The 42,484-nt window shown below is 67.1% G+C and carries 31 protein-coding genes (1 of these 31 running past the window's edge); 17 read left to right on the top strand and 14 right to left on the bottom strand.

Translation table 11 applies throughout. The features are described 5' to 3' along the window. The first annotated feature begins 103 nt into the window (after positions 1-103). On the top strand, positions 104-1,057 hold the full coding sequence (gene ku, locus H9654_RS03910) for a non-homologous end joining protein Ku (RefSeq protein ID WP_191769184.1): 954 nt from the start codon (positions 104-106) through the stop codon (positions 1,055-1,057). 3 nt (positions 1,058-1,060) lie between these two features. After that, complete coding sequence (gene ligD / locus H9654_RS03905) at positions 1,061-3,610, top strand: DNA ligase D (protein WP_191769182.1); 2,550 nt, start codon at positions 1,061-1,063, stop codon at positions 3,608-3,610. Between the two features lie 39 nt (positions 3,611-3,649). Here ligD and H9654_RS03900 read toward each other — a convergent pair whose 3' ends face one another. From H9654_RS03900 to H9654_RS03885, 4 genes are all read right to left on the bottom strand, one after another. Then, complete coding sequence (locus H9654_RS03900; RefSeq protein ID WP_225211855.1) at positions 3,650-6,406, bottom strand: TonB-dependent receptor; 2,757 nt, start codon at positions 6,404-6,406, stop codon at positions 3,650-3,652. A 164-nt stretch (positions 6,407-6,570) separates the two neighbouring features. After that, positions 6,571-6,963 (bottom strand): hypothetical protein, encoded by a 393-nt coding sequence (locus tag H9654_RS03895; protein ID WP_191769179.1) that lies wholly within the window; start codon positions 6,961-6,963, stop codon positions 6,571-6,573. A 172-nt stretch (positions 6,964-7,135) separates the two neighbouring features. Beyond that, the gene (gene eda / locus H9654_RS03890; RefSeq protein WP_042612121.1) at positions 7,136-7,774 is read right to left on the bottom strand and encodes a bifunctional 4-hydroxy-2-oxoglutarate aldolase/2-dehydro-3-deoxy-phosphogluconate aldolase; all 639 of its coding nucleotides are present in this window, start codon (positions 7,772-7,774) and stop codon (positions 7,136-7,138) included. Next, complete coding sequence (locus tag H9654_RS03885) at positions 7,761-8,780, bottom strand: sugar kinase (protein ID WP_191769177.1); 1,020 nt, start codon at positions 8,778-8,780, stop codon at positions 7,761-7,763. Before H9654_RS03885 ends, eda begins: the two co-directional genes overlap by 14 nt. A gap of 286 nt (positions 8,781-9,066) precedes the next feature. Here H9654_RS03885 and H9654_RS03880 point away from each other — a divergent pair, with 286 nt between their 5' ends. Next, positions 9,067-11,808, top strand: a complete 2,742-nt coding sequence (locus tag H9654_RS03880; RefSeq protein ID WP_191769175.1) for a TonB-dependent receptor — start codon at positions 9,067-9,069, stop codon at positions 11,806-11,808. Between the two features lie 391 nt (positions 11,809-12,199). Continuing rightward, a complete protein-coding gene (locus H9654_RS03875) occupies positions 12,200-16,015 on the top strand; it encodes a LamG-like jellyroll fold domain-containing protein (protein ID WP_191769173.1) in 3,816 nt (1,271 codons plus the stop codon). Between the two features lie 34 nt (positions 16,016-16,049). Here H9654_RS03875 and H9654_RS03870 read toward each other — a convergent pair whose 3' ends face one another. From H9654_RS03870 to H9654_RS03850, 5 genes are all read right to left on the bottom strand, one after another. Continuing rightward, entirely contained in the window at positions 16,050-16,862 is an 813-nt protein-coding gene (locus tag H9654_RS03870) for a hypothetical protein (protein WP_191769171.1), read from the bottom strand. Positions 16,863-16,952: 90 nt separating this feature from the next. Then, positions 16,953-17,537 (bottom strand): cysteine dioxygenase family protein, encoded by a 585-nt coding sequence (locus tag H9654_RS03865; protein WP_191769169.1) that lies wholly within the window; start codon positions 17,535-17,537, stop codon positions 16,953-16,955. A gap of 130 nt (positions 17,538-17,667) precedes the next feature. Further along, positions 17,668-18,510, bottom strand: a complete 843-nt coding sequence (locus H9654_RS03860; RefSeq protein ID WP_191769287.1) for a rhamnogalacturonan acetylesterase — start codon at positions 18,508-18,510, stop codon at positions 17,668-17,670. Between the two features lie 82 nt (positions 18,511-18,592). Then, complete coding sequence (locus H9654_RS03855; protein WP_191769167.1) at positions 18,593-20,218, bottom strand: carboxylesterase/lipase family protein; 1,626 nt, start codon at positions 20,216-20,218, stop codon at positions 18,593-18,595. Beyond that, positions 20,215-21,219 carry an alpha/beta hydrolase gene (locus tag H9654_RS03850; protein WP_191769165.1) on the bottom strand — a complete coding sequence of 335 codons (1,005 nt, stop codon included), beginning with the start codon at positions 21,217-21,219 and terminating at the stop codon, positions 20,215-20,217. The genes H9654_RS03855 and H9654_RS03850 overlap by 4 nt, the downstream gene beginning before the upstream one ends. A gap of 178 nt (positions 21,220-21,397) precedes the next feature. On the opposite strand from H9654_RS03850, the gene H9654_RS03845 reads away from it, so the two are divergent. From H9654_RS03845 to H9654_RS03805, 9 genes are all read left to right on the top strand, one after another. Beyond that, on the top strand, positions 21,398-22,216 hold the full coding sequence (locus tag H9654_RS03845; RefSeq protein WP_101101811.1) for a 2-keto-4-pentenoate hydratase: 819 nt from the start codon (positions 21,398-21,400) through the stop codon (positions 22,214-22,216). A 37-nt stretch (positions 22,217-22,253) separates the two neighbouring features. Beyond that, positions 22,254-23,255 (top strand): TRAP transporter substrate-binding protein, encoded by a 1,002-nt coding sequence (locus H9654_RS03840; RefSeq protein WP_191769163.1) that lies wholly within the window; start codon positions 22,254-22,256, stop codon positions 23,253-23,255. A gap of 11 nt (positions 23,256-23,266) precedes the next feature. Then, on the top strand, positions 23,267-23,812 hold the full coding sequence (locus tag H9654_RS03835) for a TRAP transporter small permease (RefSeq protein WP_191769161.1): 546 nt from the start codon (positions 23,267-23,269) through the stop codon (positions 23,810-23,812). A 2-nt stretch (positions 23,813-23,814) separates the two neighbouring features. Further along, on the top strand, positions 23,815-25,098 hold the full coding sequence (locus H9654_RS03830; protein ID WP_191769159.1) for a TRAP transporter large permease: 1,284 nt from the start codon (positions 23,815-23,817) through the stop codon (positions 25,096-25,098). Positions 25,099-25,244: 146 nt separating this feature from the next. Then, positions 25,245-26,834: a family 43 glycosylhydrolase gene (locus H9654_RS03825; protein ID WP_191769157.1), complete on the top strand. Its 1,590-nt coding sequence runs from the start codon at positions 25,245-25,247 to the stop codon at positions 26,832-26,834. A gap of 39 nt (positions 26,835-26,873) precedes the next feature. Continuing rightward, positions 26,874-27,935, top strand: coding sequence for a LacI family DNA-binding transcriptional regulator (locus H9654_RS03820; protein WP_101101729.1), 1,062 nt, complete (start codon positions 26,874-26,876; stop codon positions 27,933-27,935). 135 nt (positions 27,936-28,070) lie between these two features. Beyond that, on the top strand, positions 28,071-28,919 hold the full coding sequence (gene kduI, locus H9654_RS03815) for a 5-dehydro-4-deoxy-D-glucuronate isomerase (protein WP_191769155.1): 849 nt from the start codon (positions 28,071-28,073) through the stop codon (positions 28,917-28,919). An 83-nt stretch (positions 28,920-29,002) separates the two neighbouring features. Beyond that, positions 29,003-29,758 (top strand): 2-dehydro-3-deoxy-D-gluconate 5-dehydrogenase KduD, encoded by a 756-nt coding sequence (gene kduD, locus H9654_RS03810; protein ID WP_042612108.1) that lies wholly within the window; start codon positions 29,003-29,005, stop codon positions 29,756-29,758. A gap of 104 nt (positions 29,759-29,862) precedes the next feature. Further along, a complete protein-coding gene (locus H9654_RS03805) occupies positions 29,863-30,966 on the top strand; it encodes a GDSL-type esterase/lipase family protein (RefSeq protein WP_191769153.1) in 1,104 nt (367 codons plus the stop codon). Between the two features lie 136 nt (positions 30,967-31,102). Here H9654_RS03805 and phhA read toward each other — a convergent pair whose 3' ends face one another. Then, positions 31,103-31,996 carry a phenylalanine 4-monooxygenase gene (phhA, locus tag H9654_RS03800; RefSeq protein WP_191769151.1) on the bottom strand — a complete coding sequence of 298 codons (894 nt, stop codon included), beginning with the start codon at positions 31,994-31,996 and terminating at the stop codon, positions 31,103-31,105. A gap of 124 nt (positions 31,997-32,120) precedes the next feature. On the opposite strand from phhA, the gene H9654_RS03795 reads away from it, so the two are divergent. Next, a complete protein-coding gene (locus tag H9654_RS03795; protein ID WP_042612106.1) occupies positions 32,121-32,606 on the top strand; it encodes an Lrp/AsnC family transcriptional regulator in 486 nt (161 codons plus the stop codon). 95 nt (positions 32,607-32,701) lie between these two features. Further along, entirely contained in the window at positions 32,702-34,723 is a 2,022-nt protein-coding gene (locus H9654_RS03790; RefSeq protein WP_191769149.1) for a hypothetical protein, read from the top strand. Between the two features lie 170 nt (positions 34,724-34,893). On the opposite strand, the gene H9654_RS03785 is transcribed toward H9654_RS03790, so the two are convergent. Both H9654_RS03785 and H9654_RS03780 read right to left on the bottom strand, forming a co-directional pair. After that, positions 34,894-35,880 (bottom strand): patatin-like phospholipase family protein, encoded by a 987-nt coding sequence (locus H9654_RS03785; RefSeq protein WP_191769147.1) that lies wholly within the window; start codon positions 35,878-35,880, stop codon positions 34,894-34,896. 170 nt (positions 35,881-36,050) lie between these two features. Then, a complete protein-coding gene (locus tag H9654_RS03780) occupies positions 36,051-37,076 on the bottom strand; it encodes a TIGR00266 family protein (protein ID WP_191769145.1) in 1,026 nt (341 codons plus the stop codon). Positions 37,077-37,233: 157 nt separating this feature from the next. Between H9654_RS03780 and H9654_RS03775 the strand changes: the two genes are divergently transcribed. Continuing rightward, positions 37,234-39,501 carry a TonB-dependent receptor gene (locus H9654_RS03775; RefSeq protein ID WP_191769143.1) on the top strand — a complete coding sequence of 756 codons (2,268 nt, stop codon included), beginning with the start codon at positions 37,234-37,236 and terminating at the stop codon, positions 39,499-39,501. 85 nt (positions 39,502-39,586) lie between these two features. Here the strand turns inward: H9654_RS03775 and H9654_RS03770 are convergent, their stop codons facing one another. Then, positions 39,587-40,360, bottom strand: a complete 774-nt coding sequence (locus H9654_RS03770; RefSeq protein ID WP_225211854.1) for an acid phosphatase — start codon at positions 40,358-40,360, stop codon at positions 39,587-39,589. A 327-nt stretch (positions 40,361-40,687) separates the two neighbouring features. Next, on the bottom strand, positions 40,688-41,527 hold the full coding sequence (locus H9654_RS03765) for an acid phosphatase (protein WP_191769139.1): 840 nt from the start codon (positions 41,525-41,527) through the stop codon (positions 40,688-40,690). Positions 41,528-41,755: 228 nt separating this feature from the next. Between H9654_RS03765 and H9654_RS03760 the strand changes: the two genes are divergently transcribed. Further along, positions 41,756-42,484: the 5' portion of a lipase family protein gene (locus H9654_RS03760; RefSeq protein ID WP_191769137.1), read on the top strand. 144 nt of this gene lie beyond the right edge of the window; only the first 729 of its 873 coding nucleotides appear in the window; it begins with the start codon at positions 41,756-41,758; its stop codon lies off the right edge, out of view.

Raw genomic sequence — 42,484 nt, 5'->3', positions numbered from 1 at the left:
CCCCCCCCCCCCCCGGACTCTGACCCCTTCTTGAGGTGGAGGACACGGTCGTTTCACGCGCGCGCGCTGAAGCTGGAAGCTCCTTGACCCTACGGTGTGTCCCATGGCCCGCCCGATCTGGACCGGCACTCTTTCCTTCGGCCTGCTCAACGTACCGGTCTCGCTGATGTCCGGCGAGCGCCGGACCGACCTGCAGTTCCGCATGCTCGATTCGCGCGACAAGAAACCGATCCGGTTCGAGCGGGTCAACGCCGATACCGGCGAGGAAGTGCCGTGGAAGGATATCGTCAAGGCCTTCGAGTACGACAAGGGCAGCTACGTCGTGCTGGAAGAGGGCGACATCAAATCAGCCGCGCCGGAAAGCCATGAAACCGTCGAGGTGGAAAGCTTCGTCGACGCCGCGCAGATCGATCCGCGCTATTTCGAGAAACCGTACCTGCTGGTGCCGGGCAAGAAGGCCGAAAAAGGCTACGTGCTGCTGCGCGAGACACTGCGCAGTACAGGCAAGGTCGGCATCGCCAAGGTGGTGGTGCGCACCCGCGAGTACCTGTGCGCGGTGATGCCCAACGATGACGCGCTGGTGCTGATGATCCTGCGTTATCCGCAGGAACTGGTGGACCCGGCCGACTTCAAGCTGCCCGACGGCAAGCTGTCCGATTACCGCATCAGCAGCAAGGAAACGGCGATGGCCGAACAGCTGATCGAGTCGATGGCCGGCGACTGGGACCCGACCCAGTACCACGACGAGTTCCGTGCGCGGTTGCAGGATGTGCTGACCAAGCGCATCAAGCAGGACGGTGGCACCACCACGGTGGAAGACGAGCCGGCCCCGCGCGAGGACGCCAGCACCAACGTGGTGGACTTCATGTCGTTGCTGCAGAAGAGCCTGGAGGCCAACAAGCGCACCCCGGCCAAGAAGACCGCCGGCAAGACGGTGAAGAAGGCCGCGACCAGGAAGGTCAGCAAGACACCGGCCAAGGCAGCGGCGAAGAAGGCACCGGCCAAGGCGACCAAGAAGCCTGCGAAGAAGGCCGCGCCACGCCGCAAGGCGGGCTGAGTCATGTCCCTGGATCAGTACCGCCGCAAACGCAGGCTCGGCGCGGCCAAGGGCAGCACGCCGGAGCCGGATGACCTGCAGGCCGGGCCCGGCAGCCCGGCGGACCGGCCGATCTTCGTGGTGCAACTGCACCATGCCAGCAGCCGGCATTATGACTTCCGCCTGCAGATGGGCGAGGTGCTGAAGAGCTGGGCGGTGCCCAAGGGTCCCTCGTTGCGGGCCGGGGAGAAGCGGCTGGCGGTGGAGGTGGAAGACCATCCGCTGTCCTATGCGGCGTTCGAGGGGGATATTCCGCAAGGCCACTACGGCGCCGGGCGCGTGGACGTCTACGACCACGGCAACTGGGCCATGGACGGTGATCCGCTGGAAGCGCTGGCCGCGGGAAAGCTCGACTTCGAACTGCACGGCGAGCGCCTGCGCGGCGGCTGGAAGCTGGTACGCACCAACCTGAAAGGGCGCCAAGTGCAGTGGCTGCTGATCAAGCGCAACGATGCCCATGCCACCGATGCGGAGGCCGACGATCTGCTGCAGGCCCCGGCTGCGACCTCGATCACCGCCACCGGATCACGCAGGGCCGCAGCGTCGAAGAACACGTTGTCGAAAAGCACGCCGTCGAAAGCAACGCCGTCGAAAAGCACGCCTGCGGCGGCACCGCGGGCACGCAAGGCGGACGCGCGCTGGCACAAGCGCGCGCTGGCGTTGCACGACGCGCGCGACACCCCGTATCCGCGCCAGTACGCGCCGCAGCTTACCGATCATCGCGAGAACGCTCCCGACGGAGAACGCTGGCTGCATGAGATCAAATGGGACGGCTACCGCCTGCTGGCTGATCTGCACGACGGCAAGGTGACGCTGCGTTCGCGCAATCACCTGGACTGGAGCGATGATTTCCCGGAAGTGAGCCAGGCGATCGCCGCGCTGCCGGTCAACGATGCACGGCTGGACGGCGAACTGGTGGTGCTGGATGACCAGGGGCGCAGTGATTTCAGCGCGCTGCAGCGGGTGATCGACGGCACGGCGAAACAGCCCTTGCGCTACATCGTGTTCGATCTGCCGGGCGTGGCCGGGGTCGATATCAGCCGTGCGCCGTTGCTGGAGCGCAAGACGCTGCTGAAGACGCTGATCGGTGATGTACCGGGCACGCTTGCCTACAGCGACCATGTACTCGACCACGGTCCGGCGGTGTTCGCCGCCAGTGGCAAGGCCGGCTTCGAAGGGATCATCAGCAAGCAGGTGGATGCGCCCTATGCCAACGGCCGCGCGCGCAGCTGGGTGAAGATCAAGCACGAACAGACCGATGAGTTCCTGGTGGTTGGCTACACCGCGCCCAAGGGCGCACGGCAAGGCTTTGGTTCGCTGCTGATGGCCACGCCGGACAAGGCCGGGCTGCGTTACGTGGGCCGCGTCGGTACGGGCTTCGATGAGGCGAAGCTGCGCGCGTTGAGCGCCTCGCTGGGCAAGTTGGGGACCTCCAGCGCTGCGGTCCAGCTGCCGGCGCATGTGCCGTTCCGCGCCGCCAGCGTGCACTGGGTGAAGCCCACGCTGGTGGCCGAGGTGGCCTTCCGTGGCTGGGGCAAGGAGGGATTGCTGCGCCAGGCCAGTTTCAAACGGCTGCGCACCGACAAGACCGCGCCCGACCTGCAGTCCGACAGCGCCCAGCCTGCTGCCGCGCGGGCGAAAGGCAAGGCATCGCCCCTGCGCATTACCCACCCCGAGCGCGTGGTCTACCCGAAGAAGAAGATCCGCAAAGGCGAAGTGGCCGACTATTACCGCGCGATGGCGCCGTGGATACTGCCGGAGATCAGCGGTCGGCCGCTATCGCTGCTGCGGTGTCCGCAGGGCGTGGGCAAGGCGTGCTTCTTCCAGAAACACCACGGCCAGGGCCTGGGCGATGCGGTGCGTGCGGTGCCGCTGGAACAGAAAAGCGGTACCGAGGATTACGTCTACATCGATGATGTGGAAGGGCTGCTGCAGCTGGTGCAGATGAACACCCTGGAGTTGCATCCCTGGGGAGCGACAGTGGCCGATCCCGAGCATCCGGACCGGCTGGTGTTCGACCTGGATCCCGGCGACGGCGTGAACTGGACGCAGATCAAGGCGGCGGCCCGGGACATCCGCGCTCGCCTGCAGGAAACCGGGCTGGAAAGCTTCGTGCGGTTGTCCGGCGGCAAGGGCCTGCACGTGGTGGTGCCGTTGCAGCCGCAGGCCGACTGGGAGCAGGCGAAGGCGTTCTGCGAGTCCTTCGCGCAGGCGTTGGCGCAGCACGCGCCGGACCGCTACGTGGCCACCATGAGCAAGGCCAAGCGAAACGGGGTGATCTTCATCGACTGGCTGCGCAATGCACGTGGGGCCACCAGCGTGTGTTCGTGGTCGTTGCGCGCGCGAGAGAGCGCCGGCGTGGCGGTGCCGCTGCGCTGGGAAGAACTCGGCCGCGTCGCGTCGGCCGATGCGTTTCCGCTGGACAAGGCGTTGGCGCGGGCAAAGCGCTTGAAGGGTGACCCCTGGGAAGGGATCACCACGCTTGAGCAGGTGTTGCCGACGCTGGGGCGGTGACGACCAACGGTCGTCAGGCCGTCACCCACCGATGGCCGATCAGAAATCGGCGCGGATGCCGAGGCTGACGCGGCGGCCGGAGAACTCGTACTGGGTCGGGAACGATTTATCGATCGTGTAGCCGGAGGTCTCTTCGTCGAACACGTTGATCGCATCCAGGCTCAGCTTCCAGGTGTCGTTCAGACGGAAGCCGATCGAGGCATCGGTCTGGCCATAGGCATCGCGGTACACCGGGTACATGTTGAGGTGGATGTACTCCACGTACTTGTCCTTGTAGTTGTAGGACACGCGCGCGTCGAAGCGGTCATTCTCGTAGTACAGGGTGAAGTTGTACGCCTTCTCGGCCAGGCCTTCCGGCGGGGTGGGGATATCCAGGTCCGACGCGCCGGTCAGCGTGTTGTCCAGCTGGGTGTAGTTGGCATTGATGCCCCAGCCTTCCAGCGCCGGGTGCAGCATCGACAGCGGCAGCTGCGCGACCAGTTCCACGCCGGTGACCTTGTAGGAGCCATCGGCGTTGACCGGCTGGTAGACCTCGAAGTCGTAGTAGCCATCCAGCGACCCGTTGGCGTTGAGCTTTTCCACGTTCGGCACGATACCGGTCAGTTCCTGGCGGACCACACCGTCGATCTTCTTGGAGAAGTAGGAGGCCGACAGCAGGCCGCCATCCTCCAGGTACTTTTCAAGGCCGATTTCCCACTGCCGGGCGGTGGTCGGCTTCAGCGCCGGGTTGCCGTCCATGAAGCGGAAGCTGGACCAGCTGACGGTGCGGCGGTAGGCGATGTCGGTCAGCGACGGACGCATCAGCGTTTCCGACGCGGCCGCGCGCAGCACCAAGCCATCAGCGATCTCGGCGGTCATGTTGAAGCTGGGCAGCAGGTCGCTGTAGTCACCGCTGCTGGAAATCGGCGTGGGGGTGTAACCGCTGCTGCCATCGGCGTTCTGCACCGGGTGGAAGCCGGCCGAATCGACCTCGGTGTCGATCGAACGCACACCCAGGTTGGCGTATACCGGCACCGTGCCGATATCGAAGTAGAAATCGGTCATGGCATACAGCGCCAGGGTCTTTTCATCGACCTGGTAGAACTGGCCGTTGTCCAGCGGGGTGGTGAAACCGGCATAGCGGAACGTGTTGCGCGCGTAGCTGTTGGACACCTGCTGCCAGTCCAGGTTGCTGGGCTCGTAGCCGCCACCGGGCACGATGTCGCTGATCCAGCCGGGATTGCTGTCGGCCAGCGTGCGGGTGTTCACCCATGCCGCACTGCCGGCGGTGGGGCCCTGGATCTTGGTATTGCCGAACTCGCGGTCCTTGGACTTGTCGGTGTAGCGCGCACCGAACTTGACGCTGGTCAGCGCCGGGAAGAACGCCAGTTCCATCGACCGGCGCAAATCCAGCTGTGCGGCGTACTTGTCGTCCTTCACGTGCTCCACTTCGGTCTCATAGGCTTCGAACAGGTACTTCTCCGGCGAGTTGTACATGTCAAAGCCATTGGACGCCGCACTGGCCAGCGTCTCGCCGCCGTTGGCGGTCCAGCGCGTGCGCGACGGCGCGTAGGCGACGTGCTTGAGGTTGGCGTAGTCCGAATCACGGCGTGCGCCGGAGTAGCCGACCAGCGCATCGATGTCCCAGCCGCCCACGGTCCAGTCCAGCTTGGTGCTGAACTGGCGGTAGTCGGTGTTGGCGAAGCGTTCCTTGCTCAGGATTTCATGCTGGGTGGCGGTGTAGGACACATCGCGCAGGACCACCATGCCGTAGCGCGACAACGTGTCGGCGTCGTAGTCGTGGATGGTGTCCAGGGTGCTGCGGCTGGACGCCGAGTAGGCTGCCGCATCGTATTCGTCTTCGTGGGTGTCGTAGCCACCGAACATCGCATCCAAGCTCAGCGAGAACGCTTCGCTCGGCTTGAACTGCAGCGAGGCGGTCGCGCCCCACTGGTCCTGCTCGTTGAGGTAGATGCGATCGCCGACCTTGTCCTGGAAGATGATCCGGTTGGTCTCGTCCTTGTCCATGCGGTTGCCGACGACGATGCCCGCATCGCGCGCCAGCACCGCGGCCGCCTGCGAACCACGGGTGCCGGACGCTTCCAGGAAGCGGCCCATCGGGCGGAAGTTGATGCCGGAATTGGAATCAGTGCGGTTGGTGCGCTTGGCCTTGGAGAAGGACACCAGGCCGCCCCAGTCGCCCCACGTATCGCTGGCCAGGAAGGAGATCTTCGGATCGTTCTTGCCGTTGATCGAATTGTTGGCCACTTCGGCCGAGGCGCTGAACTTCGGCTCGGCATAGTCGAACGGCTTGGCGGTTTCGATGTAGACCGAACCGGCGATGCCGCCTTCTTCGTCGGCCGCGGTCGGCGACTTCTGCACGGTCACGGTCTGCACCACGTCCGAGGCGAAGATATCGAACTGCACATCGCGTCCGCCGCTGCCCGAGGCGGTGGCGAGGTTGTTGATCGAGACGTGGGTGAACTCGGACGGCAGGCCGCGCACGCTGACCTTGCTGCCCAGCCCCTTGTTGCGTTCGATGGTCACGCCCGGCATGCGCTGCAGCGCTTCGGCCAGGTTCTGCTCCGGGAAGTCGGCCACGTCGGTGGCGACGATGGAATCGGAGAAGCCGATGTTGCTGCGCTTGAGGTCAACCGCGCGCTCCAGGCTCTTTGCGTAGCCGCCGGTCACCACCACCGTGTCCAGCTGCTGCATCGCGGCTGCGCCACCTGCAACGGCCGCTGTTTCATCTGCCAGCGCCTGCAATGGCAGGGTCGCGATGCCACTGACCAGCACGGCGCGCACGGCGCGGGACAAAAGCTTCGCGTGGGGGACGCGCGTCGGCGTCTCCCGGAGGGTATTGCGCATCGGATGGTCCCCATTGCCCTGTGAGTTCGTGCCGCGCGCCCATGCGATGGTTCGCACAAGGCCCTGCGCGGCCGTGCCGGTAACCGGCGGACATAGAGACTAGGGGAGAATTGTTAAGCCTTTGTTGCGGTGCGCAAACGGCGTGCGCCCAGCCACAGGCCAGCGGCGAGCTGCAGCGGCAGAGAGACGACCAGCAGCACCACGAACCAGCGCGGGAATTCGTTGCCCATGTCCCATGCTGCCCACAACGAGGCGACCGCCAGCAGCAACCAGAGGGCCACGCCGTGCGAACGCGGCCAGCACGGCGCGTGGTAGCTGGCGAAGGCCACCGCGGCGATGCCGCCGAGCACGGTGAAGGCCAGGTCCCAGCCCAATTGCACCGCTCCGCCGGGGTGCACACCGATCAACGGCGGCAGCCAGCTGGCCACGGTGGTGACCAGCACCAGCGCAAGCAGCGCACCGCCCAGCGCAAGCAGGGAGAACAGGAAGGTTTTGAACATGGCCATGCGGCCAGTGTAGAGCCGAGCCGGCTCGACCGCCGCTGCGCTCGCAGCCTGGTGGGTGTCGAGCAAGCTCGACACTACACCGTCATGCCATCGCCCTGGTGGGTGACGACCGTTGGCCGTCACGCTGTTCCCGCTGCGCTCGCCGAGCAGGGCTCGGCGCTACCCAGGCAGGTCAGCTCGCCAGCACCGATGCCTGGCGGGCCAGTTCTTCGATCGCCGCCCAGTCGCGGCTCTGCAGCAGCGCGGCGGTGGTCAACCACGAACCGCCCACGCACAGCACGTTGGGCAGGTGCAGGAACTGCGGCGCGGTCTGCACGCTGATGCCGCCGGTGGGGCAGAAGCGCACATCGGCGAACGGACCGGCCCAGGCGGCCAGCAACGGGGCGCCACCGGCCTGCACCGCCGGGAAGAACTTGAACGTATCCAGGCCCTGCTCCAGCCCGTGCATCAGTTCGGACGAAGTCGCCACGCCCGGCAGGAATGGCAGGTCGGTATCGCGCGCGGCCGCGTACAGCCGATCGGTCGCGCCCGGCGACACCGCGAAGCGCCCGCCGGCTTCCTTCACCGCCTGCATCTGCGCGGCGGTCAACACCGTGCCCGCGCCGATCACCGCATCCGGCACGGCTTCGGCCATGGCCTTGATGGCTTCCATCGCGCGCGGCGTGCGCAGGGTGACTTCCACCACCGGCAGGCCACCGCGGAACAGGGCCTGGGCGACCTGCACCGCATCGTCCACGTCATCGGGGGTGAACACCGGGATCACCGGTGCAAGTTTCAGTACCGCGCGAACGCGCGGATCAGCGCCTGACATCAAAACGCTCCTCGCCCACCAGGGCCAGTACATCAGCTTCGCTGACGGGATTGAAATCGCCGGGGATCGAATGCTTCAGGCCACCGGCGGCCAAGCCGAAGCGCACGGTGGCGTCGGCATCGAAGCCGCGCATGATGCCATGCAGGATGCCGGCAGCGAACGCATCACCGCCGCCAATGCGGTCGATGATGCCCTGCAGTTGGCGCACCGGTGCCTGCGCCCGCGTGCCATCGCGGCCGATCAGCAGCGCGCCCAGCGCGTGGTGGTCCACGCTCAGTGCCTGGCGCTGCGTGCAGGCCATCCACTGCAGCTGCGGGAAGGCGGCGAAGGCGGCGGCGGCGGCGGCTTCCACGCGGGCGACCACGTCCTCCTGCGCGAACGGCTGGCCAAGCACCACTTCGATGTCGCGGTAATCGGCGAACACGATGTCGGCCTGGGCGAACAGCTCGCGCAGGATGGCCTTGGCATCGCCGCCCCAGCGCTGCCACAGCTTGGGCCGGAAGTTGCCATCGAAGGACACCTTGACCCCCTGCGCACGGGCCGCGCGTGCGGCCGCCAGGGTGGCCTGGGCCACATCGGCGCCGAGGGCCGGGCTGACCCCGGACAGGTGCAGCCAGTCCGCGCCCTGCAGCAGCGTCGGCCAGTCGTAGTCGGCGGCGGTACTGAGCGCGAAGGCCGAATCGGCACGGTCATAGACCACCTCGCTGGCACGCTGCACCGCGCCGGTGGTCAGGAAATACAGGCCCATGCGGCCATCCGCCTGCAGGCGCACCCCACGGGTATCCACGCCATGCCGGCGCAGTTCGCCCAGCGCATGCGCGCCCAGCGGATTGTCGGCTACCGTGCTGGCCATCGCCACGTCATGGCCGAAGTGCGCCAGCGAGACGCCTACGTTGGCCTCGGCGCCACCTGCGTGTACGTCCAGGCGCGGCGACTGCAGCAGCAGCTCGTTGCCCGGTGCACCCATCCTCAACAACAGTTCCCCGAAACAGACCACTCGACTCATCAGATGTCCTCGTTGCCCGGACTGCAGCATCGCGTTGCTGCCCGCCGGAGGGAACCACGCACCCCGCGTGGCTCTTGGCTATCGGTGTCATTCTAGCCCTCGGGACCGCTGCGTCTACCTGCAGCCATTGTCGAAGTCATTGTCCCGCAAGCCTCTGCGGGACATCTCCAATCTGTTGCGGTGCAAGATGCCCGATCCTGAAGGTGCTGTTAACGTCCGCTCTGACCAGCGGTGTCATCTTGCTGACACCGCGTTGTGCACCAGACCTTTGGGAGAGGGAAAGGCCATGATTTCTCGTAACAACCGCAAAAAGACACCGGTTACCTTGCTGGCCCTGTCAATCGGTCTGGCGCTCACCGCCCCGGCCATCGCCCAGCAGACCAGCTCGGATCCCGCCGTCGACCTGGACACTGTAACCGTCACCGGTTACCGCGCCAGCGTGGAGAAGGCGCTGGACATCAAGCGTGGCGAGGCCGGCGTGGTCGATGCCATCGTCGCCGAGGACATCGGCAAGTTCCCGGACCTCAACCTGGCCGAATCGCTGCAGCGCATCCCCGGCGTAGTGATCACCCGCGATGGCGGTGAAGGTCGCAGCATCTCGGTGCGCGGCCTGGGCCCGGACTTCACCCGCGTGCGCATCAACGGCATGGAAGCACTGGCCACCGTCGGTGCCGGCGACCAGAGCGGCGGCACCAACCGTGGCCGCGGTTTCGATTTCAACGTGTTCGCCTCGGACCTGTTCTCGCAGCTGATCGTGCGCAAGACCGCTTCGGCCGATGTCGAAGAGGGCTCGCTCGGCGCCACCGTGGACCTGCGCACCGCGCGCCCGTTCGACTATGAAGGCTTCACCTTCGCCGCCAGCGGCCAGGCCAGCTACAACGACATGGCGCAGAAGGCCGACCCGCGCATGGCGGCGCTGATCTCCAATACCTTCGCCGATGGCACCTTCGGTGCGTTGCTGTCGGTGGCCTACTCCGAGCGCCAGGCGCTTGAAGAGGGTTCCAACACCGGCCGCTGGGCCAATGGCCCCAGCAATGGTGGCTTCGCCGCCAGCTCGCCGTTCGCTGCTGCGCGGGGTGCCAACGTCTTCCACCCGCGTTTCCCGCGCTACGTGCAGATGGAGCACAAGCAGGAACGCCTGGGCGTCACCGGCTCGCTGCAGTGGAAGCCGACCGATCGCACCGAAGTGTCCCTGGATGCGCTGTACTCCAAGATCGACGCCGACCGCGACGAGCATTACATCGAAGCGATTTCCTTCAGCCGCTCCGGCGCCGGCAAGCCGCAGACCATCGTGCGTGATGGTGAAATCCGCAACAACGCGCTGGTCTATGGCGCGTTCGACAACGTCGACATCCGCAGCGAGAACCGCCACGACGAGTGGAGCACCGACTTCAAGCAGGTCAGCCTGAACCTGGACCATCGCTTCAGTGATGCGTTCTCGGTCACCGGCAAGCTGGGTACCTCGCGCTCGGCGCACGAGAACCCGGTGCAGACCACCATCATCATGGACAAGTTCGATGTCGATGGGTACAGCTACGATTACCGCGGCAACAAGAACCAGCCGATCCTGAACTACGGCGTGGATCCGACCAATCCGAACGGCTGGACCCTTGCGGAAATCCGCCTGCGTCCGCAGTCGGTGGACAACGACTTCGACACCGCGCAGCTGGATTTCAACTGGAACATCAGCCCGGGCTTCCGCCTGAAGGGTGGCGTGCTGGCCAAGGATTACAGCTTCAACACCGTTGAACTGCGCCGCGCCAGCGAACTGGCCGTGCCGACCTTCCCGGGTAGCGGGCTGATCGTGCCGCCGGAATACACCCAGCAGGAAGGCCTGAAGGGCATCTCCGGCAGCCCGTCCAACTGGGTGGTGCCGAACCTGGACGCCGTGGCTGACCTGTTCGACATCTACAGCAACACCGGTACCTTCGCTGTCGCACCGCGCCTGAACAACAGCCGCAGCGTGGAAGAGAAGGACCGCGGCGTGTGGCTGATGGGCGAGTTCTCCACCGACCTGGGTTCGATCCCGCTGTCGGGCAACTTCGGCGTGCGCTACGTGGAAACCAAGCAGGAATCCAACGGCTACGCCACCGTCGGCGGCGTGCCGGTGCTGACCACCAGCAACCGCAAGTACGATGACACCCTGCCCTCGTTCAACCTGGTTGCCGAAGTGGCGCCGGACTTCCTGATCCGCCTCGGCGCGGCCAAGGTGATGACCCGTCCGGGCCTGGGCAACCTGACCCCCGGCGTGACCGTGGCCGTGGCCGGCGGCGCACGCACGGTGGCCGGCGGCAACCCGAACCTGGATCCGATCCGCGCCACCAACGTCGACCTCGGTTTCGAGTGGTACTTCAACGAAGGCGCAATGCTCGGCCTGGGCCTGTTCTACAAGGACATCGAGTCCTTCGTGCAGACCACCCGCGACGTGCGCCCGTATTCCACCAGCGGCCTGCCGGCCAGCCTGCTGGACGGCACCGGTGCCACGGTCAACGACGAGTTCACCTTCAGCATCCCGCTCAACACCCCCGGCGGTGAACTGCACGGCGTGGAGGCGAACTACACCCAGCCGTTCACCTTCCTGCCGGGCAAGTGGTCCAACCTCGGCGTGCAGTTGAACTACACCTGGGTGGAATCGAAAATCCAGTACCTCAACGGTCAGGGCCAGGCGGTGATGAAGAACGACCTGACCGGCCTGTCGCCCACCTCGTGGAATGCCACGCTGTTCTACGAAGGAGAGGTCTGGTCCGGACGCGTCTCGGCGACCAACCGCGACGACTACCTGACCCAGGCACCGGGCCAGGAAACCGGCTTCAACCTGGACGGCGTGCACGGCATGACCGGCACCACGATGATCGACGCCTCGCTGCGCTACAAGGTGAGCGACCAGCTGGAGCTGACCCTGGAAGGCGTCAACCTGACCAACGAAGCGTCCGACGAGTGGGTTCGTTCGCCGCTCACCGGCCAGCTGCCGCTGCAGTACACAGAAACCGGCCGCCAGTTCCTGCTCGGCGTCCGCTACAAGTTCTGATGACCCACCCGGCGGCGTGCCAGCCACGCCGCCGTCCGGTGCAACGCCGAACGTACCCGCCACCGTGGCGCTCCTGCTGCGGCGCAAGATGCTGCGCCGTGGTCGGCTTTGCTACGTTCCGGTGACCTGCGGTGTCAGCAAGACGTCTGCGGTGAGGGCCGCAGCTGCGCGGTCGTCCCTCTCGCCGGCGGCGCTGCGGCGTCCGAGCAGGTCACGATGGAGCCCAGGCCGACCTGCCTCCAAAGCGCGGCAGCAGGTGCAGAATGCGGCGCAGCGCGGGACGGGTCGATGCCCTCCACGCTCTGGCATCGGCATGCTCCGCCACGCCCCCTCTATCGCCGCACCGCCCTCGCATTGCCCTGCCGTTGCCCGCTGTTGAAAGGAAGGTTCCATGCCACACCGCTCCGCCGCCGTCGCCCGCCTGCCCCGTCGCCATCTGCTGGCGCTTGCCACTGCACTGTTCGCTGCGCCGGTGTTCGCTGCCGACCCGCCAACGCTGCTGTTCCATGTCGACGCCAACCACGGCCTGCAGGCGGAAGTGGCGCACGGCGAAGCAATACCGAACTTCCGCGACAAGGTGGCGGTGGTCCAGGACGGTACACGCGGCAAGGCGATCCAATGGCAGGACGACGGCGTGCTGTCCTGGGATGCACCGGGCAACATCCTGGCCCAGCGCGGCACGCTGGCCTTCGACTGGCGGCCGCGCTACGCCGTGGGCGAAGCGCCGTTCGTGATCTTCCGCGTGGGCTATGCCGACCACAGCAGCTGGGACATGGCGTGGCTGCGCATCGACTGGAACGGGAACGGCTTCGATGCGTTCGTCACCGACGCCAACCTGGCGCGCACCCGCGTGTCGTTCAAGATGCCGCAGGCACCGCGTGCCGACCAGTGGCTGCACCTGGCGTTCGGCTGGGACGAAGACCACGGCGTGCGTCTGTTCGTGGACGGCAAGGAGGTCGCGCGGGCCGAGGCCACCGCCGATTACGATGCCGCGCTGGACCAGCTTGGGCTGGCCGGAAGGGTGATGGCGCCCTACCAGGTGCAGAGCCGTTACAACTTCCTGCGGGGCAGCGATTTCCAGCACATCCGCGTCTACGACCAGCTGCTGGACGGTCCTGCCGTGGCCGCGCTGGCACAGGGCAAGGCAGCGGCCAGCGCGGTTGCCGCCACGGCCGATGATCGCGCGTGGCGGCATCGCTTCGGCTGGGAAGGCGCGGCACCCCCGGCGCTGGCCGCCGACGGAACGCGCATCCGCAAGGTGGAGTTCGCCGATACCAAGGACCTCAAGCAGTGGATGTGGAAGGCCACCGACGGCATCGCCGAAACCACCTGGCCGGGGGTCTACAACCGCTCGCGCCTGCCCGGCCGCAACGATTACTTCCAGCTGCCGGACTGGAATACCTACGTGGAGGGCGGCCAGCACCTGGACCTGACCCTGCCGGAGGGTGAAACGGTGAACCGCATCGAAGTGCGCGGCGCGGCGTTCGGTTCGCTCGCCCATGGCAGCGATGCCGCCAATGCCGGCACGGTGCTGATGCAGCGCCCGCGCGGGGTGGTGCGCAGCGTGGATGACATTCCGGCCCAGCAGGGCGGCGTGCTGCGCTTTTCCAACGTGGAACAGGAAACGCCGATCCAGGAGATCTGGGCGTACCACGTGGACGCCGGCGCCGAGCCCGAAGGCAGCGTCAAGCAGACGTATCGGGTGGACAGTCAGGCGCTGCCGGACTACACCAACCTGGACAGCCTTCGCCATTACATCCAGGGGCGCTACCCGGCAGCCGAACGCAGCACGGTGATGGCCCTGCCCAAGGGCGCAGGTTCGCGCCGTCGCGGCGCAGACAGCTTGCCCGCGCAGCCGCGACCGATCGTGCACGTGCTGGTTCCTTCCGGCGTGGGCGATGCACCGGCCAACCAGCCGCTGATCCGCAGCTGGGCGCACAGTTGGGAAAACATGCACGACGGCCTGGACGGCGTGGCCATCGACCTGCCCGCGCTGGACCTGCCGGCCACGCACGTCGGGCTGATTCCGCTCAACATCCGCATCAAGGATCCGATCTGGCCGGCACGCGACATGATCGATGTGTCGGTATCGGTGCAGCCGGGCAAGCAGCGCACGCTGTGGCTGGACCTGCGCGACCGCATCCTCACCGCCGACAGCCTGTGGCTGAGCATCGCTTCGGCCGCGCCGGGCTTCGATGCGGGCGCGCTCGACGGCACCGAAATCCGCATGGTGTTCAAGCCCCGCCAGGAGGCCATCGCCGAACATGTCGCCGACCGCTTCAACCAGGTACGCGACAACTGGGGCTTCCTGGTCGAAGAGCACACCACGTCCAAGCGCCAGCGCCTGTATGCGCGCGTGTACGCCGACCTCAGCGACCTGCTGCGGGTGGACCCGGACCATGAGCTGGGCCGCCTGTACTGGAATTACATCAGTTACAACAGCCAGGGCAAACCGCCATTCACCGCGCCGGCCGTGCCCAAGGGCGTGCCGGCGTGGGCCTTCAACCAGGTGCAGGACCTTGCCCATGTGCGCCGCTTCATCGACTGGTGGATCGACAACCGGCAGGTCGCCTATGGCGATTTCGGCGGCGGCATCTCCGATGATTCCGACCTCACCCAGCAGTGGCCCGGGCTGGCCCTGATGGGCGTGCAGCCGGACCGCCTGAATGCCTCGCTGACCGCGCTGTCCGATGCGGTGTACCGCAATGGCATGTTCAGCAACGGCCTGAGCACGATCGAGACCGATGAACTGCATGCCTACGAAGAAGGCATCAACACCAACAGCGCCATGTTGTACCTCAACTGGGGCGATCCGCTGACCGTGGAGCGCCTGATGGAAACGGTCAAGGCGTTCCAGGAGAAGATCATCCTGCCCAACCCGCAGGGCCACCTGCTGTTCTCCAGCAACTGGTTCGGCGGCAACAAGGTGTACCGCGAACCGAACTGGCAGTGGCAGAAGCCGTATTCGTTCCCGGTGCTGCATCCGGCCTTCCTGCTCGGCCAGTTCAATGCCGATCCGAACAGCCGGCGGCTGGTCACCGGCCTGGCCGATGGCTACCTGGCGCACGCCTACACCGATGACAAGGGCCGCTGGGCACTGCCGAACGAGATCAACTGGGCCACCGGCGAAACCCGCGGCGGCGAGCTCAACAACGGCTCCGGCAGCGGCGACATCATGCATACGTTCTGGGCCGCATGGCGCTGGAGCGGTGACGACAAATACCTGAAGGCGTTGGACTACCGGGTGGAGCGCGGTGGTCCCGGCGCGCTGTCCAACCTGGGCGAGAACTACGTGGAGGTACTCGGGCGGCAGCAGGACTGGTACCCGAAACTGACCGCCGACGCGAAGGACGGCAAGACCGGTTTCGCCAGCCTGATGGCCTGGCAGGCCAGCGGCGATACCGCGTACATCGAGGCCCTGCATGCCGACGGCATCCAGGCCAAGGCGCAACGCGAGTACATGAACACCGAAGGCCACTGGTGGTCGGACCGGGTGGAAGCGCCGAGCGAATTCCTGCAACGCGCGCGGTTGGGCGGCATCGCGCTGAAGCGCAACCAGAGCTGGCCGGGGCATACGGTGAGTTGGCGCTTCGACCGCGATGAAGCGGCCGAACAGGTGGCACTGCTGGTGCATGCACCCTCGCGCGAGCGCTTCACCGTGACCAGCCATAACCTGGGCAAGCGGGTGATCCGCGCCGACATGACCGGCTGGAACGTGGCCAGCGGCACCTGGCGGGTGCGCAGTGGCGTGGACGCCGATGGTGACGGGCGCATCGATGGCACGCCGCGCGAGCACGAGTTCGTGCTTGAAAGCAGCGCAAGCACGGCGCTGCAGTTCCAGCCGGGCCGCACCGAAGTGTTCGAGTTCGAGCGGGTGCGCGCCGGTACCCCGGTGGAGCAGCGTGCCGACCTGGGCGTAGGCCGCGGCGACGTGCGGGTGGATGGCCGCCAGGTGCACGTCACCGTGCACAGCCTGGGCCATGTGGCCACGGGCGTGGGCGTGGCGGTGCTGGAAGATGCACGCGGCCGCGAAATCGCCCGTATCGAGGTCCCGGCCATGGGCGCGCCGCTGGACCTGCAGCCGAAGACCACCACGGTCAGCCTGCCGCTGCCGGCCGGTGAGCGCAGCGGACTACGCGTGCGGGTAGGCCTTGCAGACGATGGCGAAGAGGTCACCCGCCTGAACAACACCGTCGCCCTGCCGTGAGGGGAGCGACGGCCGCTGGCCGTCCCTGCACCGCTCAGGCAAGGCTTGCGGTGATGAACTCGATGTCATCGACGATCAGGTACCGCTTCCCGTACTGCGAGCGCGACGGCGTGCCCACAGCGAGGACATAAGCCCCTGCGAGGTCTTCGAGATCGTCAACGCCGAAGCGATGCTTGAACCCGGGCCAGATCGCTTCGGGGATTCCAATGCTGATGTCGCCGCGCCCGCCGGAGTTCAGCCAGACGGTGCCATCGCGTTCCCCTGCGTCTGATACCAGGCCCCAGCAGCCTGCCAGCCGATCGAAATGGTGGGGCTGCAGGGCAGGAAATTCGACGAAGAAATCGCGCAGGGTACGGCCGTCGATCCCGCCGATCTCGATGGCCTGGTCAGAGGCGCCGAACGCTGCCGAGCTGCGCAGGTACTTGAGCAGCGTGCTCAGTCGGCGGTGGGTACGCGCCGTGCGTTGACCGTCAGCGTGCAGGTGACGGCCACCGCGCCGGCCCGGGTCCGCCTGACCGTCGTCCTGCAGGTGCGGCGCGCCTTGCACGGCACCGAAGTTGAGATCCACCACCAGCACGTCGGTGTTGTTGGTGATCGCCTCGTCCGGCCCGATGCCACTCTCGACGCGCAGATGATCCTCGGCGGCCATGCCGCAGCCGGGGGCGTGGGGGCGCGCACCGAAACAGGCAGCACGACCACTGGCGGCCTTCTTGCGGAAGAACGCCTGCTGCCCGCACCTCACGCAGATCAGGTTGCGTCGCTTCGCTTCCAGGTCGGCGGGCGATAGCTGCTGGAACCGGACAGCGGTGTGATCGTGCCCGTCCAGTGTGCAATGCGCGATATCCATGACGCTCTCACTCCCTTCGTGTGTCTGTAAAAAATCCTACAGACCGCAACGAGGTGGGAGGTTGCAGAAATCGATCAACGGGTGGGCGCCTCAGCCGTCGCTGTCCAATTCCTGCACGCGCGGCCGGTACCAGCCATCGCCGAGCGGATCGAACACGGTGCTGCGCTCCATCGGACCCTGGTAGACGTGCAGCGATACCGCGATGTCCTCGCTGCTGGCGTTTCGCAGGGTGTGGTATTCGTGCGGCGGAATCAGGCTGCCGGCACTGCCTGTTTCACCGTACAGCACCGGCTGCGCGGCAAACCGCCAGCGCGGGCCACGCTGTTCCAGCAGCGCATAGGGGGTAACCCGCAGGTCGCCACGCCAGACCCCTTCCACGCACCACATCGCATCGTGGTCATGCAGCGGTGTGCCCTGTCCCGGACCCCAGCACATCGCGATCACGCTGTAGCCCAGCGTCGTGCTGCGGTGCAGTTCCCGACGTGCGTAGCGGCCCTGCAGCGGCTGCTGGACGCAGGAAGGCAGTTCGATCTCCGGATCATGGATCGCCTGCCGCAGCGTGTGCTGCAGCGCGCGGGTGATCACTTCGGCATCGCCCTGCCCGACCGCCGCATCCAGCGCCGTGATCAGACGGTCTTTCCCGCGGAAGGCCGGTGAGGTGAAGTGCAGATCCATGCCTGCAGTCTAGGCGAGTGACGTCTGCGGAACGTTTGCACGGTGTCAACAGCAGACGAGAGTGCCTGTTTCCGTGCGTATCCGGTGCAGCAGAGAGGTGAGCAACCCCGAGAGCAGGGAGCTGAATACGTCAAGGCAGCAGGAGGGGGCGCATCGCGGGAACGGCGCGTGCAAGCTCTTCGGCCATGATCGTGGCGAACACATCCGCGCCCTTGTCGCCCAGGTGGGTGTAGTCGAAGGCCCGCTTGGCCTGCCCCATCGGTTCCAGCAGCGCGTGCTGCGCCGCGCGGCCGGCCGCGCTGGATGGGGCCGCATCGACGGTGGTGCCGGTCAGCGCGGCGGCGACCTGCTCCTGCGACGCGGGCGCCTGTGCCAGCTGCATCGCCAGCACCGGGCCCATCGCCTGCACCAGCTGCCGGCTGCGGGCGTGCAGGTCGACCAGCGGTACGTCCAGTTCGGCGGCCACCGTGCGCACGGCGCCCGCCCAAGGGCCCAGGTCGTCGATCAGCGTGCCATCGGCGAACTGGCGCCGGGTCAACGGCGTGACCAGCACCGGCACCGCGCCGGCCGCGCGTACCTCAGCGACGTACCGGCGCAGGTTGTCGGGGAACTCATGCCGCAGGTCGGTGGAACGCCCCGGCTTGCCGGGCTGGTCGTTGTGGCCGAACTGGATCAGCACCCAGGTAGTGGCATAGCCGGCGGTGTGCATCTCCGCTTCCACCAGTGCCCACGAACCTTCGGCGCGGTAGTTGTAGGTGCTGCGTCCGCCGCGCGCCAGATTGATGCACGCCGCCGGCGACGCCAGGTGGTCGGCACAGAACCGGGGGCCCCAGCCCCCCTGCACGGCCGTGGTGGAGTCACCGACCAGGATGACCTTGCTGGCGCGGATCGGCGTTGGCGTCGGCCGTTCGGCAGGCACGTCGGCCAGGGCCGGCAGCGCGATGCAGCAGAAGAGAAGCAGCAAGCGCTGCATGATGGGCAGAGGTAGCGCCGAACCATGTCCGGCGGGATCCCTGGAGGGACTACGGATCATCAACAGCTCCTTTGAACAGGACTCAGAACGTGCCGCGCTGCAGGAACGGTGCCTGCCGATACAGCTCACGCTCACCGCCACGCGGGTCGTCAGCCAGCGTGCTGCGCACATCGAACAGCAGCGTCTGCCGGCGTGGCAGGCCGTACGGTTCCCAGTGCGCCAGGCCGGCGTGGTTGGGGTCGCCCTGGCGGGCGAACTGCAGCAGTGCGCTGCTCATGGTGGCCGCCAGTGCGCGCGCCTGCGCACCATCGCCACTGCGTGCACCGGGCTGGGCGGTGTTGTCGAACACCAGCGGGATATCCAGCGTGTGGAAAGCGCCGAGCCTGCCACCGTCCAGCGGCGAACCCCAGTCCAGCTGGTAGGCCCAGGTGGGCGCCGCACCGGCGCGCTGGCGCGCGCGCGCTTCCAGTTCTTCCACCGCCCCGCGCCATGAGCGTCCGGCGGTGGTGGCGGCGAAGAACACCTGCGACGGCGTGTAATCCGGATACATCCGGCGGTACGCGTCGATCACCCGCTGTGGGCGCAGGTCGACGTACTGCTCGCGTTCCAGCTTCGCCGGAAGGGTGTCCCAGGTGAGTTCGTGGTTGGCCGGATCGTTGCCGAGGAACGCACGGGTTTCATCGCGCGTGTTGCCGATCACCATCGGGATGTGCGCGGACTGCGCCGGCGCTTCGGGGAAGAACGGATGCACCGGTAGCACCACATCATCCAGCACCGGCCCCACGTACAGCCCGCTGGTCTCGATCCGCGACGGATCGCGCGCCTTGCCGGCGGCCAGCAGCGCGGCCGGGGACAGACGCAGCAGCGCCTGGACGTCCTTCGCGCCGGCTGCTTCCATGGCGATGGCGGTACGCTGCGCGGCCGCGCGCGGGCCGGCGGCGGTGACCTGCTGGCCGCTCATCGTCCAAGCCCGCTGGAACAATCCCTTCGCCGCGGGCATCGCCATCAGCGTGGCGATCTTCGCCCCGCCCCCGGACTGGCCGAACACGGTGATGTTGCCCGCATCGCCGCCGAAGACCGCAGCATGCTCGCGCACCCATTGCAGGGCCTGCACCAGGTCGAGCTGGCCGACGTTGCCGGACGCGGCCATGCGCGGGTCACCGAGCGCGCCCAGATACAGATAGCCGAACAGATTGAGGCGATGGTTGACTGTCACCACCACCACGTCGCCGCGCCGGCACAGCGCGCCGCCGTCGTACAGCGGGTCACTGCCGGAACCGTTGTTGAAGCCGCCGCCGTGGATGTAGAACAGGATCGGCCGCTTGCCGCCGTCGCCGAGCGCCGGCGTCCAGACATTGAGGAACAGGCAGTCTTCGCTGCCCGGGCCTTCGCTGCCGCCCTGTGGCGCGGCGGCTCCGTAGTCCAGTGCATCGGCGACACCACGCCACGGCGTTTCCCGGCGCGGTGGCTGGAAGCGGTAGGCGGCGGTGTCGGCGCCGTAGCGAAGCCCGCGGAACACACACGTGCCGTGTTCGCGCTGGCCGCGCACGCGTCCCCCGCGTACCCGCGCCAGTACCTGCTGGTCGGCGTGCAGGCCAGGTTGGGCCAGTGCGGTCGGCAGCAGGGAGGCGGTGGCGGCAGCGAATGTCCAGCGTGCACTGTCGCGGAGGAAGCGGCGGCGTTGCAGGTCGGCGTGATCGTCGTTCATGGGCGACCCTCCGGGGTCTGGGTCTGGGCGCGCAGCCAGCGCTGCGCGATGTCCGGCCACAGGGCCGTGGTCGAATCCGCGGCGGCGCGCATACCGAAGCCGTGGCCACCGTGGGCGAACACATGGAGTTCATGCTCCACGCCCGCCGCTGCCAGCGCACGCGCCATCAGCAGGCTGTTGTCGACGCTGACGACGCGGTCATCGGCCGCGTGCAGCAGCAGGGTGGGGGGCATGTCCGCGCGCACCTGGTCCTGCATCGAGTAGCGGCTTACCAGGGCCGCGTCCGCCGGTTCGCCGATCAGGCGCAGGCGTGAGCCGCCGTGGGCCTGCGGTCCCATATCGATCACCGGGTACACCAGCACGGCGCGGGAAGGCCGCGCGCTGAGCCGGTCGGCTGCATCGGCTGGCGGGTAAGCGGGGGTGTCGAAGCCGGTGGCCAGGCGCGCGGCGACATGGCCACCGGCCGAAAAGCCCATCACCGCGATGTCTTCCACGTCCAGCCCGCGGCGTGCTGCGGCGGCGCGAACCACGCGCATCGCGCGCTGCGCATCGGCAAGCGCCGCCTGGCGGTCGCGGCCGGTCTCGGGCAACCGGTAACGCAGCACGAACAGGGTATAGCCGGCGCGGTCGACCCACTGCGGGACCAGCCCGGTGCCTTCCTTGTCGATCACCACGCGCTGGTAGCCGCCGCCTGGAATCACCAGCAGCGCCTTGCCATTGGGCTGCGCCGGGGCATGAACCACCAACCACGGCGCATCGATCTGGTCGACATAACGATCGGGCCGGGCCGGGTCCGCGCTGCGCTCCACCACGTGAAGTCCGCGCGCGGGGCCGCTTTCGCCGGGCACCTCTCCCGCTGGCCACAATGCGATGTGCTCGCCGGCGGCCTCTTCGGCCCCTGCAACGGGCGGCGGCGGTGCGCGCTGCGCCGCAGCGGCAGCAAGCGCCGGTGAGGTGGCCAGGGACAACGAACAGAGCAGCGAAAAAAGCGTCGATCTCATGCGGCACAAGGCTCCTGGGACGATGACAGGTGACAGTTGGCCACCCCCGTCGTGCCTTCTGACGCACTGCACATTGCCAGATGACACCGGTTTACCATATACACGTCATCCGAACGCTGTCGATGCGCAGCGCAACAACGCCAAAGGGAGAGCCTCCTTGAGCAACGAACCCGGCAACATGGACCTGCCAACCGCACCGGCGGCCTCCGCCGACCCTGCCGCCATCGCCAGCGCCTTCACCGGTGCGCGCCGCGCGGGCGCATCGCTGGCCGATTTCCCCGGCCAGATCCCCGCCGACCTGGTCAGCGCCTATCACGTGCAGGACCTGGCAATCGGCCAGTGGGAGCATGAGGTGGTCGGTTGGAAAGTCGGCTACATCGCCGAAGAACGCCGCGACAGCTCCGGCGACGATCGTCTGCTGGGCCCGATCTTCAATAATCGGCTGCAGAATGCTACCGGTGGAACAACGCTCGATATCGCGGTCTTCGAGGGCGGCTTCGCAGCGGTCGAAGCCGAGTATGTGATCGAACTGCTGGAAGATGCCCCGGCCGACCAGCTGGAGTGGACGCCCGAGCAGGCCGAAGCACTGCCGGCCCGCCTGTACATCGGCGTGGAGGTTGCCAGCAGCCCGCTGGCCACGATCAACATCCTGGGGCCGTTGGTGGTGGTGTCCGATTTCGGCAACAACAACGGCCTGCTGCTGGGACCGGAGATCACCGACTGGACCCGGCGCGACGACAGCGAACTGCGCGCGGAAACGCTGATCGAAGGCGAGGTGGTCGGCACCGGCGGTGCAACCCGCCTGCCCGGCGGCCTGCGCACTGCGATCGCCTTCGCACTGTCCCGCTCGGCCAAACGCGGCCGTCCGCTCAAGCGCGGCGAACTGATCGCCACCGGCAATGCGACCGGTATCCACGACATCCGCGTAGGCCAGACGGCAGTGGTGCGGTTTGCCGGTTTCGGAGACATTGCCTGCCGGGCCGTCGCTGCGGGATGACCGCAGCGGCCCGGTGAACACGCGCGGGAGGGCGCAGATGATCACACGTAGAAATTTCCTCGCCACCAGCCTCGGCGCGCTTGCCGCGCCGGCACTGGTCGGCTGCAGCAAGGCGGGCGGCAGCGCAGCTGGCGGCCACCTGCTGACCGCCACCGATGTGCATGTGGCGGACTATCCCACCGTGACCGCGGTCAAGTGGATCGGCGATACGTTGCAACGTGAGACCGGTGGGCGCCTGCGCCTGCGCCAGTACCACTCCGGGCAGCTGGGCCGCGAATCGGAAGCGATCGACATGGCCCGCTTCGGCGCCATCGACATCACCCGGGTGTACTCCGGCGCGCTCAACAACGCCTTTCCGCTGACCCAGGCCCTGTGCCTGCCCTACGTGTTCGACTCGGTGGCGCACATGCGCGCCGCGCTGGACAGCGGCGTTGCCGAGGCGGTGCTGCGCGGGTTCGAAAGCCGCGACCTGGTCGGCCTGGCGATCTACGATTCCGGTGCGCGCTGCTTCTACAACACCAAGCATCCGATCGTGTCCCCGCAGGACCTGCGCGGCCTGAAGCTGCGCGTCGCATCGTCGGACATCTTCATCCAGCTGATGCGCCTGTTCGGTGCCAACCCGACCCCGATGTCGTTGGGTGACACGTTCTCCGGGATGGAAACGCACATGATCGACGGTGCGGAAAACAACATGCGCAGCTTCCATTCCAGCCGTCATTTCGAGGCTGCGCGCTACTGGTCGCAGAGCGATCATTCGTATGCGCCGGACGTGTTGTTGATGTCGCGTGCCAGCTTCGACCAGCTGCAGCCGGCCGATCGCCAGCTGCTGCTGGAAACCGCGCGTGCCTCGGTGAAGGTCATGCGCGAACAGTGGGATGCTTCCGAAGATGCCGCGCGCAAGGCGGTGCTCGACTTCGGCATCAAGGCCAACGAAGTGGACATGCCGGCCTTCCGCAAGGCCGCTGATCCGCTGCTGCAGGAGTACCTGAAGCAGCCCGAGCTGGCCGCCATGGTCAGCCGCATCCGCGATCTCGCCTGAGGAACTCTGCCATGACCGACATGACGACGGGCACCGCCCCGATCGCCCCCGGCGCAGGACAGCGCCTGCTGGACCGCATCGCCGATTTCGCCATCTACATCGCCGTGGCCGCCCTGCTGGGGCTGGTGGTGGTGCAGGGTTGGCAGGTATTCGCCCGCTACGTGCTCAACGATTCGCCCAGCTGGACCGAGCCGGTGACGCTGCTGCTGCTGAGCACGGCGATGAGCCTGGGCGCGGCCTGCGGCGTCTACACCAACCGCCACTTCGGTTTCTTCCTGCTGGCCGGTTACATGGGCCCGCGATTGCGCCGTGCGGTGGATACCTTCGTGCAGCTGGTGATCGGCGTGCTGGGTGGCTACCTGGCGGTGTTCGCGATGGTGCTGCTGCGCGACGGCCTGGACATCAAGGCCGCCGGTGCCAACCTGCCGCAGAGCATCAATTACCTGCCGCTGTCGGTGGGCGGTGCGCTGATGGTGCTGTTCGCGCTCAACCGTGCATGGCGGGTCCATTTCCCGCTCGCGGTGGTGGCCGACGAAGACGCTGAAGGAGATCGTTGAACATGGGCATTACCCTGCTTTTCCTGGTGTTCGCCGGCCTGCTGGTGATCGGTGTGCCGGTCGCCTACGCGCTGGCGGCCGCCGCGCTTGCCACCCTGCTCTACCTGGACATCCCCAGCATCGTACTGGTGCAGCAGATCTCCGCCGGTACCGGCTCGGCATCGCTGATCGCGATTCCGCTGTTCATCTTCGCCGGTGAGATCATGATGCGTGGCGGCATCTCCGAACGCCTGATCGCGTTGGCGTCCTCGCTGGTCGGGCGCATGCGCGGCGGCCTGGGACAGGTGTCGATCCTGTCCTCGCTGTTCTTCGGCGGGGTGTCTGGTTCGGCCATCGCCGATGTGTCGGCGGTCGGCGGCACGATGATCCCGCAGATGGTCAAGCGCGGTTATGACCGTGATTTCGCGGTCAACGTCAGCATCACCGCCGCGCTGGTCGCGCTGCTGGTGCCGCCCTCGCACAACCTGATCCTGTTCTCGGCCGCTGCCGGCGGTGGATTGTCCATCGCCGACCTGTTCGCGGCGGGCATCGTCCCGGCGCTGATGATGACGCTGGCCTTGATGGTCACCGGCTATGTGGTGGCACGTCGCCGGGGTTATGGCGTGGAAGTGTTCCCGGGCTGGCGCGCGGTGGCCTTGCGCATCTTCTCCGCCCTGCCCGGCCTGGGCCTGGTGGCGCTGATCTTCGTGGGTATCCGCGCGGGCATCTTCACTGCCGTGGAAAGTGCGGCCATCGCCGTGGTGTATGCGCTGCTGGTCACTACCCTGCTGTACCGCCAGCTGCCGTGGCGTGAGTTCTTCGGCACGGTCATCCATGCCGCGCGCAGCACCGGGGTGATCCTGTTCGTGATCGCCACCGCCGCCGTGTTCGGCTGGCTGCTGGCCTTCCTGCAGGTGCCGGTCGCGGCGGTGGACTTCCTGCAGTCCTTCGCGCACAGCCAGTTCATGGTGCTGCTGATGATCGTGATCATGCTGCTGCTGCTGGGTACCTTCATGGACCTGGCGCCGATGATCCTGATCTGCACGCCGATCTTCCTGCCGGTGGCCAAGGCCTACGGCATCGATCCGATCCACTTCGGGCTGGTGCTGGTGCTGGCCGGCGGCCTCGGGCTGGTGACCCCGCCGGTGGGCTCGGTGCTGTTCATCGGCACCGCCATCGGCAAGATCAGCGTGGGCGAAAGCATGCGCAGCATCTGGCCGTTCTGGTTCGTGGCGCTGGGCGTGCTGCTGGTGGTGGCGTTCTTCCCCGGCCTGTCGCTGTGGCTGCCGCATCTGCTGCGGGCCTGATGGGGGCGGGCGGCGTGGCGACGACCTGCGTCGCCATCCATCGAAGAAAGCGTGACGACCAACGGTCGTCACCCACCGTAGTCGCCGGTCGTCACCCACCGCGGCCGCGGGTCGCCACCTACCTATCTTTCCTGGGAGGGAAAACGATGCAGTTGAAGCACACCCTGAAGATCCTGCTGGCCGGTGGCCTGCTGCTGGCCAGCGCGGCCGTGGCCGCCGCCGGACCGGTAGCCGCCACGAACTGGAAACGTGGCATCGAGAACCAGCGCCAGGCCGATCTCGGCAACGGCACCTTCCTCAATCCGGTGTTCGCCGGTGACCGCCCGGATCCGTCGGTGCTGAAGGATGGCGAGGATTACTACCTTACCCTGTCCTCCTTCGATGCGTATCCGGGCCTGCCGCTGTGGCACTCGCGCGACCTGGTCAACTGGCAGCCGCTGGGCCATGCGATCACCAAGAATGTCGGAGCGATCTGGGCACCGGACATCATCAAGCACGAAGGCCGCTACTACATCTATTTCCCCGCGCGCACCGGTGAAACACGCAGCAATTTCGTGGTCTGGGCCGATGACATCAAGGGCCCCTGGAGCGAACCGATCGACATCGGCCTGGAGAAGTACATCGATCCGGGCCACGCCGTCGGTGAGGACGGCAAGCGTTACCTGTTCCTGAGTGGCGGTGATTACGTGCAGCTGGCCGACGACGGCCTGAGCGTGGTCGGTACCCCCAAGCACGTCTACGACGGCTGGAAGTACCCGGAAAGCTGGGACGTGGAGGCATACGCGCAGGAAGGCCCGAAGATCAACTTCCGCGACGGCTGGTATTACATGACCACCGCGGTGGGCGGTACCGCCGGCCCGCCGACCGGGCACATGGTCATTGTTGCCCGTTCGCGTTCCATCCACGGTCCGTGGGTGAACGACCCGAACAATCCGATCATGCGCACGCAGTCCGCCGCCGAGCCGTGGTGGTCGCGCGGCCACGCCACCGTGGTGGAAGGCACCGACGACCGCTGGTGGATGATCTACCACGGCTATGAGAACGGCTATTGGACGCTGGGTCGGCAGGCGTTGCTGGAGCCGATCGAGTGGACCGCCGACGGCTGGTATGTCGCCAAGGGCGGCGACCTCGGCCAGCCGCTGCGCAAGCCGGCGGGCGAGTCGGTCGGGCAGCACGGCATGGCCCTGTCCGACCCCTTCACCGGCAGCAAGCTCGGACCGCAATGGTCGTTCTTCAACCCCGCGCAGGATGAATACAAGCGGCTGGGCTTCAGCGGCAACGGCCTGGTGCTGCAGGGCAAGGGTGAAACCCCGCGTGACAGCTCGCCGCTCACCGCCATCGCCGGCGACAAGGCCTACCAGTTCGAGGTCGAGATGGATGTCGCCCCCGGCGCGGTCGGCGGCGCCCTGCTGTACTACAGTGACCGCCTGTACGTAGGTGTCGGCAGCAACGGCGAGAAGTTCATCATGCACCGCTATGGTGAAGAGCGCCCTACCCGCCTGGCGCCCAGCAGCACCGGCGGCAAGCTCTGGCTGCGGGTCACCAACAACCGCCATATCGTCACCATCCACTCCAGCACCGACGGCCGCACCTGGGAGAAGTACCCGGTTCAGATGGAAGTGTCCGGTTACCATCACAATGTGGCGGGCAAGTTCCTGGCCCTGAAGCCGGCGCTGTACGCGGCCGGCGACGGCGCGGTCACCTTCCGCAACTTCCGCTACCGCGCGCTCGACTGAGCGCGCGGCTAGAATCCCCCGACCCCTCGAGTCGAAGACATGTCAGTGCGCAACAGCAACGATGCCGCCAAGCCGGCAGTGATGAAAGGCAAGGCGGCAACGATCAACGACATCGCGCGGCTGTCGGGGGTCTCGAAGAAAACGGTTTCAAGGATCATCAACAACTCCCCGCTGGTGCGCAAGGACACGCGCGAGAAGGTGGAAACGCTGATGCGCGAGGTCGGCTACACGCCCGATCCGTTGGCGCGTGGGCTGGCCTTCCGGCGCTCGTTCCTGATCGGGATGGTGTACGACAACCCGACCGCGCAGTACATCGTGGACATGCAGTACGGCGCACTGGATGCGCTGCGCGGTTCCAGCTTCGAACTGGTGGTGCATCCCTGCGACAGCCGCAGCCCCGGCTATATCGAGGGCGTCTGCCGCTTCGTGCAGCAGCAGAAGCTGCACGGGGTGATCCTGGTGCCGCGTGCATCCGAAGACCAGGCGCTGGCCGATGCCCTGGAAGAGATCGGCTGCCGTTTCACCCGCATCGCCTCGCTGCCGCTGGATGAAACCTCGCAGATGGTGGTCACCCATGATCGCGATGGCGCCGCAGAGGCGGCCGATTACCTGCTGTCGCTCGGCCACCGCGATATCGCGCTGGTGACCGGCCCGAGTGCCTATCGCTCGGCCCACGAACGCACCTCCGGCTTCATCGAGGCGCTGGCCAAGCGCGGCATCGAGCTGCCCAAGGACCGCATCGTCGAAGCCGGTTACACCTTTGAATCCGGCGTGGCCGCAGCGGAAAAGCTGCTGCTGGGCAAGAAGCGCCCGACCGCCATCTTCACCGGCAACGACGAAATGGCCGCCGGCATCTACAAGGTCGCGCTGCGCGCCGGCATCAACATCCCGCGCGAACTGTCGATCATCGGCTACGACGACAGCCCGCTGGCCTCGCGCCTGTGGCCGTCGCTGACCTCGGTGCGGCGGCACACGCGCGATACCGGACGCACCGCTGCGGCGATGCTGATCCAGCCCGATGGCCAGCCGGCGATGCAGATCGCCAGCGTGCGCCCGCACCTGATCGTGCGCGATTCCTGCCAGCCGCCGCAGGACGAATAAACCGTAAACCCCCGCCCCGCAAGGAAGAAAAGGCACCTTGCGCTGCAAAATGACACCGGTGTCCAAGGCCGTTAGAATGGCCGCCACACCGCGCCGGCGCCGAGTCATCGGCCCGTCCCCTGCTCTGGAGAAGCCATGTACTGCAAGACCCATTACGCCACCCATCCCGATGCCATCAAGGGCGCCAGCAATGACGACCTGCGCGACCTGTACCTGCTCGATGGCCTGTTCAACGCCGATGCGGTGACCCTGAAGTACACCCACTACGAGCGCTTCGTGCTCGGCGGTGCAGCGCCGGTCAACGGCCCGGTTTCGCTGCCCAAGCAGACCGAACCGGCTTCGGCCGCCGGCCATGCGTTCCTGGAGCGTCGCGAGCTGGGCGTGATCAACGTCGGCAGCGGCAGCGGCACCATCACCGTCGATGGCACCCCCTTCAAGCTGGGCCCGAAGGACGGTCTGTACGTGGCCATGGGCAGCGAAGACGTAGTGTTCGCCTCCGACGATGCCGCCAACCCGGCGCAGTTCTACCTGGCCTCGACCCCGGCGCACGCGCGCTTCCAGACCAAGGCGCTGTCGATCAAGGACGCGGTGGCACTGGACCGTGGCGCGCTGGAAACCAGCAACGAGCGCACCATCTACCAGTACATCGTGCCGGCCACCTGCCAGTCCTCGCAGCTGCTGCTGGGCCTGACCGTGCTGAAGCCGGGCAGTGTCTGGAACACCATGCCGCCGCACCTGCACGACCGCCGCAGCGAAGTGTATTTCTACTTCGACCTGGGCCAGAACGATCGCGTGTACCACTTCATGGGCGAGCCGGAAGCGCAGCGCCACATCGTCATCCAGAACAACGAAGCGGTGGTGTCGCCGCCGTGGTCGATCCACATGGGCGCCGGCACCAGCAACTACGCTTTCATCTGGGCGATGGGTGGCGAGAACCTGGATTACACCGACATGCACGTGCTGGACATCTGCCAGCTCAAGTAAGCCTCAGTTCCGCCGCCGGCATCCGCGCCGGCGGCGGTCCGTCCATCGTGCGGCGAGCGCACGTATCCACAAGGAATGCATCAATGGCTAATCCGTTCAGTCTGGAAGGCAAGGTCGCGCTGGTCACCGGTGGCAACACCGGCCTGGGGCAGGGTATCGCCGTGGCATTGGCTGCTGCAGGCGCCGACGTAGCCGTGGCCGGCATCGCCCCGCCGACCGATACCGTGGCGAAGATCACCGCGCTGGGCCGCCGCTGCCTGGCCATCGAAGCGAACCTGATCAGCATCGAGCCGGTCGAGCGCGTGGTGCGCGAAACCATCGAGGGCCTGGGTGGCCTGGATATCCTGGTCAACAACGCCGGGCTGATCCGTCGCGCCGACGCGGTCGACTTCACCGAGCAGGACTGGGACGACGTGATGAACGTCAACATCAAGTCCGCGTTCTTCATCTCGCAGGCGGCCGGCCGGCATTTCATCGCCCAGGGCCACGGCAAGATCATCAACATCGCCTCGATGCTGTCCTTCCAGGGCGGCGTGCGCGTGCCGTCCTATACGGCCAGCAAGAGCGGCATCGCCGGCATCACCCGCCTGCTGGCCAACGAATGGGCCGGCAAGGGCATCAACGTCAATGCGATCGCACCGGGCTACATGGCGACCGACAACACCGCGGCCCTGCGCGCCGATGCAGACCGCAACAAGTCGATCCTGGAACGCATCCCCGCTGCACGCTGGGGCAACCCGGAAGACCTGGCCGGTGCTGCCGTGTTCCTGGCCTCGTCGGCCTCGGACTACGTCAACGGCGCGGTGCTGCCGGTCGACGGTGGCTGGCTGGCGCGGTAACCGGGTAACACGGTGGGTGACGGCCAGCCACGGTGGGTGACGACCGTTGGTCGTCACTCCGGCAATCCGCCGAGCATGGCTCGGCGCTACCAGAGGCCCTGCCGATGCTGCGCCTGACGCTGTTGTTGTTGCTGTCCTTCGCTGCCACCGCACACGCTGCACCGCAGCGGGTGTTCATTGCCGGGGATTCGACTGCGGCCGAGTATGGGCCGGAGCGGGCGCCGCAGGCGGGCTGGGGGCAGATGCTGCAGAGCTATCTGGATCCGGCGCGCATCGAGGTGCGCAACCATGCAAAGGGCGGGCGCAGCACCCGCAGTTTCATCGCCGAAGGGCGGCTGGATGCCATCGCCGGTGAACTCCGCAAAGACGATGTGCTGCTGATCCAGTTCGGCCACAACGATGCGAAGTTCGAAGACCCCTCGCGCTATACCGATCCGGCCGGCGACTATGCCGCGTTCCTGATGCGCTACGTGCAGCTGGCACGCGACAACGGTGCCACGCCGGTGCTGATCACCCCGGTGGCACGCCTGCTGTACGACTTCGGTTCGCTGCTGGACACGCATGGGGTATACACCGCGGCGATGAAGCAGTTGGCCGCGCGCGAGGACATCGCGCTGATCGACCTCAACGACCGTTCCACGCGCTGGATCCGCGCGCTGGGCGAGCAGGGCGCCAAGCCGTATTTCCTGTTCGTGCCGGAACAGCAGAAGGCTGATGGCACCCATTTCAGCACTGCAGGTGCGAACGCGGTGGCCTGCCTGGTGCTGCGTGACTGGGTGGAACTGCAGCCGGCAGTGAAGCCTGCGCTGGTGCGTGACATCGACTGTGACGTGAGCGGCGGCGCGGGGCAGGGCAGCGACCCGCAGCGCCCGTCGCAGGTCGTGCACGAAGACGACCTGGCGCGGCCCCAGGCCGGCCCGCATGGCGGCGCGGGTCCGACCACGGCGTATCCGTTCTTCGCCGACGCCGAGGGGCTGCCGTTCGTGCTGCGCAAGCGCGTGCTGCACAAAGGCGCCGGCATCGGCCTGCATCCGCAGCACAAGGACGAGATCTATTACATCGTCAGCGGCGAAGGCTCGTACGTTCTGGATGGAAAGCAGTTTGATGTGCGCCCCGGGCATGCGCTGCTGACCCGCACCGGCAGTCGCCACGCCCTGCAGCAGCGTGGCGAAGAAGACCTGGTGGTGCTGCTGGCCTACCCGCGCTGACACCACCGACCGATGACCGGTAGCGCCGACCCATGGTCGGCGAGCGCAGCGGAGGCGCTTGGCTTTCAAGAACCGCGCATGATCGGAGAATGTGGCGACCAACGGTCGCCACCCACCAAGCCACTCACGCCACGCCTCAGACGTCGCCGCCGCTCGCCCAGCCCTCCCCGGTGCCGCGCTGGAACACGCGGTCGTCCGCCTGCACCTGGCCGGCCGGCAACTGCGGCTGGTCCGCCAGGCTGGCGTAGATCGGAGTGAAGTCCGGTGCGGTGGCCTGCATCAGCTGCTCGAAACTGTCGATGACGAAGTAGGTCTTCTGGAAGGTATCAATGCGGTAACGCGTGCGCATGATGCGTTCCAGGTCGAAGCCGATCCGGTTGGGTGCAGGCGACTCCAGCGAGTACAGCGACTCGCCCTTGGACGACACGATGCCGGCGCCGTAGATGCGCAGCCCGTCGGCGGTGTTGATCAGGCCGAACTCAACCGTGTACCAGTACAGCCGGGTCAGGTTCTGCAATGCGTCCGGGCCCAGCGCATGGGCCTTCACCCCGCCGCGCCCGTAGGCTTCCATGTAGTCGGCGAACACCGGGTTCATCAGCAGCGGTACGTGCCCGAACAGGTCATGGAACATGTCCGGTTCGGCGATGTAGTCGATCTGGTCGGGCCGCCGGATCCACCACGTCACCGGGAAACGCCGGTTGGCCAGGTGGTCGAAGAAATCCAGCTCCGGCAGCAGCCCTTCCACGCCGACCAGGGTCCAGCCGGTGGCCGCCGCCAGGGCCTCGTTGAGCTGGTCGAAGCGCGGGATCATGTCCGCGCTCATGCCCATGGCGTCCTGCGCATCCAGGAACTCCTGGCAGGCGCGACCGTTGAGCAGGTCGCGCTGGCGCTTGAACAGCGTGCTCCAGGTTGCGTGGTCGTCGGCACTGTAGCTGTCCCACGGCTGTTCCACCACGGCGGTGGTATAGACCGGCACATAGCCCTTGTCGGTCTGCTGGTGCTCGACGCGGCGGGGAGTGGTCTGGTCCATGGGATGGCTCCTTGCGGGTGTCTGTCGATGCTAGGGCAGGGATCGCGCAACAGGGTTGCAAAGTTGCGCGTTGATCGTGTCCTGGCGCAATATCGTTGCGTCCATCCCGTGTTGCGAGGCAGCAATGGCAGGTGAAGTCCAGTTCGACCGCACGGATCTACGCCTTCTGGCCGAGATCCAGCGTGATGGCCGCGCCACCAACGCCGAACTGGCGACGCGGGTCAACCTGTCTCCCTCGGCCTGCCTGCGCCGCCTGCAGCGGCTGGAAGGCGAGGGCGTCATCGCCGGTTATGGTGCACGGCTGGAGCCCAAGCACATTGGCCTGGGGCTGCAGGCCTTCGTGCGCGTGCAGCTGGAAAAGCATGACCAGGCCGCCATCGCACGTTTCGCCGACAGCGTGGTGGAATGGGATGAAGTGGTGGCCTGCCATGCGCTCACCGGCGACATGGACTACCTGCTGCAGATCTACGTGCGCGACCTGGAGCATTTCTCCAGCTTCCTGCTGGACAAGCTGCTCAATGCGTCCGGGGTGGCTGACGTCAATTCCAGCTTCGTGTTGCGCACGGTGAAACCCTTCCGCGCACTGCCCTTGTCGCAGCTGGGTGGGTGAACCGGTTTGACGGCAGCCATGCGGTAGCCGAGCATCGTCGCCAGCGGTAGCGTCGAACAGGGGCGTTGGCTGCAGCACCTTTTTCGATCATCGACATGCCCGACACCGCGCCCTTCACCGAAACCACCCACTTCCTGCCATTGCGGCGACGGACGCTGGCGCAGCACCTGGGCCGCGGCACGCCGCCGGCGACGCCGCTGGAACAGGCCGGCCTGCTCGCAGCGCAGTTGTGCCGCCTGCACGCCCATCCAGGGGCGCAGCTGGAACGCCTGCTGCACGATGCCTGCGCGCTGTTCGCCGCTGACGACGGCAGCGCGGTGGCCGCCCAGCTGTCCGGGAAGGGCGGTGAAGGGCAGCCGGCGCTGGATGCGTGGCTGGCCGAGCTGGCCATGCACGGCGTGCTGCTGGCACCGGACGAAGCCGTGGAGCGCTTTGTCGCCGCCTCGCCCGACGCCTATCCCGGCGCGGACTTCCAGGCCGCCTGCCAGGTCACCCTGGCCGAGCACACGATCCGCTACCCGGCCACCGCCGCGCCCGACGACGAGGGCGAAGCGGTCGATCCCGAATCGGATCCGGAAGAGGAGGCGCCGCGTGCCAGCGGGGCCATCGAGCGCAACGGGCTGTTCACCAGCGAACAGGCGCGTGTGCTGCGCGCCATCGCCGCCAACCCGGATGAACTGATCGACCTGGACGCCTACGCCGGTACCGGGAAAAGCCATCTGGTGCTGGCGTTGATGGATGCCCGGCCGGGCCGCTATACCTACATCGCGCCCTCACGCGGCCAGGTCGAAGCCTTCCGCCCGCGCCTGCCGGCCGATTCCGGCACGCGGCTGCTGACCCAGATCGAACTGGCCAACCTGATGGTGCAGCAGGCCGCACGCAGTGGCCGCGGCAACGGCTTCGTGCCGACCTACCGGCTGAGCACGATCCCGGCGTGGGAGATCACCCGCCGGATCGGCCTGCAGGGCATCGGCCAGCGCGTACCCGAGCAGGTGCTGATGACGGCCCTGGAAGGCATCAACCGCTGGTGCGCATCGGCATCGCCGACGCTGCAGGCCGCGCATTTCGACCGTTCGCTGCCATGGGCGATGCTCGACGCGGTGCCCTACGTGGCCGCTGCCGAGCACGTCTGGCGCTGCATGTTCGATGCCGGCGTGCAGAAGGGCGGCTGCCTCAGCCTCAATACCGGCCATCTCGGCAAATGGCTGGAGCTGCAGGGCGTGGCGCCGCCGGTCGGGCTGGGCATGCTGCTGGTGGATGAGGCGCATGAGCTGAGTCCGGCCTGGAAGCAGGTGTTGGCCCGGCATGCGCCCGGCGTGGTCAGCCTGGGCGATCCGCACCAGCGGCTGGTAGGGCGCGCATCGCGCTGGTCGAGCTCCAAGGTGCTGGAAATGAGCCAATCGGTGCGCCAGGGAAGCCAGGTGGATGGCTTGGTCAACCAGTCACTGGCGCTGGATGACATCGGTGCGTCCAGCGAACGTTTCATGGGCGCCAGCGACCGCGCCACCGGTGTGCGCCGCTATGCCACCTGGTCGCAGGTGCCGCTGTCCGGGGCACGCCTGTACGGCAGCCTGTGGCGGCTGCTGCAGGAAGCCCACCAGCTGCTCGCGCAGGGCGCGCATGTGCACGTGCATCCGGCTTCGCTGCGCCTGCTGCAGAAAGAAGCGCAGGCGCCGATCGATGCCTGGCGAAGCGTGCGGCGGGGCGAGTCGAGCCGGCGCTGGGAGGCCTTCGTGGAAGCCTGCGAGCAGCGCGGGCAGGGCGATATCCCGGCGCTGTTTTCCGGTGGATTCGATTCAACCGCGCTGGAGCAGCTGCTGGCGGCGCTGGTGCCCGTGCAGGAGGCAGGCATCACGCTGTGCCTGGCCCAGCATGCCAAGAACCTGCAGTTCGACCGGGTGGCGATGTCGGCGTGCTGCTTCATCACCGGCTACGAGACGCGCCAGGCGCACAGCCCGGTGCGCGCGGCCTACCTGGCGCTGACCCGTGGCAGCCAACAGCTGTGGCTGCCGGGCGATGCGATGGAACAGCTGCAGCTGAGCGCGCAGCGCCATGCGGAAAGCCTGGAAACCCGGCGCATGGAAAAGCGCCGCGCCGCCGGGCATGTGAAGCGCTGAAGCGGTAGCGCCGAGCCACGCTCGGCGAGCGCAACGGCAAGAGCGCAGCGGCGTGACGACCAACGGTCGTCACCCACCGGAGCAGGGGCCCGGTAGCGCCGAGCCACGCTCGGCGAGCGCAGCGGCAAGAGGGCCACGGCAGGACGGCCAGCGGCCGTCACTACCGAGGGTCAGCAGTCGGCCTTGCGGCCCATCAGCCGGCCCACGCGCGAGGGCTCATCGCACTTCGGCTTCGGCGGCGGCAGCAGGGCGGCGGCGCGCGCGCGCTGGATCTGCTCGATCTTCGCGCGGATCTGCGGCATGGCGGCCATCGCCGCCTTCTCGCCTTCCAGGATGGCCTTGCCGCGCTGGCTGAAATCGGACGCGCCGATATCCAGCACGCGCGGTCGGATGATGATGTCCGCGCGCGCCAGTTCCTGTTCGCCCAGGCGCTGGCCCATGATCGCGATGGACTGGTTGACGATGCCCAGCATGCCGGTCGGCGTGCGGCCGCTGGCCTTGCTGGAGATATCCACGGCGACGACGAACTCGGCACCGAGCTGGCGCGCCGCGTCCACCGGCACCGGGCTGACCACCCCGCCATCGACGAAATTGTTCTGGCCGATCTTCACCGGTTCGAACACGCCCGGAATGCTGCTGGACGCACGTACTGCCTGGCCGACGTTGCCGCGCACGAACACCGCGCGCTCACCGGTTTCCAGGTTGGTGGCGACGGCGGCGAAGGGCTTCTTCAGCCGTTCCGCCGGTTTGTTGCCGACCTGTTGGTTGACGTAGTCCTGCAGCTTCTGGCCCTGCACCAGCCCACCGGAGAACAGGCGCACATCGCGGATGCTGGCTTCGTCCAGTGCCACCGCCTTGGTCTGCATCTCGAAGGCATCCATGCCGCTGGCGTACAGCGCACCGACCACGCTGCCGGCACTGGTGCCGGACACCACCACTGGTTCGAAGCCGTTGGCTTCCAGCATCTTGATCACCCCGATATGGGCAAAGCCCTTGGCCGCGCCGCCGCCGAGCGCGATGCCGATCTTCACCGGCTTGGCGGGCTGCACCACGGTGGGCGTGGCCGGCGGGGCAGGGCGCGCGTTTTCACCGCCGCAGCCGGCCAGCAGGCCGAGCAGGGCAACAGACAACATCACACGGGTGCGGGACAGGGTCATCGGCTGGGCAACGCAACAGGAAAGGGCGCCAGCATAGCGAACGGCACCCCGGTAGTAACGGCCACCGGCCGTCAAGCACGGTGACGGTCAGCAGCCAGCCATTTCCCACGACGGCCCGCTGCCGTCATGGGGCGTTGTGCGGGATTGACGGCCAGCGGCCGTCCCTGCCCTCAGAAACGGTTGTCGCCGTCCAGCATCCGGCCCAGGCCGCCCAGTACCGAGCCCTCGCCACGGTTCTGGCCACCGCCCTGCGGCGCGGCCATCCACATCCGGCCAGCCAGCCTCGACAACGGCAGCGACTGCAGCCAGACCTTGCCGGGGCCGGTCAGGGTGGCCAGGAACACACCTTCGCCGCCGAACACCATGCTCTTGATGCCGGCAACCCGGCGCACGTCCATGTCCACGCTGGCGTGGTAGGCCACCACGCAGCCGGTATCCACGTCCAGCCGCTCGCCGGCCGCCAGCTCGCGTTCGACCACGCAGCCGCCGGCATGGATGAACACCCAACCGTCGCCTTCCAGTTTCTGCATGATGAAGCCTTCGCCACCGAACAGGCCGGTCATGATCTTGCGCTGGAACTGCACGCCGATCTGCACCCCGCGCGCGCCGGCCAGGAAGCTGTCCTTCTGGCAGATCAGGCGCCCGCCGTGCTCGTCCAGCTTCATCGGCAGCACCGTGCCGGGGTAGGGCGCGGCGAAGGCGACCTTGGCCTTGCCGTGGCCGGTGTGCGTGTACAGGGTGGCGAACAGGCTCTCGCCGGTCAGCACGCGCTTGCCGGCCGACATCAGCTTGTCCATGAAACCGCCGCCCTGGCCGCTGTGCGAGCCGTCGCCGAACACGGTATCCATCTGCACCGCCGAATCCTTGAACATCAGTGCGCCGGCTTCGGCGATCGCACTCTCGCCCGGGTCCAGTTCGATCTCCACGAACTGCATTTCATGGCCGACGATGCGGAAATCGATGTCGTCCGCGCGCTGGCCACGCGCGCCGTGGCCCGGTACCGGCGGCGGCGCGCTGGACATCCCGGAGGCCTCGCTGCGCAGCTCCGGGACTTCGCCGATCGCCATCCAGCCGCTCATGCCCTGGCACCAGGCCAGCGCGCGCGGATTGGCCTGGGCGAAGCGGCGCGCGGCCTGCTCATCGAAGGGGCCAACGCGGTCGGCCTGGCCGGGGACATGGAAGTACCACTGGTTCATCGCTGCGATTCCAAGGGGTGCGGAAACGACGAGTCTAGCGGGCTGGCCAGCGCCCCGGCGACGGCCATGAACGCGCGGCATTTGCGGCCAGCGTGTTGTATTGCAACAATTATCTGGTAGCGCCGTTCCACCACCCCTCCCAACACAGCCTACCGCCATGTCCCCGAACCGTTCCGTCCACGACCGCCGACCGGTCGTGCGTCCGCTCGTTCTCGCTCTCTCCGCCCTGCTGCCGCTGTCCGCAGTTGCCCAGCAAGCTCCGGCCAGCAAGGATCCGGTCGCGCTCGATGCGCTCACCGTGACCGCCCAGCGCCGCGTCGAGAACGCCAAGGACGTGCCGGTGGCGATCACCGCGATCCAGGGGGAGAAGCTTGATGTCCTCGGTTCGGCCGGTGACGACATCCGCTTCCTGGCCGGCCGCGTGCCCAGCCTGAACATCGAATCATCCTACGGCCGTGCCTTCCCGCGCTTCTACATCCGCGGCCTGGGCAACACCGATTTCGACCTCAACGCGTCCCAGCCGGTGTCGCTGGTATACGACGACGTGGTGCAGGAAAGCCCGCTGCTGAAGGGCTTCCCGCTGTTCGACCTGGCCGGCGTGGAAGTGCTGCGCGGCCCGCAGGGCACGCTGTTCGGCCGCAACACCCCGGCCGGCGTGGTCAAGTTCGATTCGGCGCGTCCGTCGCAGGACGCTGACGGTTACGTCAGGGTCGCCTACGGCAGCTATGACACCTGGAACGTGCAGGGCGCTTACGGCGGCCCGCTGACCAGCCGCTGGTCGGCCCGCGTATCGGCGCTTTACCAGCGCCGCGACGACTGGGTCACCAACACCCGCAGCGACGCACCGGCGCAGGGCTTCGAAGGCTATGACGAAGGCGCCGCACGCGTGCAGTTCCTGTACGAAGGCGACGGTTTCGAAGGCCTGTTCAACCTGCACAAGCGCAAGCTCAACGGCACCGCGCGCCTGTTCCGCGCCAACATCATCCAGCCGGGCAGCAACAAGCTGGTGGAAAACTTCGATCGTGATGAAGTGTCCACCGACGGGCAGAACTTCTCCGACCTGGAAACCTGGGGCGGCAGCGCGCGCCTGAAGTGGGACCTGGGCCGGGTCACCCTGCACTCGATCACCGGCTATGAAACCGCCGAATCGCTCAACCACGGCGACATCGACGGCGGCTACGGCGCGGCGTTCCTGGGCGCCGGCAACTACGGCCCGGGCTTCATTCCGTTCCCGTCCGAGTCGGCCGATGGCCTGCCGAGCCACCGCCAGTGGACGCAGGAATTCCGCGTCGAATCCAACGAATGGGGCCGCTTCGACTGGCAGGCCGGCGTGTTCTACTTCGATGAAGACGTCACCATCGACAGCTTCAACTATGACTCGCTGACCCCGGGCAATCCGCAGAGCGGCCATGCCGTGCAGCAGCAGCGCAACAAGGCGTGGGCCGCGTTCGCCTCCGGCGACTTCGACGTCACCGAGCGCTTCAAGCTGCGTGCCGGCGTGCGCTACACCCAGGACAAGAAGGACTTCACCGCCAGCGTGCTGCAGGCTGTCGCCGGCGGTACCCCGGTCAGCGGTCCGTATGTGGCCAACAGCGATGTCGACGACGTCAGCTGGGACCTGAGCGGCGTGTATGCGCTGACCGACAACGTCAACGCCTACGCGCGCGTGGCCAAGGGCTTCCGGGCGCCGTCCATCCAGGGCCGGCTGGCCTTTGGTGGGGTCACCCAGGCCGATTCGGAGAAGGTGATTTCCTACGAGGCGGGCATCAAGGCCGACCTGTTCGACCGCCGTGCGCGCCTGGGCTTCAGCGTGTTCCGCTATGACGTGGACGGCCAGCAGCTGATCGCCGTGGGCGGCACCAACAACACCGCGACCCTGCTCAACGCGGACAAGACGATCGGCCAGGGCTTCGAGCTCGACTTCGAATCCTACCTGACCGACAACGTGCTGCTGACCCTGGGCAGCAGCTACAACGACACCGAGATCAAGGACCCCAGCCTGGCGGTGGCGATCTGCGGCGGTGGCTGCACCATCACCGATCCAACCACGGTGATCAACGGTGGCACCTACGCGCTGGTGAATGGCAATTCGCTGCCGCAGGCGCCGAAGTGGATCCACAACCTGACCCTGCGTGCCGGCTTCCCGGTCACCGATGCCAGCGAGTTCTACGTCTACACCGACTGGGCGTACAAGAGCGAAGTCAATTTCTTCCTGTACGAATCGCCGGAGTTCCGTAGCCGCAGCTCGCTGGAAGGCGGCCTGCGCCTGGGCTACAACTGGGATTACGGCCAGTACGACGTGGCCGTGTTCGGTCGCAACCTGACCGACCAGGTGCGGGTGGTCGGTGCGATCGACTTCAACAACCTGACCGGCTTCCTCAACGAGCCACGTACCTTCGGCGTGGAGTTCACCGCGAAGTTCTGACCGACCGGAGAACCGGGGGGGCGGCCCATGGTCGCCACCCGCTGATGGTCATCCACGGCGCGGATTCTTCCGCGCCGTTTTTCATCTACAGCGCGCTTTGTGGGCGCACCTTCAGTACTGCTTCCTCGGCCGTGCAGTCATGGCTGGACGATTGACCGGACGCGCGTGCGGCTGCGATTTCGTGTTTTGCGGCGAGCAGGTCGGCCTGGAACTCCGGGCTCTCGTGCAGCCGCGCAACCAGTGCGGCGCCGAGAAACCGTGCCTGCACGATATCGCTGTGCCAATGCATGTTGCAGACCAGGCGACTTTCAGCGTAACTGCGACCGCGCGCGAAGATCGCATCGGCCCGCTGCGGCGTCACCTCGGCGAGGATGAGCGCCCACGCCCACCCGGCGATGCCGTGGCTGGACGGATACGAGCCGGTTTCGCGCTTCTTGTCCTCCTCTTCCGGGGTGCAGGTCGACTTTGCGTTGACCACGTACGGCCGCGGACGCAGATAGTGGTTCTTGGCCGCACGCGCGGTGGCGCTGGCGTCGCGACGGCTGCGCTGCAGCAGGCTGAGCAGGGCCGGGGTACGCGCGGCGTCCACGTCGATCCCCAGTGCGCAGCTGAACTGGTTGGCGCCCGGCTGCACAGGGCCTTTAGGGAATGAATCGTCGGCATCCCGGCTGGCCTGGGCAAACCGCTCGGTGCCGCGCAGCGCGAGCGCTTCATCGCTGACCTGCGCGTCCAGGGCTGCGGTTACCGTGCCTGCGGCAGGCGGCGTGGGGAGCAGCGCGATACTGTCCGGCACCTTCGTTTCGAGAAGGTAGCCGGTGACCTTGGCAGCCACCGGTGAGGCGACGGCGATCAGCGACAAGGCGGCCAACGTAAAGCGTCTGGTCCGCGCGATGACGGCTGTCTGGTGGCGTGTCATGGATGGAGGTTCCGCATGCGATGGAAGCGACAGCGTTGCACGGCGGGGCCCGAGTGCCGGCACGCTGTCGCCAGTTGCAGGCAGCAACGTGGCGCAGGGCGTCACTACCCTGCGCGGGTGGACCGCGGCGGTCGGCAACGGTCCGCAAGGCCATGGCGTGCAGGCGATTGCCTGACACGATGGCAGGATCGTGGCCCGACGCACCTCGGCAACCTGCCGGCGTCGGCAGCGTCATCGCGCGCGACGATCCCTGCCGGATTTCTCGACGAACTACAGCGCACTGGCCGGCCGCACTTTCAGCACCGCTTCCTCGGCCGCGCAGTCGCGGCTGGAATGCTGCCCGGACCTGCGCGCGGCTTCGATTTCCCTGCGTGCAGCAAGCAGGTCGCGCTGGAAAGCCGGATTGTCCTGCAACCGTGCCACGGCAGCGGCGCCCATGAAACGGCCTTCCAGGATGTCGCTCTGCCAGTGCACGTTGCACACCAGGCGGCTTTCACCGTAGTTGCGTCCGCGGGCGATGATGGCGTCGGCCCTGTCCGGCACGATTTCCGAAAGCAACAGCGCCCACGCCCAGCCGATCGAGGTGTGGCCGGAGGGATAGGAGCCGTTGCGCCGCAGGCCGGCTTCGTCCTGCGGGGTGCAGGTGGGTTCGCCGTTGACCATGAACGGACGCGGGCGCTGGTGGTGTTTCTTCGCGGCGCGGGTGGCAGCACTGGCATCGATGCGGCTGCGTTCCAGCAGGCGGTACAGCGCCGGCGTGCGCTGCGCGTCCACGTCCAGGCCGATGGCGCAGGAGAACTGGTTTGCGCCCTCCGGGAAGCCGAGTTCGGCATCGTGCGTGGCCTGGGCGAAGCGCGGCGTACCCCGCAGCGCACGTGCCTGGCGGCTGACCTGTTCGTCCAGCGCAAAGCCGGCCGAGCCGGCCGCCGGCGGTGCAGGCACCAGGGCCAGGCTGGCCGGCACCGACGCCGCGTCCAGGTAGCCCACCGCCTTGGTGGTGACATTGGCTTCAACGGCAGTCGGGCGGCTGGCAGTGGCTGCGCACCCGGCCAGGGACAGGGCGACGGCAAGCCCGGGCAGGGCGCGGCCAAGGTGTGAGATCAGGGACATGGGAGGTTCGGGACAGGGGCTCGCCGACAATGATCGCAGTCCTGCACGCCCTGTGCAGCGCCATCGCGCATACGGCCACAACCGGCATGGCCCTCTGCCTGGGACAAAACCGCAGCCGAGTGTCGGAAATGTCTTGATACCCGGAGCAGCGCACGGACGACTCCCACGATCGCGCCGAGCATGAGGCCATCCAAGGGTCCGGGGGACCCGCAGATAGGGAAACATGCAATGCACAGCACCGCACTACGAAGCACCGCACTGGCCCTGCTGGTGGGCCTGCAACCTGCGCAGGCGGCCGATGGCCTCGGTGTAGCCTTCGTGCACGGCACCGGCGCGCACACCAACGCCCTCCGGGACTACTGGCAGCCAGCCATCATCGACAGTGTCCGCCAGGGCCTGCCGGACAGGCGCAATTACGTCGTCATCAACTGCGACTTCAACCAGTACATGTGGAAGCCGAAAGCCGCCGGCTGCCTGGCCGGGCAGCTGTCCGGCTTCATCGAAAGCCGCGGCATCACCCGGCTGGTGGTCATCACCCACTCCAACGGTGGCAACGTCGTGCGCTGGATCCTGTCCAACCCGACCTACGACCGCCGCTATCCGAAGATCATCCAGACGCTGCAGAAGGTCACCGCGCTGGCGCCGTCTTCGGCCGGCACGCCGTTGGCCGACGCAGTGGTCAACGGCAGCACCTTCGAAACCCTGCTGGGCTGGCTGCTGGGGTTGAGGAACGATGCGGTGCGCCAGCAACAGGTCGGCCACATGGCCACCTACAACGCGCAGAACCTGTATGGCACCGGTGGTCGCCCGGCACTGCCCACGCCGTTCCGCGCTGTGGTCGGCAGCGATGTCGACTCGGCGCCTACGGACGCGGACAGTTACTGCGGAGGCTATGCCGCCAACCTCGGCCTGGAGTTCACCCGGAACTGGCTTTCTTCGTGTTCGGACGGCTTCCTC

The organism is Stenotrophomonas lacuserhaii (assembly GCF_014836545.1).
In the GTDB taxonomy this organism is placed as follows: domain Bacteria; phylum Pseudomonadota; class Gammaproteobacteria; order Xanthomonadales; family Xanthomonadaceae; genus Stenotrophomonas; species Stenotrophomonas lacuserhaii.
This window is presented reverse-complemented; position numbering and strand designations above follow the sequence as displayed.

Coding starts and splice junctions, on each gene's coding strand:
- H9654_RS03795 (WP_042612106.1), top strand. CDS start 32,121: ATGGCAGGTGAAGTCCAGTTCGACCGCACGGATCTACGCCTTCTGGCC.
- eda (WP_042612121.1), bottom strand. CDS start 7,774: ATGTCAGGCGCTGATCCGCGCGTTCGCGCGGTACTGAAACTTGCACCG.
- H9654_RS03855 (WP_191769167.1), bottom strand. CDS start 20,218: ATGAACGACGATCACGCCGACCTGCAACGCCGCCGCTTCCTCCGCGAC.
- ligD (WP_191769182.1), top strand. CDS start 1,061: ATGTCCCTGGATCAGTACCGCCGCAAACGCAGGCTCGGCGCGGCCAAG.
- H9654_RS03885 (WP_191769177.1), bottom strand. CDS start 8,780: ATGAGTCGAGTGGTCTGTTTCGGGGAACTGTTGTTGAGGATGGGTGCA.
- H9654_RS03880 (WP_191769175.1), top strand. CDS start 9,067: ATGATTTCTCGTAACAACCGCAAAAAGACACCGGTTACCTTGCTGGCC.
- H9654_RS03870 (WP_191769171.1), bottom strand. CDS start 16,862: ATGGATATCGCGCATTGCACACTGGACGGGCACGATCACACCGCTGTC.
- H9654_RS03895 (WP_191769179.1), bottom strand. CDS start 6,963: ATGGCCATGTTCAAAACCTTCCTGTTCTCCCTGCTTGCGCTGGGCGGT.
- H9654_RS03865 (WP_191769169.1), bottom strand. CDS start 17,537: ATGGATCTGCACTTCACCTCACCGGCCTTCCGCGGGAAAGACCGTCTG.
- H9654_RS03785 (WP_191769147.1), bottom strand. CDS start 35,880: ATGACCCTGTCCCGCACCCGTGTGATGTTGTCTGTTGCCCTGCTCGGC.
- H9654_RS03820 (WP_101101729.1), top strand. CDS start 26,874: ATGTCAGTGCGCAACAGCAACGATGCCGCCAAGCCGGCAGTGATGAAA.
- phhA (WP_191769151.1), bottom strand. CDS start 31,996: ATGGACCAGACCACTCCCCGCCGCGTCGAGCACCAGCAGACCGACAAG.
- H9654_RS03775 (WP_191769143.1), top strand. CDS start 37,234: ATGTCCCCGAACCGTTCCGTCCACGACCGCCGACCGGTCGTGCGTCCG.
- H9654_RS03805 (WP_191769153.1), top strand. CDS start 29,863: ATGCTGCGCCTGACGCTGTTGTTGTTGCTGTCCTTCGCTGCCACCGCA.
- kduI (WP_191769155.1), top strand. CDS start 28,071: ATGTACTGCAAGACCCATTACGCCACCCATCCCGATGCCATCAAGGGC.
- H9654_RS03830 (WP_191769159.1), top strand. CDS start 23,815: ATGGGCATTACCCTGCTTTTCCTGGTGTTCGCCGGCCTGCTGGTGATC.
- H9654_RS03860 (WP_191769287.1), bottom strand. CDS start 18,510: ATGCAGCGCTTGCTGCTTCTCTTCTGCTGCATCGCGCTGCCGGCCCTG.
- H9654_RS03875 (WP_191769173.1), top strand. CDS start 12,200: ATGCCACACCGCTCCGCCGCCGTCGCCCGCCTGCCCCGTCGCCATCTG.
- H9654_RS03780 (WP_191769145.1), bottom strand. CDS start 37,076: ATGAACCAGTGGTACTTCCATGTCCCCGGCCAGGCCGACCGCGTTGGC.
- H9654_RS03825 (WP_191769157.1), top strand. CDS start 25,245: ATGCAGTTGAAGCACACCCTGAAGATCCTGCTGGCCGGTGGCCTGCTG.
- H9654_RS03790 (WP_191769149.1), top strand. CDS start 32,702: ATGCCCGACACCGCGCCCTTCACCGAAACCACCCACTTCCTGCCATTG.
- ku (WP_191769184.1), top strand. CDS start 104: ATGGCCCGCCCGATCTGGACCGGCACTCTTTCCTTCGGCCTGCTCAAC.
- H9654_RS03835 (WP_191769161.1), top strand. CDS start 23,267: ATGACCGACATGACGACGGGCACCGCCCCGATCGCCCCCGGCGCAGGA.
- H9654_RS03850 (WP_191769165.1), bottom strand. CDS start 21,219: ATGAGATCGACGCTTTTTTCGCTGCTCTGTTCGTTGTCCCTGGCCACC.
- H9654_RS03840 (WP_191769163.1), top strand. CDS start 22,254: ATGATCACACGTAGAAATTTCCTCGCCACCAGCCTCGGCGCGCTTGCC.
- kduD (WP_042612108.1), top strand. CDS start 29,003: ATGGCTAATCCGTTCAGTCTGGAAGGCAAGGTCGCGCTGGTCACCGGT.
- H9654_RS03765 (WP_191769139.1), bottom strand. CDS start 41,527: ATGTCCCTGATCTCACACCTTGGCCGCGCCCTGCCCGGGCTTGCCGTC.
- H9654_RS03845 (WP_101101811.1), top strand. CDS start 21,398: ATGGACCTGCCAACCGCACCGGCGGCCTCCGCCGACCCTGCCGCCATC.